The organism is uncultured Nostoc sp. (assembly GCF_937863485.1).
GTDB lineage: Bacteria > Cyanobacteriota > Cyanobacteriia > Cyanobacteriales > Nostocaceae > Nostoc.
In genome coordinates this window covers 17,064-57,881 of the sequence record NZ_CALMFY010000222.1, presented here as the reverse complement: position 1 = coordinate 57,881, position 40,818 = coordinate 17,064, and the positions used below count along the sequence as shown (strand labels likewise).

The window sequence follows — 40,818 nt, the reverse complement described above, 5'->3', positions numbered from 1 at the left end:
AATCCCTCTCCCAAGTAGGGGGAGAGGGACTTGTTTCCGGCTCCCCTTCTCCCAAATTTGGGAGAAGGGGCTGGGGGATGAGGGTTTTTTCTTTTTATACGGAAAGAACTACAGTTTTCAAGGTGGACGCGGTTTAGCTCGAATTTATCCATTTTTGATTCAATCAAGCAGCGGAAACAGCAATATCTCTCAAACGCTCAAATAAAAGACGAGGGACTTTTATCATTTAAGTTCTTTCGGCTCGACTTTATCCATTTTTTTTCGCAACGCGATACTCCTGCGGAGTCGTTGCACGAACGCTATCGCTGAAACCTCTATAGAACGGTAATTTTACTTTTTTAAATTATCGATAATCTGTGACAAGCTTATTTTTTCCTAAAAAATGTTTAAGTCCCGTTAGAAAACAACACCAAAATGTCTCTATTCGAGAATGTAATTGAACCCTCGTAAATTGGCGTTCGCGTAGCGTGTTCTTTAGGACAAGGTATTGCTATACTTCTTAAATTTAGAGAAATTGCAATGATTAGTGGAATTTTTGAAAACTGTATTGGCTTAAAGGATATTGAAGCTACCTTAAAATATTGGACTGAGTTCGGTTATCGAGAGGTCAATAGAGGACAACTCTCAGCAGAACAGGCGGGATTACTCTACGGTCATGCATCAGATTTGACATCGTTACGACTGCAAAATAGTAACTCATCAGATCATGGATTAGTACGGTTGCTATCGTGGAAACAACCTCGTAATCAAGGTCTAGGTCATACCTTGCCAGTAGTGAATGGTAGCCGCTGGTTTGCTTCTTTGGTTCAAGATATTTATGCGCTGGCCGATGCTTTTAACGATGATAAAGCTAACGGTGGAGACTGGATTTATTCAGAACCAGTTCGCGCGATCGAGTTTACAGGCAATTTAGGAGTGGGTTTATATAACCGCTTTGTGGGGGTGCGCGAAATGTTTGTGATTAGTTCACAGACGCGACAGGCGTTTTTTCAGCGATATAACTATAATAGACCCGGTTACGGCACGATTGATCCTAGTTCTCCATTGTTGGTAAGCGAAGGAACTCATTCCAGTTTGATCATCTCGGATCACAGCCTCAGTTCTTTCTACGCAGAGGTTTTTGGACTTGTACCCTTTGAGAGCAACCCCAAGCGATCGGGTTATGAAAAACCTTCTACTCGCCAGACATTGATGCTTGATGAAAAGCAGGAGTTTTATCTTTCAGGTTTTGCTTCACCCAAGACATCTGTGGGTTTATTTCAAGTCTACAGCCCACTTTACCCCACACCAGATAAACGAGAATACTCTCAACCCGGTTCTTTGGGACTGAGTCTTTTCACTTATCAAGTTGACGATATTACCGCTTTTCATCAGCGCATTACCGCCAGCGCTGCTACTAAAGTTAGCCCAATTTTGCCTAATGAATTTGGCGAACCCTCTTTTGGGTTAGTTGCACCTGATGGGATGTACTGGATAATTGTTGGACAAACTCTATAATCTAGAACTTCAGCTGACCTTTGTTGGGGAAGTCTGCGTTTAAATTCTAGCACCTATGAAGTAACTATATGCAGACAAACATTTTATACCTGACTCCAAAAGAATATGCCCTGTTGGAACTGCTGCTTTCTAGCGATCGCCCGGTACTGAGTCGAGGTGGAATTATTGAGCGAATTTGGTCATTGGAAGACCCACCCAGCGAAGAAACTGTTAAATCTCATATCAAAAGTTTACGTCATAAACTCCCAGAAGTTGGCGCTCCTGATGATTTTATTGACACAGTTTACAGACTAGGCTATCGTCTGAAGCAGCTTTAGTTTTTGGCTTGTGATTGTCTGCCCGATTTCTACCTGATATTTCCACAACTATTTTTTAAGCTGATATTCTGAATAACTTCTCGGAACACCACATAGGAAAATTTCCCCGAACCAAATACATAATTTGGTTCGGGGGGTTTTGATTTAAACTATTAAAAATCCTCTTCCATGTTGCTAACAATAAAGTTGGAGGTCTTCTATGAGACATCACACTGTTGATGTCAACTCGAATTTATCTCAATCCAGCTTGACTGAAAACTCAGATGATAACGTTGGGCGAAAAGAATTGTATTTATTATTGGTTTAACCATCACCAATTGCCCTAGCAATGCTGTGATACTCCAACTACGGTGTCAACACCAGCACCAGCAAAATCTCTGGAATTGAAGCGATCGCGCCCTAGTAACTTATTCGTGTGATTATTATATATAGTGGTTGAATGGAATGAGTAGCCAATTGGTTGTCAAGTTTAGAATCAACATGGCACGCATGGGGCAGATTTTTTGGAAGCGGCTCTCCCATAAGCTTTTGCCCCCTAAACGCCTTGCAATGCTGCAAGCTTGTCTGATTGGTTTAGTCTCTGGATTGGCTGCTGTCTTGTTAGGGCAAGGTGTGGGATTGTTAGGTGGGTGGCGACTACAAATATCCCATCAGTTTCCTGCTTTGTTGGCACTACCGATAATTGGGTTAGTGGGCGGATTTCTCGCAGGCTGGTTGGTGGAGCGCATCGCCCCTGAAGCTGCTGGTAGCGGGATGTCGGAAGTAAAAGCGGTACTGGCAAAGGTGCCCATGCCCCTCAACTTGCGAATTGCTGTGGTGAAATTGGTCGGTGCAACGCTGGTGCTAGCATCTGGGATGCCATTGGGGCGGGAAGGGCCTACAGTGCAAATTGGTGCAGCCTTAGCTAATCAGTTTAGTCACTGGTTTCCCACCTCCCCTGAACACCGTCGCCAACTGATTGCAGCCGGAGCCGGGGCGGGACTGGCGGCAGCCTTTAATGCCCCGATTGCTGGGGTATTATTTGTTGTAGAAGAACTTTTGCAAGATGTCTCTGACATCACCTTGGGAACAGCAATCTTGGCTTCATTTATTGGTTCTGTTGTTGCCCGTATTTGTGACTCCCATAGTTTAGATTTAAATCTGCATTTAGCGGCTGCCAACACCAGCTTTTATGTGTCGGAAATTCCCTTTTACCTGCTGTTGGGAATTTTGGCAGGATTCGGGGGCGTGCTGTTCAATCGCGGAGTTCTCGCCAGTTTGGGTTTAAGTCGTCGCTTTCTGAAAATCAGCTTACCTTGGCGGATGGGACTAGCTGGATTAGTGACGGGATTGGTATTTGCTAGCCTTCCCTCATTATTTCGGGACAACGCTGGATTACGGGAACTGTTGCTGACGGGTGAAGCAAACTGGCAATTAGTGGCGCTAGTTTTCTTTCTTCAGTTCCTACTTATCCTGTTTACCTACGCTTCTGGTGCGCCTGCTGGATTGCTGGTTCCCACACTAGGACTGGGAGCAGCTTTGGGTTATTTGGTAGGAACCTTAGAACACCACTTCCTGGCTGTGAGTTTGGCGACAACTTATGCACGAGTTGGGATGGGGGCATTTTTCTGTGGGGTGGCGCGAGTCCCAATTACGGCAGTGATCATCGTGTTTGAGATGACAACTGACTTTAATTTGGTGTTACCGTTGATGATTGTTTCGGTAACTGCTTATTTGGTGGCGGAAGCCCTAGAAACTGGATCACTATACGACCATCTATTAGAATTTAAAGGCATTCATTTGCCAAAAGAAACCAATCTCCAAGCACCTTGGACGCAACTAACCGCAGCCAATGTCATGCAACCGAGTGTGGAAACTCTGGGGAGCCGGATGAGTTGGGATGAGGCATTGCAGGCATTTTCCCAATCCTCCCACCGCCACTTTCCAGTATTGGAAAAGGGTAAATTGGTCGGAATCTTAACCCAACAAGATATCACAAATCTCTCCCGAACAGGTTTAAGTGAGCATCTTACTGTAAGCCAAGTGATGACTCCAGAACCAGTAACTACCTCTCCTGTTGATACCCTAGCCCATGTGCTGCACTTGCTCAACCGTTACAAGATTAACTGTTTACCAGTTGTGCAAGGAAACCGCTTGGTGGGTATCATTACCCGTAGTGATATTATTCGGGTGCAAGCTGCCTATTTCAATGGTTCTGAAGACTTTGCAGGTTCTAAAGCCGAACCATCTCGCGTGATTTACCATACCAGTGCGCCGGAAACTGGACAGGGAAGGTTACTGGTGCCATTGAGTAACCCAAAAACAGCAGGTATGCTGTTGGAAATGGCGATCGCAATTGCCCGCGATCGCCATTATGAAATAGAATGTCTGCATATTATTGTTATCCCCCAGCACAAGATTTTTGCAGAAACCCAAGTGAATATCAAGGCAGCTATGGGCCCACTGGAGCAAGCAATGCGTTTGGGACAGACATGGCATATCCCAGTACATACCCAAATTCGAGTTGCTCATGACTTGTCAGAAGCAATTTTGCAAACTATCCAAGACCGCCATATTAATTTCATGCTGATGGGTTGGAAGGGTAGCACAGCCACACCGGGAAGGGTCTTCAGTCGCGTCGTAGATACGGTTATCCGGCAAGCAGCCTGTGATGTGGTGTTAGTCAAGCTGAATAAGCAAACCCACTTGGAACGCTGGTTAGTGCCGATAGCGGGTGGCCCCAATGCCCAACAGGCAATTCAATTGCTTCCAGCACTGACTTCAGTGAGTAAAACTCCAGTGGTTAACTTATGTCAAGTGTTTGAACCAAATAAAACTGAAGCGGATACAACAACTCTCAAAAAAGCTGCTGATTTTCTCAAACAACGGCTCAAAGGTTTAGTAACAATTGCTCCACTCTATGCAAATTCTGTGTCAGAAGCCGTCTTGGATTGTGCTAAACGCAACCAGAGTGATGTGATTATTTTGGGGGCTTCTCGTGAGGGAATGTTGCAACAAGTAGTGCATGGTAATATCCCAGCAACTATCTGCCGCGATAATAACCAAACTGTGATTTTGGTACGTGCAGCATCTACTATTGGAGAGGGTAATTAATCTACTAATAATACATCTTCATATATAGCTACTATCACACAATGAAAATCAACGCTAGCTAAATGTACTTCTTGTTCTTTTTCATAAGGGTAAAGTACCCAATGTCCTTCCTGATTGCGGCGGAAGCATTCAACACTCATTCTGTCTGATGAAATCAGCACATATTCTTGTAGTGATTCTAAGTGTCGGTAATTAGCAAATTTCTTTCCTCTGTCATAGCCTTCGGTTGAGTCAGAAAGCACTTCGACAATTAAGCAAGGATAGGACTTAAAATACTCAGATTCTCTATCTCGTGGATCACAAGTTACCATCACATCAGGATAGAAATAGCGATTTATCACATCAATTTGTGCTTTCATGTCTAACATGTAGACACGGCAACCACTACCCCGGAGATGGTTTCGTAACAGCATAGATACATTCATGCTAACTGTGACATGGGCATCACTTGCTCCTGCCATTGCATAGACTTGCCCATCGATATACTCGTGTTTGATTTCACTTACTTTCTCGCCCTCTAGATATTCTTTTGGGGAGATATAGTACTCACTTTGGCTAATGACCATTTTAGTACCTTAGTAGTTTTATGAAATATTGTAACTGATACAACAAATTTAATGAGCAACAGCGCCACCAGTTGGCTTCACCTTCTTGAGGAATAAAACGGCAAGTCCACTAACTAGCAAAGCAATGCCAATAAAGTAGAAACAATCGTTAAAAGCCATTACAAACGCTTCCCGGCGGACGATGTTGGATATAGATGCGATCGCTTCATTTTGGGCTGTACTCAAATCTGCTCCGCGACTGACAAAATACTGTGTCATTTGATCAATTCGCTGTTGAGTTTCTGGGTTATATAAAGATACTCCTTCACCCAATTTATTCGAGTGAAATTGTTCTCTATTTGCCAATAAAGTCGCTAAAGAAGCAATTCCGATAGAACCGCCCAGATTCCGCATCATATTAAATAAACCACTTGCCGAACCTGCTTCTTTCGGACTCAAACCACCAGTGGCGATAGAACTAAGCGGCACCATAATTAAAGGTTGTCCCATTGCACGCACAAATTGCGACCAGCGTAATTGATCTAATCCTGTTTCATTAGTCATTCCAGAGTTCATAAATGCACTGATGGAAAACAAAATCACACCAAAAGCTACCATGAAACGCACATCAATACGTTGCATCAATTTCGGGATGAGGGGAATAATAAACAGTTGGGGAATACCAGCCCAAATCAATACTTCACCAATTTGCAGAGCATTGTATTTTTGAATTTGGGCAAGATACAACGGTAAAATATAAATTGAACCATACAATCCTACTCCCAACGACACATTGACAATACTGGCTAAACCAAAGTTCCGCCTAGACAAAAGCCGTAAATTAATAAATGGTTGCTTCCGAGTTAATTCTATAAAGAAAAATATCGCCAAAAAAATTACTGCTATCACAGTTAAGCGCACAATCAACGCTGAACCAAACCAATCTTTACGGCTACCTTCTTCTAAAACAACTTGTAGGGAACCTAATCCAATAGCCATTGCAATAATTCCCCACCAGTCACCTTGTTTGAGTAAATTAATTTGGGGTTTTTCTTGCTTAATTCCATACCAAACACCAGCCAGCATTAATGCCCCTGGAATTACATTTATATAAAAGTTGTATTCCCAACCAAAATTTTCTGTTAACCAACCTCCGATTGTCGGGCCAATTGAGGGTGCAAAAACTGCACTAAACCCAAATGCAGCTAACCCAACTGATTGTTTTGATTGGGGTAAAGTTGTTAAGACAACTGTCATAGCTGTAGGAATTAATACTCCTCCGCTAAAACCTTGTAAAGCGCGAAAGAAAATCATGGAATTAAGATCCCATGCCCAACCACAGCAAATAGAAAAGAAGATAAATAGTGCAGTATTGACTAATAAATAACGTTGCAGAGAAAATACTCGTGACAACCATCCTGTTAGAGGAATTACCACAATTTCGGCTACGAGATACGCCGTAGAAATCCAAGAACCTTCTTCGAGAGTTGCTCCTAAACTTGCTTGAATATCTTGCAGCGAAGCATTGGTTATTTGAATATCCAATACCGCCATAAATGCACCAAGCATACTGGCTAATACACCAATCCAGGTTCTTAGCGGTACACGTTCTGGTGGTACAGCAGGATTTTGCCCTTGCTGACGAATTACACCTGTATTAGCCATAGTCTTTTTCCTGTTTCAAGGTTAAGTAGCAAAAAATATTATTAAATTTTATATCATCTGTACTACTTAGATTACACCTTCACCAATAACGTTATTGGTGACGATTCTATTTTGTATTTACTTATCTTCACATAGTTGGGTTTTTTCGTGCCTACCACTATCACTCTCACCTCATTTATATACGCCTGTCCGTAGATGTAGGAAGATGTTATAGAGACTGACAAAAAATAAATTATCCAAAATTGTTTGTACATTTGTAGGGGTGCAAGGCCTTGCGCCCCGGAGATGGGATATTTTTTTAACTGGAAGTCCCATAGCAAGAAACAGGTTTTTCACCTGTTTGCAGGCAATTTGGTATTACTTGACTTCCACAGCAACTTCCGCAGACATCCCCGGAGTAATCCGCGATTCATACCCTTGAATGCTCTTTTGGTCAAAAACTACTTTTACTGGGATGCGTTGGACAACCTTGGTAAAGTTACCTGTAGCATTATCCGGTGGCAATAAGGCAAACTGAGCGCCGGAAGCTGGCGAAACACTGTCAACACGACCAATAAAGGTGTGATGAGGGAAAGAATCCAGCTTGATTTCTACTGGTTCGCCTGGCCGCATCTTTTCTAATTGGGTTTCTTTGAAGTTCGCAACTACCCAATAGTTGTTATCCACGATCGCCATTAATGGTGTTCCCGATTGGACTCGGTTGCCAATTTCCACGTTTTTCCTCCCGACTCGTCCAGCACTGGGAGCAGTAACATTGGTATAGGATAGTTGTAATTGTGCGTCTTTGAGCGATGCTTCTGATTGGGCGATCGCCGCTTTTGCCGCTTCGTATTGACTACGTTTTACTGTTGTATCTTGTCCGCCAGCAGTCGCTTGTTGCAATCCTCCCTTAGATGCTGCCAATTTAGCTTGGGCGTTGGTGACATTTTCTTGCGCTTGTGCTAGTTGAGACTGGGCTTTAGCTACACCAACTTTGGCAGAAGCTAACTTAGCTTGGGCTTGTTCTACTCCCTGAATAGCGGCATTTTTTTGTGCCGTAGCCACATTATAAGTTGCCTTGGCTGCGTCTAACTGCTGACGAGCGATCGCGCCTGTTTTATACAACTGGTTGTAACGATTGTAATCTGCTTGGGCATTTTCCAAATTCGCATTTGCTTGCGCTACTTGCGCTTGGGCGGCGGGAATCCCCGCTTGGGCTAGTCTGACTTCAGCTTGCGCCGCTGGTATCCCGGCTTGGGCTTCTTGTACTGCTGCTTGGGCTGTAGAAATTGCTGCTACCGCACCGCTGACATCGCCCTGCGCTTGACTTGTCTTACCAGTGGTAGTTTGTGAAGTTAAGGCAATATTTGCTTGGGCGGCTTGCGCCTGACCACGCGCATTTTCTAAAGCTGCTGCTGCTTGTTGTACCTTACTTTCATAGTCCCGTTCATCTAACTTCACTAACAATTGTCCCGGTTGCACCAGTTGGTTATCATTCACAAGCACCTGACTTATAGTTCCAGGAATGCGGCTACTAACTTGGTGAATGTTTCCGGCAACAGTGGCGTTGTCTGTTTCTTGGTGGGTGGAGGCGTATTGCCAGTAGTGAAGACCAAAAGTACCTGCGGCGATCGCACCCACGCCTAATCCTGCCAAAATTAAGCCAGTCGGTTTTTTCCGTTTCGGTTTCGCTGGAACTTCTTTCTCTATCTCAGGAGTTACAATCGGTGCTTCTGCTGTTGCGGATGTGTCTGCTGTCAAAGCTTCTAAACTCTCTAAATCAGGAATTACTTGTTTTTCTAAAACTGGGGTCTTATGTCCGTTGCGTTCGTTCAAAGTATTAGCGCCCATGATGGTTATCTCGCTTGCTCATTCAATAATTTGATTAATAGTCGTTTATTTAGAATGCGTAATATTTCCTGAAAAAAATCTTTTTTCCTTAGTATGCGTACTACTATCTCAAAATAAATCTTCACACTACCTCCCCCGGTCGGGTGATTCTGGGATAATCTTTAGGAGAGGTTAGCGATCGCCCGGTTCAAGATTTGGGAAAACAGTTCTCGGTCAGCGAAGGAAATACCGTCCATTGCTTCATCACGCACTGTTGCCGCAATAGGCGGTAAGACAGCTTCTAGTTGCTTACCTGCATCCGTTAACCAGATTCGCCAGATGCGGCGATCGTGGGTGTCGCGTTCTCGACGCACCAAGCCGCGTTCTTCCATCCGATCTAGTACGCCTGTTAAAGTCCCTCCCACTTGTTTGAGTTTGTCCCCAATACTAGAAGTTGGTAAACCATCTTCTTGCCACAAACAGCACAACACCAGCCAGTGAAATGGCGTAAGTCCAAACGGTTCTAGTCTCTCAGTAAACTTGCGACTGAGCAGTTGTGAAACTAATTTGATTCTATAGCCCAAATTGTATGGTGCCAGATTTTGCTGCCACGACTGTAAAGGTGGGGAGTAATTAGATGTAGAAACCATTTAGCAAAATATTTAGTGTACGTACTATTATTTTACCAAGATTGATCTTTTTTAGCAATAGTTGCTTTGTATCTGTCTTAGGGAAGAACTTGAATCAACTGGTACTCTTTTACTGTACCAAGAATGCGGTGAGGTCGAGATAATTTAGGGGACTGGTCAGTATAGATCCAAGCATAGCTCAAAGCTGGTACTTGAGAAATAGAGACTATTTGTTGGGGGCGAATAGAAAGATAGAAATTAAGCAGTACTTTGGTTTTAGCGTCTATTTCCACATAGTAGGTAGGATAAGTTTGGATAATTGAGGCGATCGCAGGTTGTTGTAAAAACACTTTCAAAGCAGGGTTGTAGTCACTTAACAGCCCGATGCTACCTGTCGCCGCCAAAGCCAGCCAACAGGGAATTAACCAACCTGCAATCCAGTAACGGGCTGTGAGAAACTTTATGTCAAAGTGGTAACGACTAATCCACACTACAGGCAAAATTAACCAACCCAAGCCCATAGCCAAGCCAATAGTTGCATACTTGCGAATATCAGAACCACCCCAACTAAGAACGCCAATACTCGCTATCACAAGTAAAACACCTAACCCACCAAAGCCATAACTGAGATTTCGAGGAAGATTCTTGATCGCAAAAAGGGATAATATATTTATTCCACGTTTTTGAAGAGGGAATTGTGAGGGAATCCCTGTCTGGTAAATATTACCTAACCAGTTTAAACCTACAGATGCAAACAAAGCTATGAACGGATAAAGGCAGAGACTATAGTGAGGGAAACGACTGCTAAAAATACTAAGTTCACAAAATAGGACAAGTGGAAAGCCAACTAATATTAACTGGTAACGAGGAATGGGACGACGGAGAGTCGAAACTAAACCTAAAATCCCGAAAAAAGCCCAAGGAAATGCTATTAAAGGGATATTCCATATATAAAACAGCGGCCCATTATTATAATGATCTTCAGAACCTTGCCGTACAACAAACTTGAACAACTCCTCAAAACTTTGATTTCCATAATGCAACCAGTTTAACCACAGCCAAACACAAGTAGGGATTAAACCTACGAAAAAGCCTAAATACAAAATTGGGTTAGCAAGATGACGATGACGGCGATGTTCCCAAATTAAATAAGGGAATAAAGCTATGATAGGCAAAAAAATCATAAAGCTTCTGACTAAGAAGCCTAAACCTAAACTTAAACCAGCGATAAAACTCCAAAAATAGCGATATTTAGGATGTAGTTCTGTTTTTATTAAAGACAAAATAGCTAAAAGTACCAAGAAAATCATCGGTACATCAGGTGTACTTAAGCGGCAGTATTGCAGCCAGAGAAATTCCACACTTAAAATTGCAGCAGCTAGCCAAGCTAATTTTTTACCTAGCATAATTTTGCCGATTTCATACACCAGCCATAAACTAAAAATGCCAGCAATCATACTAGGAAGACGCGCACTGATATCACTGATCCCAAACAGCTTGTAGAAACTGGCAATTAACCAATAAGGGCCAGGGGTTTTATGATGTGCCCTTTCCCAAGGATCTATCCAATTACCAGAATCAAACATCAGACGGGCACGCGATGCGTAAAGTCCTTCATCATGTGCCATCAAACTATTGTGCCCAGAAGTAAGTAATAATAAGGGCAGTATCCAAACTAACAAACTAAAATAGGGTAATAATCTGACTAGACGGATTTGTCGCCAAATATGCTGCAAGAAGTGTAGTTTATAGAACATTTAATTGAGCAAAATTGAATGCTGCTATTTAGACGAGTTTATGTGTCCTGCTGTTATTAAAATATCTTACATAGTGATTGTGAAAAAATCCCTGAAATTGCCGCATTTTTCGGAAAAAGTAATCCCAAACAGAGATTTATGCAGTTAAGACCAAATCAACGCCTGAAATTAGACGACACAGACGATAAGCTGTTCTATACCTATCCCCGCTTCGTCACCCATGTCGATGAAGGATTTATTCAACAGCTAACGGATTTATATCGCGATCGCCTCAAACCCAACACCCGCATTTTTGATATGATGAGCAGTTGGGTGTCTCATCTACCAGAAGAGATGCAGTTTGACCATGTAGAGGGACACGGACTCAATGGTGAGGAACTAGCACGAAATCCCCGCTTAAATCATTACTTTGTGCAAAATCTTAACGAAAATCCGCAGCTACCTTTACCAGATGAGGATTTTGATGCTGTTCTCAATTGCGTATCTGTGCAGTATGTGCAATATCCAGAAGCAGTATTTTCCGAAATTTATCGCATCCTGAAACCCGGTGGTGTGGCAATTATCAGCTTTTCTAACCGGATGTTTTTTGAAAAGGCAATTCAAGCTTGGCGGGAGGCTTCAGAAGCACAACGAGTAGAATTAGTCAAAGCCTACTTCGCCTCAGTTCCAGGATTTACAACCGTAGAAGTTATAGCTCATAAGTCAACATTACCAAATTTATTACAGTGGTTGGGTGCAGCCGGAGGAGATCCATTTTATGCCGTCATAGCTTACCGCAGTTAAGCCAAGCAGTGGGTACTTCACCGAATTTTAGATTTTAAATTTTGGATAATGGAAAAGTTGGCGGAGCCTCTTGTAGAGAAGATTCAAAATCCGTCTTGGAAAGTTTGCTCAAGTTGGCAGAGCCGCCCATGCAACTTTCCGCAAAATTTAAAAAGGTCTGAGAGCAAGCAAATTTATTGGTGGAATAAATCTAAAATCCGTCTTGGAAAGTTCTGATTGGAGGAAGCCTCCGCACCCTGCGGGAAGCAAGCTACAGACTTTCCGCAAAATCTAAAATTAAATGACAGAGCCAATGACTTGATTGCTCTTTTCAATCTAAAATCTAAAATCTAAAATCTAAAATCTAAAATTGTGTGACGCCCATTGCACAGGATCTAATTGATAGTAACGTTGCAGTTGCTCATAAAGTGCTGGATGCTTGGACAACAATTGGTGCGGTTTCTCAAAGAATGTCTCAGTCGCTACGGCAAAAAATTCTGCGGGATTTGTTGCGCCATAGCTATCCATTACCGTCTTTACGCCTTGGATAACATCATTACAAAGTTGCTGATATGCTTGTGTCATCACCTTCGCCCAAATAGGATAGTCTGAGTTGCGTTGCAGTATCGGAACTCCTTCAGCTTTACCATCCTCTTGATCCAACTGATGGGCGAATTCATGAAGCACAACGTTACGTCCATCCCTCCAGTTATTAGTGTCTTGTTTCACCTGTTCCCAAGACAGTACTACTTGGTCATTTGTCCACGATTCCCCTAATCTTGCCACACGCCTTTCTTCAACAACATAATTTCCGATAGAAGTCGTTTCCTGAACAAAATAAGTATTAGGATACACCAGAATTGAACGAAGTCTGGGGAAGTACTGCCCACGTTCATTTAGTAGGAGTAAACAGGCGACGGATGCAAGGGTCAGTTTCATTTCCTCCGTTACCTGTAATCCTTTACAGCCAATAAATTGCTTTTCTGCTAAGAACACTTGAATATGCCCTTGAAGTCGTCTGAGTTCATTGGGAGAAAGACAAGGATAAATGGGAAGATTATTCTCAATAATGGCATTCCAAAGTGGGGGAAAAGGACGATGTTTTAGACGGTTTCTTCGCTTTTTTAGGAGAATAGGATTGACTACAATCCCAGTGATAATCAGTGCAATGATGAGAAAGACAACTATTGTTTTAATCATTGACTTTTGAGCAATCTTAATACTTCAGTCGCTGGTAATACCAATTTGCAATGAAGATGTACTTAATTATTAAACGAACCGCCAAGTACGCCAAGAGAGAAGGAGTAATCATTAAGTGCAAGCTCACGGAGAATTGGTATAAGCAGAAAATTTAGATAAAATAATTGTTCTTATTGTGGCTTGCTAACTAAATTAAAATTGGGGAGTTCTCTAATTTTGCCCTTGCCAGCACTCTAACTATCGCCATCATTTTTAAATCCTTAGTAGATGCAATCAGAATTTATAAAAGCTATACTTACTGGCACACCTCACCGCTATTGGATCAGAATTATACAAGATTCAACCTTGGTGGAAAGGGTTTTTTGAAGCCCTTGCTCAACTTTGCCAATCAGTTTGTCAAAAGCCTCTTGATCCGCTGTCAGTTGTTCTTGAATAACTTTCTGTAACTCAGGCTTTATTTGCTCACAGATATCCTCGATTTTTCTGTCGCCCAAAAAACTAGAACGAATCCAACCAGGTACATCCACATTTGTCTTGATTACTTCTTGAACAGTCTTGCGATTTAGCTCCATTCCTGCTGCCATAAGCGAAGCCCCATATACTAGTGCAATAGGCCAGGTTAAATGTCCAGTTAGTATTAAAGTGATGATGCTAGCCACAGCGCCTCCACCAATTATTACATTGACGATAAACGCCACTGTCTCAGCAATGATAGCATCTCCAATTCGTAGCTCTGGGTTAACAAAATTTGGGTCAATGCTATCCTCGAATCTCAAGCTACTTCTAGGTATCTGAAACTTTCGACAGATTGGATCAGTTTGTGCAGCTAAATCAGGTTGGATTTTCTTATTAAACCAAGAAGTGCATTGATTATTAATTATCTGCCCAGCGAGATCACTTTTGAGCCACTGTTCTGCCCGACTGATCAAAGATGTTTCCAAATCTGCTAAAGTCCGTATTTTGTTTTTTTGCCAATCTTTTAAACCAGGTTTAACTGCGTTGACAATCAAGCCATCTGTCAAAGGCTTAGTTAGTGATTCGATTAACTCCGGGATATGTCTCTCAATCAAACCTTTAAGCTGATTTGAGGTAAATAGTTTGTTGACTTCTTGTTTAAAAGCAGCAGCGCGCAAATCCCATCGTCCTACTCGTGCTAAACCCATTGCAATGCACCGTTCCGGCTCCGGATCAGGGCGAAGCAGCGTTTCTGGTTCGGGAAACATTTCTTGACAAAGAAAGTGCGTAAACTTCATGCGAGATGCACCGCCAGTCATCAGCACAAGTTTTGGCACAATTCCAAGTTCGTCCAGCTTTTCTTTCGCCTCCGTTAAAGAGTCACGAAACGATCGCACCCAACTATGATGCTCCAGTTCAGGTAAGGGTTGGTTTAAGATTTCCTCCATCATCAATTTATTTACTTGGGGAATAAAATAAATCTGTTCGTTGATAGACTCGAAGCCACGTGCAAAGGATTCAGGATCGCTGTATAGTTGTTCATTAGAAAAGTAATCTTCTTTAGCTTTGCGGCAAGCAAGTTCACAACGAGCTTGGTGATGCGGATATTCCTGAAATACTTTTTCGAGTAATGCTTTTTGCTCGTGGTTGGCGAGAGTCCGGGCAAAAATAGCTTTGTCAATTAAAGATGCTCCTAAAGTATTACTCCCGAAATCTATGGGGATCTCTTCTAAGCTCTTAACCAGAGTAAAATCTGTGGTTGAAGAACCAATATCGACAATTAGCACCGATGCAACAAGTTTGTCATACTCCAGCTTCCCGGCTTCCTTGGCTTGCATGAAAGCAGCCCGCGATTCTGGTACAACATTTAGTTGGGGAATGCCAGCTTCTTGAAGTAGCTTTTGGTATTGTGAGCGATCGCTAACTGACCATCCAGAAGGGCAACCAATGTAAAAATAGCTACCTTCCCCACCTTCAACTTGTTTGCTTTCTTTCAAAAGGCGGTAGTAGGTTGCGACAAAAGTGCTAATTGTTTCCCGATATTTGGGATCGTTGTTGGGTTTTTGCTTAAAAGAAATTGTCAGTTGGGTAACGCCAGCTTGAATTAGTGCTTGTTCTCCGACAAGATAACCAAGTTTAGGATGCCAACCAAGAGCTGTAACTTGGTTCTTCTTATTATTAATCTCCAGCATCTGGGGGGGTTCGATGCTTTCCACTATCGCTTTAGCTACAGCCGTTTCACCGTGTCCCAAATCAAAACCGATTGTTTCTAAAATTTCCATACCCTTATTGTCTATTATTCTCTAGAAGAAGAATACACTGGCTCAATTACCCGACCGCGCCTCAGGAGGCGATCGCCTTTCAACAAAGCAGGAGTTAGAGTTACGTGATCTTTGGTATCGGGGTCGATACTTGGCTCAAAGTCAAAATACTCGCGATCGCTATGAGGGTCATTTTGTCGGTAAATTTGAGCGTTAATTCCCTGAGACATTAAAATCTGTGGCAGAAGCTTCGCCAGTTCATGAGCCATTTGGGGTTTATCAAGTTTTGATGCGCCCATTAGCCTTTGCAGAAAGTTCAATAGCTCTGGCAGTTCTTCTATTGCTAGATCGCCTTCATGTTTATTCGATTCTTCTACTCTAGCCACTGCTAGGTCGATCGTGTTGAGAGCATCGCCAAGGTGATCTAGAAATACTTTGCTATCAACCCGGAGAATAGGTTGAGGTAATTGCAATAGCTCTTGAGACATAGAATTTTGCTGGTTGTTTAAGTCGAGTTGAAGCACAACTTCTAATCCTAGAAGTAGAGAGGTTAGTAAGATAGCCATCCATACACCTGGGGTAGTTTTAGTTAAAGAGAACAACGAACCCAAGATGCCTATACAAATTAGTGCCTGTAGCACTTTCAGGATTAATCTGTTGGCGAAAAACTTTGTACCTGGGTTAGTAATTTGCCTTTGTTCTATTGGAGCAAGTTGAGAATAGTTGGCCGCCGCAAGAGTAGCGATCGACTGCCGTAGCGTATCCAGGAAAAAGGAAGCCAGACGAACTTGAGCCAGATTAAGCTTTTCAATGTAAATTCTTTCGAGATGATCGAGTCGGTTTTGAACCAGCTTAACTATCTGCTCAATGTTGGTTGTGTTATCAATCTCTGTCTGGAGTTGGTTGCGTTCTTCGTTAAAAAGTGAGGTTATTGTTTTCATTGCGTTGACTAAGACTTTAACGTTACTAATAGGGGTGAAATGAACAGTTGTTTGCTCATTTCACCCTGTAATCACATGATGACTGATGTAATTAACTGAGTTGCCTGCTTCTAGCATCTTTTTACTGGAAAATTGCGCTCAATGTTATGTAGAAATCTTGCATATAGTTGAGATCACACCTAGACTGCTAATCAGGTAGGTTGACTGGGGTGTTTCAACACCACCATTGCCTGACCATTGATTGCAAATTACTACCCTAAGGAAGGAGAAGCAAAATGTTTATCTGCGTCATTGCAGACTACGGTACAGGAGATCCGGCATTTACAGAAGTCACACAACGTCTGCTGATGGCTTTTCCCCATGCCCAAATTCATTTGCTTTCGGTTCCAGCATTCAGTACCTTGGCAACGGGATTCTGGATTGCCCAACTGGGACTCAACCCAGGCCCTGGCGATCGCCTAATTTATCACAACTGTGCGCCTCGTCAAGATGATCCCGAAGCCCGACGGGACAATGAAGGTGAAGGACTAACTTATGCCCTTTTATCCAATGGTGTAAAAGTAGTGGGTGTGAATGCAGGTTACACTCTCTCCTTCATCAAAGACTATACAAAGGAGTTGCGAGTGGTTAACGTTTCTCGTGGTGGCTCGCAGTTTCGCTCACGGGATGTGTTTCCTCCGGCTGCGGCTGCGATCATGGGTGAAGATTTTAGCCTTCTAGGAGATAGCCTTAAGAGTGAGCAAATCCCAGATGTTCCACCAGATCGAATTGCCTGGATTGATGGCTACGGCAACATCAAAACAACTATTGGGGCGCATACACTTAATTTGGAGCCTCAAACCAAGATTGTGATCCGGATTGGAGATGTGGTCAGTGATGCAGTGTATTCTGATGGCAGCTTCAAGGTGTCTGAAGGAACTTTGGCCTTTGCTCCTGGTAGTTCCGGTTGGTCAAGAGGCGATTCCGGAGAACCATTGCGCTTCCTAGAGCTATTTCTGCGAGGAGGGAGTGCTTGGGAGCGCTTTGGCCGTCCCCGTGTGAATCAGCAAGTAACTCAAATTGCCTAAAATCGGGTAGTTGGCTTCTGTTACCCAATTTTAGATTTTAGATTTTGGATAATGGAATTGAAAGATTCAAAATTTAAAAAGGTCTGAGAGCAAGCGAATTTAAATGCGATCGGACTTACGCATCAAGTACGAAATATAGGGGCAATTCAGGAATTGCCTTTAGACTAGTCAGGAGTGCGAAACTAAATTTCCTAAAAATAGCGATTAGATTTGTGCCACACCGCCATCGACGAACAATTCGATGCCGATAATATAACTGCTGTCGTCTGAAGCCAGGAACACGACAGCTTTTGCCACTTCATCCGCTGTTCCCACGCGCCCCAGCTGAACGCCATTCAACATCGCCGTATGCATTTCGTCAGTTATCCCAAGGCGATCGTGAGCTGGTGTCGGAATGATTCCAGGGCTGACGACATTGACCCGGATGTGGCGTTCTTTGAGGTCAACCGACCAAGTGCGTGCAAATGAGCGCACGGCTGCCTTAGTCGCGGCATAAACACTGAAGGCGGGTTGACCTATAGAGCCTGATATTCAAGCGTTCAAAATAACTGAACTGCCATCTTTAAGTAGCGGTAGCGCCTTTTGCACCGTGAAGGCAACACCTTTGACGTTGATGTTAAATGTCTTGTCAAAATGCTCCTCGGTGAAAGAACCGAGTGGGACGAATTCTCCCCAGCCCGCATTGGCAAAGAGAATATCGATGCCTCCTTTTTCTTGCTTAATCAATCATGCGTATGTTATGTAGGCAAAAACTCTCAATCTATACCTTCAAAAACCTTACTTTGCTGTGAAATTGCCTATAATGCCACCAGTTTCGAGGGAACAGCTAAAGAGTGTACCTGTTTCGCTATTCCCATCAGGCCCATCATTTACATAAAGGCTACCGAGATTCAGGGTTTGCCAAGCTTTTGGCCCAGAAGTAGTGTAGACTAGAGAACCAACAAAGGCAGCGTTTCCAACACCATTAATCGAAAGTGTTTGACACGAACTATTATTTCCATAAATTCTAATTGATGTTGGGTGATAACCTGGTGACAGTTGCAGGGTTCCTACGACTTGAACGCTGTAAGCACAGTTATTGATAATTCCCCCATAACTCGAAGTGCTTAAACATGAATTGTCTTGGGGATAAGAATTCTTCATAGTAGCTCCTGGTCCCGTTACTGCCAAAGCTTGGTTCGCTACTAAGCTTATGACTCCAGCCAACATACTCACCAAATAACCTTTTATAAAAAACTGCATTCTTGTTAACTCCAATTTTGCATGTATTTCAGCTTGATAATTGAATTTACTTAAGAATGAAGCGCATTTTTGACAAAGTTATTCTGTCGTTACAATACTTTTTCATAACTTTTTCATATAATATTTAAGCTGTCAAAGACTTTTAAAATAATGATAATCAAAAAGAGGCAGAGGAGTGCGACCGAAAGTCATATTCTCTCCCTCTCCACTACACGATTATCATTTTTACTAAACTTATTTTTAGTATTTTAACTCATTGACAAAAGACGCTTTATCTTAAAATCTCACTGATGCGCTTGTAGAGACGTTGTATTGCAACATCTCTACACACTAGTAAATCCCACCAATAACTTTAACTAAACGGTAAGGAATAAGCATCAAGTTCGTTTTGACGACGAACCAGAGATAAAGACATCTGCGCCTTCAGCAGCAAAACGCAGGGCAGTGGCAAGTTTGATGCCACTGTTGCCGCCAGTGACAAGATGTTTCTTCGATTAGGCTGATGCTTAAACGCTGTAGCCACCTTCGACATCAAGCACCGTCCCGCTACAGGCGAGGAAAATGATGCCGACCGCGACTTCCTCTAGACGGCTATAACGCACGAATCTAATTGCCAGTGAGCAACTTATTTACCAATTGGTATAAAACTGACATCACCTTTTAACTCATGTTGTCAAGTGATTTTTATCCTAGAAGGGACGAAAATAGAAAAATCTAATATAGCAATCCTAAATTATTCGTGAGAGATAAAATCGCTGAAATGCCTATAAATACGTACTTTTAATCTCCGTATTTTCTCACGTTTCAATTCAGATTGCTATAGCCAACGTCGGCGCGATCGCTCTGGTCTGATTCGTCACAATTTCCCCACGCCCTACAGATAAACGCTAGATATCTAGTGAAATTAAATATGCGTTATCCAGAACCCTTATAGAGACCCGAAATTGGACTGGGCTGTACTCCGTTCCGCTACGCTAACGCCCTGCTGCGTTAACGCGTCTCTACATTCTTTTCCACCAGATGTCTAACCATAAGGAACGTGTAAGTAAAAATCCTTGTCCGTTCAACTTCTTCTATTGGGATTTAGCAATATTTCTAATATGCACATTTTTCACGGGATTTTGCTGGAGTTTCGGTGAGTTCATCAACCCAATGATCTATGCAGCTACCTTCAGCAAACAGCAACCCACTCCGGTATTTGTTCCCCTGATAAAGGACTAGGATTTAGAACCACGACAAGCGACTTAATATACACTCACTTTTCTCATAATCAACTTCGTGCAACAATTAGGAATATTTCTTAGCTAACTTGCCCTGATACTGACCATCGGAGCGATCGCTATGACTATTCCTATTTGATAATGAAAAATTTATCATTAAACCATGACAAAAATTTTTACAACTATAGATTGGGATGAACTTTGGCAAGAAAGTGAGGAAAATGGCAAAGTTTCCAGTCAATCAAAGGGTTTTGAAACTATCGAGTATGCGAAGATTCCAGATGTGTGTAATTTATATGACTATTGGGCAGTTTTACGCAATAGCTTATCTCTTTCTATACACCAAGAAGAGTTGATTGATGATCTTGTATTGATTAGAGATAACTTGGATGATTCTCGATTTGGGTTGAGTTTTTTTCTCTCAGGAAAAGTGAGAATTGAACGCCACGGTTTAACTGAGGAGACTGATGAACCAGTAGGTAAATACTATTCAGAATATAACTGCGATCTCAAAGAAACTGAGTGGTGGAAAGCTGGAGAGAAGTATTCACGAATTTCTCTAGAAATCAAACCGCAGGAATTTTTTCAAAGTTTTGGTGAACAAGAGTTAGAACAGATACCAATTTACCTGCGCCAAGCTGTGATTGATGGTAAGGTACAACCTTACTACCAGCAAGGGGAAATCACACAGCAAATGTGGACGGTGTTATCTAAAATTCTACAATGTCCCTATCAAGGCTTGATGAAGCGAATGTATCTGGAAAGTCAGGCAATGGAATTGATTACGCTTCATTTCCAGCAATTTCAGGAGCAGGAGATAGATTATCATAGCTTTTCAGGCAAGAATTTGAGCGATGTTGAGAGAATTTACCAAGCTAAGGAAATTTTGCTGCGTAATCTAGAAAATCCACCCAGCCTGATAGAGTTAGCACGACAAGTAGGGCTAAATGAATTTAAATTGAAGCGTGGGTTTCGTCAAGTTTTTGGGACACCTGCATTTAAATATTTGCACGACTATCGACTCGAAAAAGCAAGACAACTTTTAGCATCAGGAGAAATGAAGGTTGAAGAAGTGGCATCGAGGGTAGGTTTTGATAGTCGCAGTTACTTTGCCCTAGCTTTTCGCAAAAAATTCGGCTTAAATCCCAAACAATACTTTCACAATTGCCAAAAATCCCTCTAACGTTCAAAAAAAATCCCTCTAGCGTTCAAATTAAAAATAGAAATCCCCTATTATGCATACACTGCCAGTTCAGTTAGGAAATTTTCTTAATACTGTCAAGTGGTGTGAGGGAGCGTAGGTGGATAAATGAAGTTAGATAAATTTTTTCCAAGTCTGGTGCTGACAAGTGCAGTTCTTGTTTTGATTAGCACTCCTGCAAAAGGTGGGGAAGTAGGAGAGGATGTTCGAGAAGCTAGCAAAAATATTCCCCAACTGAGCGAAATCGAACTTCCCGCAACTAGCGCAATTATGCTGGTACAGTCACCAATACCAAACTCAGCACCTGCAATTCAAGTTGTACCAATCACGGGAGTTAAAGCCAATTCTACCGACAAAGGTGTGGAGGTGATTTTAGAAACGCCTCAAGGTACTCAACTGCAAGTCACAAATCGCAGTACGGGCAATAATTTTATTGCAGATGTGTCTGGTGGGCAGTTACGTTTAGCTGATGGCAATGCTTTCACATTTCGTTCGGACAAACCCCTTGCGGGAATTACTGAAATAACAGTCATAAATGTTGATGCAAATACTGTGCGAGTGACGGTGGTGGGTGAGAAAGCCTTGCCTACAGTTGAGTTATTTGATGATAATGCCGGGCTGGTTTTTGGGGTAGCATCTGCTGCAACGGTGACACAGGCACCGCAGTCACCGCAAACATCACAAACCGAAGACAAACCAGCAAATCAGACACCTTACTCACAGCAGAATGAGCCGATTGAGTTAGTGGTGACGGGAGAGCAGGATGGCTATAACGTGCCAAATGCCAGCACGGCAACCAGAACCGATACCGCCATCCGCGATATTCCTCAATCGATTCAGGTCGTACCCCGGCAGGTGCTGGAAGATCGCAACGTCACAAGTGTGAATCAGGCAGTGGAAACGGTCAGCGGCGTTGTTAGTAACATAAGACCCTACGGTTCAAATACAACAAATCTGATCATCAGAGGAATTGGAGGATTTGGACAGGCAGGAAATTTCCGAAATGGCAATAGAGATGTTGATCTCTACGGACAGACAGGCGTTGGGACAATCGAGCAGGTGGAAATTCTCAAAGGACCTGGCTCGGTTCTGTTCGGAGCATTTGAACCCGGTGGGATCGTCAATGTTGTCACCAAACAACCCCTGAGTGACCCCTATTACAAGCTTGGATTTGAAGCGGGAAATTTTGGCTTTTATCAGCCCAGTATCGATTTCTCTGGTCCATTGAATACAGATAAAACGATTCTTTATCGCTTCATTGCAAGCTATCAACATTCAAGCAGTATTCAAGATGTTGTCAGCGAAAATCTGACCACGATCGCACCCTCAATCACGTTGAAATTCGGGGATAGGACAGACCTGAATCTGTATTATGAATACATTAACTATTATGCAAATCCTTTTGAGAGTCCTAGTTTGCTTTTAAGCGATGGCAATACGGTGCCTCGAAGTCGCTATCTACGCTATCCTGACATCTCATTTAGGGATACCACTACTCAAAGATTTGGTTACACGCTGAATCATAAATTTAGCGACAATTGGCAGATTCGTAACAATTTTTCTGCGAGCCTTACTCATGTCAATGAAAAATATACTGATCCATCAAATCTAGTGGACCTAGTGGACGGTCGCTTCCTAGAATTGTATGCAGACAAACGTGAGTATACGGTTGATAACTATTATGGAAAGATCGACTTGATTGGGAAGTTTAATACAGGATCGATTTCACACCAACTCGTAGTGGGCTTTGATATCAGGCGCTCGGCGGGGTATTATAACATTTTTGAGTCCACTGTTCCCAATCTAGATGTCTTCAATCCAAATTATAATATTCCAAAACCCGACTTTCCTGAAGTTCTTCCTTCCGGCTTTATTTCACACGAAGATACTTACGGAACCTACGTTCAGGATCAAATCGGTCTTTTAGATAATCTGAAACTATTGGTCGGTGGACGCTTTGATTGGATTTCACAATTTGGGGAATCCGATGTGTTTAACGATGCGTTTAGCCCCCGAATCGGATTGGTGTATCAGCCAAGCCAATCTGTTTCTCTCTACACTAGCTATAGTCAATCTTTTTACCCTTCAGGCAGCAACCCTGATGGCGAACCATTAAAGCCGACCAAAGGCACTCAATATGAAGCAGGGATTAAAGCTGACTTTCTAAACGGAAAGCTTTCAACGACGCTGGCAGCCTATCAAATCACCAAGACGAATATTGCAACAGACGATCCTAATGATCCTCGGCCTGGTTACTCCATTCAGGTCGGGGAGCAACGAAGTCGAGGGATTGAATTGGATATTGCAGGTGAGATTTTGCCTGGGCTGAAGGTAGTCGCTTCCTATGCTTATACTAATGCAGAAGTCACCGAGGATAATTCCACTCCTCCTGTAGTAGGCAACAGATTAGTGGGTGTGCCAAAGAATCAGGCTAGCATCTGGACAACCTATGAGATCCAGAAGGGTGATCTCAGGGGTTTAGGATTTGGTTTGGGGCTGTTTTATGTGGGCACGCGGCTGGGAGATTTAAATAACACGTTTGAACTACCCGATTACTTGCGTACCGATGCTGCTATTTACTACCGTAGAGATGGTTGGAAGGCTGCTATCAATGTCCGTAATCTATTTGATACAGACTATTTTATCGCCAGCCAGGATAATTCCAGACTATATGTTCAAAGAGGTCAGCCCTTGGCAATAATTGGTTCTATCAGTTGGGAGTTTTAACTCATGGTGTTGTTAGTCAGCTTATTATTTTAAACCAATACCCTTGGGATAAAATAATTTCCCGATAGTAGAGACGTTGCATTGCAACATCTCTACTATCGGAAAATCTCACCAATAACCTTAACTAAACGGTAAAGAATAAAAGTTTCTGAGAGTTCTTGCCTAAGTGATGGCTTAGTTAAGGTTAATTTAGCGTGATTTCATTCAACCACTGTTACCGAAGCCCCTTCATTTGATGGAGGTACACCGGGTAACTCAAGACAGTATCCGGCACCATATACTGTCTTGATATAGCGGGGGTGGCGGGGATCTGGTTCTAACTTAGTTCTCAAGTGGCGAATATGGACTCGAATCGTTTCAATGTCGTCATCGGGATCGTAGCCCCAAACTTCTCTGAGTATTTCGCTGGGAGAAACCGTTTGACCGTGCCGTTGCAGCAAGCAGTGAAGTAGCTCAAATTCCAAGTGAGTCAATTTCACCGTCTCATTGAACCATATTGCCTCAAATCTTTCGGGAACCAGAGTGAGTGAGCCATAGTTTAGAATCTCACTGTGCTTTGCTGCTTGGGGAATGCGGTCAGTCCGCCGCAAAAGTGCCCGCACCCGCGCCAGCATTTCTTCAACTTCAAAAGGCTTGGTGAGGTAGTCGTCTGCGCCAGCATTAAAGCCCTCCACCTTGTTCTGAGTTTGGCTCAAAGCCGTCAACATTAACACGGGAATCTCAGAGGTGCGATCGTCACGACGCAGGCGTTGGCAAACAGTAAACCCATCTACCTTGGGCAACATTAAATCGAGCATGATCAAGTCTGGTTGTAGCTGGAGAGCCAGCGCTTGACCTTTGATGCCGTCTTCAGCTTGACTTACATCGTAGCCAGCCATTTCCAAGTTGACGGCAACTAGTTCTGAAATCGCTGGGTCATCGTCTATGACAAGAATCCTCGGCATTCTTAAAAAATTATTACTACTTATTAAGGATAAATAACAACCTTTGTATAGATACAAAGATTTTTGAATCGATTATGAAAAAGTTTTAAATCTTACATAAATATTAAGATTAAATGACTGTGAAATCAAGACTTAACTACACGAAATCTTATAGTCTATGATGTGTTATACTGCTCCCTACAATCCGTCTCGATTTTTACAAAACGGTGTAAAGATGACTGTATACACCGCTTTGTGGGGAAGACGTTACTGGAAAAGTACTACTCTATTACAAGAACCGTATTATCAGGAAAAAATCTTTATTGGTGGCCAAGGTGTGCCAATATTTGGCTTGGTTGCCATCCCTGAAAATGCTCATAGCACGATTATCGGTACTTATGGCATTACTGGAGAGTTAGAAACAGAATGGTTTTTGAGAGTGCTAGGACGTAAGGCTTACGCTCAAGGATACGCTGTAGTGTTATTTGATTGGCGTGCCCACGGCAAAACTGCTCAATTGTCCCCGACTCTAACTTCTGATGGACTATATGAGGGGGAAGATTTTGTTCGCATCGCCGCTGCTGCTAAGGCAATGGGATGTCCTGGGAAATTTTGGTTTACAGGGTATTCTTTAGGAGGGCAATTAGCGCTATGGGCGGTGAAGGTCGCTCTTGAAGTGATTAGGGAGCATGGAGATTTAAGATTAGAAGATAGCGATATTGGCGGTGGTATGGTGATTTGTCCCAGTTTGGATTCTGAGCGATCGCTATCTTATCTAGTTACAACGCCCTTCGGCAGATATTTGGAAGCAGGGATTGCACAGAATTTAAAAAAACTGGCATGGCAAATACATGATGCTCATCCTGGAAGCATAGATCCAGCAGCGATTGAACGGGCGAATAGTATCTGGGGTTTTGACAATGAACTGGTAATTAACCGACTAGGTTTTCCTTCTGTGGAAGCATATTACCAAGCTAGTAGTCCTTTACATATATTGCCACAAATCTCGAAACCAACTTTGATTTTATATGCTGCGGATGACCCACTTTTTGACCCAGCCATCATACCGGATTTACAAAAAGCCTGCGATCGCAATCCGGCAATAGATTTGTTACTCACTCAGTACGGCGGTCATGTTAGCTATTTGAGTAGTAAAGAGTGCCAGCGCCAATTACAAGATCCTGACCCTTGGTGGGCATGGAATCGGATTTTACAGTGGTTGGAACAACAGCGTAATTCGTAATTTTAAGACATACAGAATTTGGGCTTCTGTTAGTTGTGCTGTATACAGGTCGGCGATTTTGTTGGAACTTCCGTAGGAATATTAGCGAAGAAATCATATCCAGTTATACTTTCAAGTTGTCTTACAGTGAACTACTCCTAGTTGCCTACGGCTTCCCGTGGAGCTTCTGTAATCATGGGGGAGTGCCTAAACTTAGACTTTCGCCCAAGATTAGGACTTACCTCCCCTCCTACAGCAGAGACGGCTGAACCTTCCGCCTTTAGTATTCTGATGCCCTCTGCTCTAATGTTGACCGATGCGTTCGCATCCCGATCATGATAAGTGCCACAGTTAGGACAAGTCCATTCACGGACATCCAATGACATTTCTGTGACTTGATAGAAACAATTAGAACAGAGTTTGGAACTGGGGAAGAATCTATCAATCTCAATTAACTTTTCACCTGTGCGTTCTAACTTATAGGCTAAAAAATTAATAAACCTTCCCCAACCACAATCAGATATTGCCTTTGCCAATTTATGGTTACGAACCATGCCCTTGACATAAAGATTTTCTACTATGACAGCTTGGCTATTGCTGGCCAACTTATAACTAAGTTTATGTAGAAAATCCTGCCGCGAATTACTAACTCGTTCGTAGACTTTGGCAACAACTTTTCTATATCTGTTTCTTGATTTACTTCCTTTTTGTTTACGAATTACTAATTATTATGAATCTCTGGCTACCTACACCAACAGATTTAACTTTGTTACCGGATGAGATTCATGTCTGGCGGATAGAACTTGACCAATCAGAACCACAGCTGCAAAATTTAGCAGCGACTCTTTCCAGTGACGAAATGGCTCGTGCTGAACGGTTCTATTTTCAGGAACATCGGCAGCGGTTCATTGCTGGCCGTGGTATTCTCCGAACTATATTAGGTCGCTATTTGAGTATTCAGCCGCTACAAGTTCAGTTTAATTATCAACATCGTGGCAAACCAGTATTGGCAGATGCATTTGCCAATACTGGACTGGCGTTTAACTTGTCTCATTCCCAAGGGTTGGGTTTGTGTGCGGTGAATTGTACCCGCCCAATTGGTGTAGACCTAGAATATATTCGCCCAATGTCTGATTTGGAAACTCTTGCCAAACGGTTCTTTTTACCGAGAGAATATGAAATGTTGCGATCGCTATCTCCCAGCGAACAGCAAGAGGTATTTTTCCGTTACTGGACTTGTAAAGAAGCTTATTTAAAAGCAACTGGAGACGGACTAGCTCAGTTAGAGCAAGTTGAAGTGTCGCTGACTCTCACAGAACCAGCCAAGTTACAGATATCTGAAGACTGGAGTCTTTTTGAACTACTACCTGCTAACAATTATGTTGCTGCTGTTGCTATAGAGAATTTTGACTGGCACTTGAAGTGTTGGCAGTATTAATGTTCAGTATTTTAAATCGTTTATTTATCTTCCTGCATATTTCTGACAATTTTTGTCACCAGGTTTCTAGGTACAAATCTGACGCTTTTTGCAAGTAGTTTATTCATAAAACCAGGAATGACAATGGTTTGGCCCTTCATTAAGGCGCGAAAACCAATTTCGGCTACTGTTTGTGCATCCATCATTTTCTTGCCCTTGAGCAAGTTAGAGTCAGCCATTCCGGTTCTTTCATGAAACGCAGATGCTGTTGAGCCTGGGCAAAGAACTGTCACTGTGACACCTGTACCTTCTAATTCATTAGCGATCGCTTCTGAAAAAGATAAGATATAGGCTTTAGTCGCAAAATAAACCGCCATCAAAGGCCCTGGTTGAAAGGCAGCCGCTGAGGCGACGTTTAATATTTTTCCTTCACCTTGCTTTACCATGTCCTTCAGGAATAGCTTGGTTAAATGGGTGAGACACACCAAATTTACCTGTAGCATTTCCAGTTCACTAGCTAGGTCTGTTTCATGAAATAATCCATAGATACCAAATCCAGCATTATTTACCAGTACATCAACCTTAATATTGGCTTGTTGCAACTCTGCAAAAATTTCTTCAGGAGCTGTTGGTATAGATAGATCCTTAACAATAGTTGTAACAAAGTTTCCGAATTCTTTTTGGAATTTAACTGCAATTTCTACAAGCATTACCCCATTTCTATCTACTAAGACAAGATTGTAATCATGAGCAGCAAAAAGACATGCTAATTGATAGCCAATTCCACCTGCTGCTCCAGTAATAAGAGCAGTTTGTTTGTTCTGTCCTTGGTGTGTTGTGTTCATGTAAAAAGGTTGGTGAATTCGACTTGATGAAGCTGCATTACATTTATAGTGGTTCTCGTTCTACAAATAAGTGCGCGTAATATCTGAACCGACGAGAAATGTCTTGAGTTATTACCCTTTCAATTGCTTGTGTAGTGCCTTGGGTAGATGTAGCAGTCTAAACGTAAATTTAGGACTTATGCATCGAATAAGTTGGGCATTAAAGAAGTTCAGTTATTCCAGACTGCTAGTGTAGATGCATGGCGGCTTGTCGCCAGATATCGCTTTTGATTACTCACAAAAGCAAGCGGGTAAAATCAAACTTTTATGCCTGCCACTAACCATTCTATCCTTGATCGCTTCTGTCAAGGGGTGAATCCTAAAAGTTTACATTATTGAGTATAAAAAAACAGGGCAATTAGATTGCCGCTGTTGGTGTATGAGTTGTTGCTGGCATCTGAAATATTGACTATTAAGGAGTACTGAGTCCTAAAGAACGTGGACTAAACAAAACACAAAACTTCTGTTTTGTAGGGGAGCCAGTGCGTTGCGGAAGTTCCTTCCGTTGTAGCAACTGGCGTTATGTTACGGCTTCCGTAACGTACCAAAAATTTCTAGGATGGTGCGTTACATTCCTAACGCAACACACCTTACGAAAGTTGTGAATTCCTAGGCGATATTTAAGAAGCCGCTTTGAATCAAGTAGGCGGTATAAGTCATAAACAATTGAGAGTCAATGGGAGGACAAACAATAGAACTGCCTGCTAGTGCATGAAGGGTATCTTGGCAGCTAATATGGGGTCTTCTAGCTTGTAAGTACAAATCAGGAATAGTCAGTTGTTCATCAGACCAGCGTTCCAGTAAAAAGGGTCGCAGAGTATATAAAGGATTGTCCACAGAAGACACATTATTGATTAACTCTGCTTGCCATTCTTCATAGGGAATCATCTTAACTGAATAACCAAATGAGCGTATCCACTCAACTAGTATTTTAAAAGCGGCAGGTTGGGGATGTTGTAAATTGAAAGCTTTGCCTATGGATTCTTTTTGCCGTGATAGATAAACAACGGCTTTACTTACATAGTCCACAGGAGACATATCTAACATATAATCTACATCAGGGAAACTTCCCATTTGTAGACAGCCCTTGGTCATCAAATTGATAAAGTCATGTGTATTACAAATGCCTGTTTTGCTATCTCCTGAAATCAGTGGCGGTCTGTAGATAGTTACAGGAAGTCCTCGATCACGAGCAATCTTGACTAATTTTTCAGCTACCCATTTAGTTTGGGAGTAACCAAGATAAATACCTTCCCAATGATTGAATTCATCCTGTTCTTTGACAACCTTGCCAGCATAAGCAGTCGATTCAAAAACAGCAACACTAGAAACGTAATGTACAGGCTTGACTTTAATTTGACATGCTAATCTCAAAACTTCTTGAGTTCCTAAAACATTGGCTGCTTTCAGTGCCGAGTAGGGAAAAACATAATTCAACAAAGCACCACTATGATAAATAGTATCAATATTGGCAGCTAAAATTTGAAACTGTTCAGAGCCAACACCTAACAATGGCTGAGATAAATCGCCGACAATAGGAATAATTCTGGAGTTAAATTCTTCCTGCCAAATTGCATACTGTTTAAGATTATTTTGGAGTTTGTTTTTGCCTTCTTCAGTATTACCAGCACGCACTAAGCAATAGATATCCGCATTAGTTTCCTGTAGTAATTCCCGGATGACAAAAGCTCCTAAAAAGCCTGTTCCTCCAGTTAAAAAGATGTTTCTGGGTTCACTTACAGGCACATTAGATGCAGCGCCGGGATTGATGGTGGGGTCAAGAACAGCCTCGGCACTCAAATTTAGAACAGAGGGGGCAGCGTTGGCATTAGAAGATGTCTGACGCACAACTTTTGTGTCTTGAACTGGTGAACCCTCTTGCACTTCTTCAGCTAAACGCTGTGAAAGAGCTTCAATACTTGGGTAATGCCACAGGAGCAACGGAGATGGTTGAAATCCTAGCAATTTTTCTAATTTACTTACTAGAATCATTGCTTGGGCTGAATCCAAGCCAGAGTTTTCTAAATGTTCTTTGACATCTATTTCATCAGTTGTTACTCCTAGTAACTCAGCTAAGTTAGATATCAAAAATACTTGAATATCATCTGCTGTAAAAGACTGTTTTATAGTCATTTTTAAATCTCCACTAATGTAGAAGGGACAGGGTGATAGTGACTGTAATAATCGGAAGCTTGCAGTCCTTGGATTTTCAAATTTTGAACACGATACAAAAAGGCTGCACCAGTCATAATTTGATTAGCAACATCAACTACCTGACGATTATTTGCTTCAGACAGGTAGGAACCCCGTACCCAGTCATTGAAACCGCCCATTGCTGGGCCACACCAAATTTGATAATCGACTTCTCTACCTTTTTCACCAGAACTAGACCAACGAGAAGATAATCCTAGATACCAGCGGAAAATCAACGCCATTTTCAGTTTAGGATTATTGACTGCTTTACCCAGTTTTTCAGGATTTTTCTGGGACAAATAAGCCGCTGTTCCTTCCCATACTTCAGCAATACTCTTACGGAAAACTTGTTTTTCTAATTTCTCTCTTTCTACCAAAGGAATCTCTTCAATCGAATCATAAGCGCGATATAGTTCAAATAATTTCTGCGCTCGCATGGGGAACATCGTACCCCGTTTGAGGACTTGCAATTTGACTCCCATTTCAAACATATCTGCCGCTGGGGCCATCATCACATCAGCCATTTCTGCTTGAGCTAGTAATTTTTTGGTATGTTCACAAGCTCCAGATTCAATACATGACTGATTAATTGAGCCGGTCATTACATAAGCAGCACCCATCATAAAGGCTGCTAATGCTGATTGTGGTGTACCAATTCCCCCTGCTACTCCGATTCTAATAGGTGTTTGGTAATGATATTGTGCTTGAATTTCATCCCGCAAGGCAATAATAGAAGGTAACAAACAAACCAGGGGACGGTTATCTGTATGACCCCCAGAATCAGCCTCGACGGTAATATCATCAGCCATCGGAACTTTAGCTGCAAGGGTTGCTTGTAATTCAGTAATTAATCCCTGTTCAAGAAGTTCTTTGAGAATTCTAGCTGGTGCTGGTTGCAAAAATTTAGTAGCAACTTCTCGGCGAGAAATTTTGGCAAGGACTTTATTTTTGATTTCAATTTGATTGGCGTTATTCAATCCCAATCCAGCAACACGGTAATAAACAATGTTGGGGGTCAAGTCGAGAAATGCAGATGCTTCTACTGTTCTCACTTGATATTTGAGGTATAAATCCACAGCCCGGCGTTCAATCGCAGGTTCATTGGGGCTGTGAATTAAATTAAAGGCGTAGGGCCCTTGAGGTAAAGCTTCTTGAATGCGATTTATGGCTACTTCCAAACGTTCTGGAATTAAACCACCTGCACCAAAGGAACTCAAAATTTGCGCTTTTCCTAGTGCTATCACCATTTCTTCAGAAGCAATTCCGCCAGCCATTGCGCCAGTAGCATAGGCATATTTCACTCCATGAAAGGAGAGAAAATTGGGATCTCCAAACTGTTGAATGTGGATCGGTGCTGCAAATGTCAGCAGTTCTACTTGTGCTGTTGTGCCATTATCACCAGGGGATAAATACCCCTCATTAGTGACACCGATTTTTCCGGCAACTTTCACGATGTAACAGGGTTTATCTAACACCATCAATTTACCTTTGATGGTTTGTTGCTCAAAAGATACAGTTTCTAAAGAACCTTTCCAAACCTGGTTTTTGTTATAAGACCAGGCAGAGAAATTAAGACCATTATCGTGTTTACTTAGCACCGTATCTACGGTTGTCACGGCAGTTATCCCTCTGATTACAAGCAATGGATGATAAAAGCTGAAGGGTGTAGACTCTTTATAGGAGTCTATGTTTTCATACCAATTCTCTATGAAGATGCACGTAATAATTATTAAACGAGCTTCCTGCAGGGTAGGGCGCAAAGGAAGAGATAAGTTAAGAATTAGTTGGTGCAAGTTGAGAGAGAATTGGTATGATTTATTAGGATTCGTCGTTAAGCAAATTTTGGGCGCAAGTTAGTTGCAATTGAATGATTTCGCTCATTTGTTGACTATAATCTTGTCTAGCTTGTAAAAAAGCAGTGTGCGCTTTAGTTATCTTTGAATTATTAGCATTGAGCTTTTGATACTGAGTCTTATTTAAATCGAACATGCTGATGATGCTACTAATTTTTTGAGTGATGACAGGTGGAGAAGAAAGAGGAATTTGCTGCCCAATTGCGCTTGACTCAGAAGATTGTAATTGTTCTCTCGGTTCAAAACCGTTATCAATGATATTTTTCGGTTTAACTTCTTCTGGCTGAGTAAGGGATGGCAAGATGTTAGGGAAATAACTTTCTTCTGGGATTATTTTGTTGGAAGTATTAAGAGAATCTGTAATTTCAGATTGTTGGAGATTAGGTATACTTGGATGCTGTTTTTTGAAGCGTTCGCTCCTAAGATACCCAGCAAAATCTTCAACAATTTTGCGATTTTCATCGCTCAAAATTGTAGCAGCGATCGCTTTCCCACCCAAGGTAACTGTTCTCAATGTTGCTTTAGTTTGATTGGTGGTTTCTTGGACTTTGCTGTACAGTGGTGATAAATCCACGTTCACCTGATGACTGAGTAATTTTGCTAATGCTTTGACTATAGAAGCATGGTCATCCATACCTCTACGATTCAGAGAAACTGTGAGGTGTTCTTTCTTGCCAAGAATTTTATCAATCCATCGTGAACAAACACTACCTGCGCCTGCTTCTAAAAATATTCGCACACCATCATCATAGACACGATTAACTAATCGGGGAAAATCAAGCTCTTGGCACAATCCTTTGGCAATGTTGTGAGCGATCGCTTCACTTTCAAGTGCGAGCGGTTGATAATCAGCAGCAGAATAAAAACCGATATCTGGGAGAGTTTGTGATGGTAAAGTGTTTACCTTCTTGATTTCCTCATACTGCGATCGCATCGCCTCACAATGGATTACATGGTCGAAGGGAGCCGGAAAAGCATTACAACCTAGAGTTTGAATTACTCGCTTACAGGCTGCTTCATCACCAGCAATTAACACTTCTTCTGGTGTATTAATTTGAGTTAAATAAACCCGATTCTCATGTTTAAGACATTCTCTTACCTGGGATGGAGTGGCCATGAGAACATAGGTTACCCAAAAGTTGTTTTGTGAATCAGGAACATCTTTCAATCCCCAATATTCACGCACAGCATTTTTAGGACCAGATAATCTATCTCCAAACAAAGGGGATGAGTTTAAAGTGTTACTTCCACCAGAAAAATTGCTCCAAACTCCTTGGGCAGACATCATGCTAGTTTCGCCCAGACTATAGCCAAAGACACATTGTGGTTTGACTTGGAAATCATCTCGAATAATTGTAGTAATCAGTCGAGAATAAGCGATTTCTGTTTCAAACATGGCTAGGGAATCGTCTAGGAATTCTTTTTCAAGAGTTTCTAGTTGCCTAGTGGAAAACTTATGCAAGCTTCGGGGATAAAGTCGCTGATGAATTTCGACGGCACGGTTGGCAAGACTATTGAATATCGTGTCATCGTAGACTTTCGGGAATAAGCGGAAGAGATTCTGACCGATACCCACATAAGAATTGACAGCTGCTGGATAAACGTAAGCGATCGCTCCGGTTTTACCCAATGGTTTAGCTGTGAAATAACTTCCTATTGGTGTTTGCCAATCTGTGCCGTTCTCAAAGGCATTGTTTACACCTTTACGGGCAGATTCAATTTCTTTGAGTAGTTCTTTTTTATTACGTCCTGTGATTGAGAAAACGTATTTTGCCTCAGGATGCCCTTTAAAATTAGCAAATGTTTGACTAGCGGTAGTGGATAAAGAGGAACTAATTTCGATAGTTTGTTGAAGATTGTTAAGTAAATCTGGGATGTTGGAGCGATCGCTAACTGCGATCGGGAACAGATGAAAAGGCATTTGCTGCAAATATCTATTGTCCCGCTCCTCTTGGCTGGGTTCCTCCGATAAGATTAAATGGGCGTAACTCCCATCTATACCCATACTATTAATTGCTGCTATTCTGCGTGTGGCATCTTTATCGACAAACCAAGGTCTTGATTCCATTGCGACATAGAAAGGGCTACCTTCCCATACTTGCGGTGTTTTGACACCAGACCACTTGGGAGTGCCGGGAATATACCTGTAATAAAGACACAGAGCAGTTTTGATTAAGCTAGCGATTCCCGATGCTGTACAGGTGTGACCGATATTGGCTTTAACGCTGCCCAATGCACAGTGCAAACCATTTCCCACTTTCGGATAAGCTTGAAGCAAACCTGTGATTTCGGCTTCATCCTCTTGGGGAATGCCACTACCGAAAACTTCCACATAATTAACATCTGTGGGTTGAATATCTGCAATCTGGAAAGCTTGTTTGCAGACATTGTTGATAGCTGAAGCATCAGGCTTTACCAGAGCGTTACTGACAGTAGAATTATCTTGAGCGAAACTCATTGCATCAATAACTGCATAGATGCGTTCCTTGTCTTCCTTAGCAGTTTCGTAGCGCTTCAGGACGACAGCACCCGCACCTTCGCCAACCGTCCAGCCATTGGCTTGTTGGTCAAAACTCAACGTATTGACACCCGTATTAATTGGTGCAAATTGGTTGCGGAACAAGACATTCTCCACACCACCTGCCAAATCTACTGCACCAACAACCACTGCATCTACTTCTCCAGTAGTGAGTAGCATTTGTGCAACTTCCAACGCCTTAAGGGCAGAATTTTCGCCAGCCGTCATCGTGAATGCAGGGCCAGTGAAATTCCATAAAGTAGAAATTCGACTCGCCATAATGTTGGCGATGTGACTGACATATTCGCCGATTTCTACTGGGTGGTGAATGCTATCTTTGACAATGGTTTCCAGTTGCGCCAGCTGTTCAGCAGGCAAAGAAACTTCTTGCGCGAGTAAGCCGTCCTTAACCTGCCAAGACAGATTCCATCTTTGCTGTAGCTGATGTACAGAAAACTCTGTCTCAGCGGCGACAATAACCGCTACATTGCTACCCTCCTGTAGTTTCGCATCTTTCACGGCGCGATCGGCAACCTTCAAGAGCAATAATTGTTGTGGGTTTAATTTTTCTATTTCATTAGGTGGGATTTTGCACGAGAAAGTATCGATTTCAAAATCTTTGATGTATGCTCCAACTGGTGCTTTAGCATCTGTTAAACCGTACTCTTTCAGGACATTTTCTTGATTTTCTATACCGTGCCATCTTTGAGGCGGTAGGGAAATAAAATGTTGGGTTCCATCATAAATACTCCGTTCAAAAGCATCTAAGCCATTGCAGCTACCGAAAAAGGCATCCATGCCGACAATGGCAATTTTGGTAGGTGGAATAGGTGCTGTTAATTCAACTGGTTGTGCTGTAGTTCCTTGTTCTAAAATCAGATGAGAATTAGTGCCACCAAAACCAAAAGCACTGATAGCTGCCCGTTTAATTGGTGTATTATTATTGGGCCATGACGTAGCTGTTCTAACAATTTTGTCGGCGGAAATTATCCGATTTTCGGAAGCTAAAGGTTCATTAACATTAATGGTTGGTGGAATGACCCCATGAGACATACTCATAATCACTTTAGTCAAGCCAACCATCCCAGCAGCAGTTAGCAAGTGACCAGTATTTGCCTTGGCAGAACCCACCAGAGGCGCAGCTTGATTTTGACCAAAAAATGTTTCTATGGAGTTGAATTCGGTTGTATCTCCTAGCAATGTGCCAGTGGCGTGACACTCTAGATAATCGATGGTTTTGGGACTAATTTTTGCCTCATGATAGGCTCGTTCAAAAGCTAAGAGTTGTCCTTTAGGATTTGGACTAAGTAGGTGCTTACCTTTGCCATCATTTGAGAGTCCATTACTGCAGATAGTGGCGAGAATATTATCGCCATCTCTAACAGCATCAGAATATCTTTTCAGCATCACCATCCCAACACCATCGGCAGGAATTAGCCCTCTAGAGGACTTATCTAAGGGGCGGCTGATCCCGTTTTCTGGATACCCTTGAACACCGGAAAATAACATCCGCACGAATAGGGAATCGGCACAACTTATGGCTCCAGCTAACATGACATCAGCTTTGTGTGACCACAAGTAATGAGATGCTAGTTTAATAGCATAAAATGATGACGAACAAGCAGCATCCAGGCATAAATTAATCTGGGAGAGTGAGAAGGCTTGAGCAATTATAGATGCTGGTAAACCAGATATCATCGCATTGTACAAAGACGCTTTAGTTGCACTTGGGACAGCTAAATCAAAGTCTTCATACTGCAAAAGTTCTCTGACAGCAGGTGCGATCGCTTTCTGGTAAATTGGAGAGAATAATTGATTAGATAATTTTGTCGGGAATGACAAATTACCTAAAATTACGCCGCATTTTGAGAGAACAGTTTCATTACCCCAATAACCACTCTGTACAATTGCTTGTTTAGCGGCATACAATGACCATTTGAAGGTGTTATCTAAGCCAGTAACAAATTCTGATGGGAGATTGTATTCGGAAGAATTAAATTGAAAGTTGCGGATGTACCCGCCTTTGAGGGAATAGGTTTTGTCTGGTGTTCCTTTAACTGGATTGTGAAAGATTGTCGGATCTACTCCGATTTCTTCGACTGTTGCAGTAGATGTCGAATCTTTTTGATTAACAATATTATGCCAGAATTCTTCGGGGTTTTTAGCATCGGGGAATAGACATGATAATCCGATGATGGCTATTTTTTCCACTAGTTATATCCTTAAGGTTTGGGTATTAGGCAAGAGATTTTAAAACGCAGGATTTACGCTGTTCCCCAAACTTTCAAGAGGCGCTTGCTAAAGAAAAAGCTTACGCACAAGGCAAAAAAGGCGCAGAGAGAAGAAGTTGAAAATTACTAGTACACATCGGCGGAAATAAACTACCCCTGACGCTCGAGGACTCGCTAACGCTGCGCTAACGGGTTCGGCAGTTCCTCATGGGGGAAACCCCCATCGCCCTTGGCGTCTCCCCTTGGGAGAAGACCGGACTGCCTCACCATTCTAAATCAACGAAACACTAAAGCTGTATTCATTTTGACTTTTGACTTTTGATTTTTGACTTCCGCTTGCGGTACTAGCTTCTGAGTAATTTCATCGACCAAATAATTGCTTTTGCTCCGAGTAGACGTGAGTAGACTTGTCCTTCTCGATTGTGGATGATAAAATCGGCGGTTGCACTACTGGGTGTTTTGGCTTTCACTTCACAAGAAACGTAAAAGGGTTCATTGGGTGGTGTGGTTGCAAATTGTTCATATTTTGCGACTTGTCCAGGTAAGCAACCTTCTTGATTAAAATGCTGTGTCCAAACCCAGAGTGCGTGCATACTTAGGTCAGTTGTATATGGATTTACCCATTGGACTGGAAATTGTCCTTGTTGTTTATCTGAGATTTGTTCCCACAGACATTGTGTAGTAATTTTTTCTGTGGTGATATTTAGAACTTTTTGGATTTCTTGAAAAGAGGGGCCATGAAATAATGTAGTTTCTCCATTTTGATAAAAAGATTTGCCAGTGAGAGCGATGATATTATCTGGTTCTAAATTCACCGCATCATAAATTGGGATAGTGGGTATTTCTAGTAATAGTTGGATTTTGGCACTGAAATGATAAAACGTTTTTCCATCTGCATTTTTGCTCGATATTTTGGTGTTGAATGTAATCTGTTGAGCATTAGTTTTAGAAATCTCTTCAACATCTAAAATATATTCACTTGCCAGACTTTCATTAAAAGTAATTCCTTTCAAAATTTTGAAATCTTGAGCAGCAAAAAATCTATATCCTGGATAAAGTTGTTCGCAAGAATCAATCATCCATGATAGAGCGCATGTAGCAGGCAACACTGGAGAACCAGCGATCGCATGATCCAATAAAAATGGATTCTCTTCTACTGTCATTCGGCGGCGCATCCGATAGGTACACAGTTCAGAATCTAACTCCCTAGCAAAGGGTACTAGGGGGCTACCAATAACAACTTGTGTATTTTCTCGATAGGTGGGATGCAATTCGTTGACTAACATTTGTGTCCCAGCTTCTACGGGAATCACTTCGATTCCTCGTTCAGCAAAAGCCTTTTTAAGTTCTGGTGACACCATCCCACTATCCCAAGCTCCCCAATTAATTGCCACTACATGACATGAGGGATATTGTTGTTTGAAAAGATGGCCTGATTTATTGAGAATTTCATTAGCGATCGCATAATCAGACTGCCCAATATTTCCATGAAAACCTGTCACAGAAGAAAACAAAACTAAATGCTGAAGTTGACTAGGGTTAACGCAAGTAAGTAGATTTTCTAATCCTTGCACTTTGGCGGTGTAAACTTTTTCAAAATCCTGTTCTGTTTTCTTTTCAATTAACTTATCGGCTAAATTTCCAGCGCCGTGGATAATTCCTGTAATCGGGCCAAGATGTTGCACAGCATTGGCAAGTTTTTCTTGTAAAGCTTGCGTATCTGTGACATCGACGCTAATATATTCTGCTTTAGCTCCTGTTTTTTGAATTGCTGCTAGGGTGCTTTTAATTTCGCGGCTGGAGGTAATTTTGTTATATATCTTTTGCACACTCATGGGTGTGGGCTTCTCTCCTTGGGAAAGAAGATTTTCCATGATGCATTTTTTCAATGCTGATTCATCAGAATTTTGAGCAAAATCTGGCTCGGTTTCTAATAGTTCGGAGCGACCAAGAAGGATGAATTTGCAGGGTTGCTGTTGGGCTAATTTGATAGTACACTCAGCCGTAATCCCTTTTGCACCGCCGCTCACGACAAAGACAGATGATGGACTAAGCTGGGCTGTTTGTGTCATAAATCCTCGTGAATAACTGAATAAATTGGTTTTTTTTGATATACGAACCGCAAAAGGCGCATAGACGCAAAGCGGCTTCCCGCAGGGTAGGACGCAAAGTAAGAGAAATAAGTAATCTTCTTGTATTAAGAAAGAACTAAAAAAACATCCTAATAGCAGTCCTAAAAAATTTGTGAAACTCTCTGTTTATTTCTTCTCTTTGCGCTCTTTGCGTCCTTTGCGGTTCGTTAAAAACAGTAATTTTCACAACTTAAATAGGACTGCTACATCAAAGAATTGATTAACCTACCTTTTTAATCGGCGATAATGGTGACTCGTCCTTGTGAACCATACCCAACTTCACTAATATAAAGATTGGGGTCATGAAGCTCGGCTATGATGTTTTGTACTGACTGTTTGGCGTCAAGTCTGGGACTTAGGTCGATCGCACGGGTAAACACTTTTGGCCATTCCCATCTCAGAGTTTTGGTTAATCCGAATAAACCAGCGCCGATCGCCCCGAAGTTGACTTTGTACTCTAAGCCAAAAGCGCCATCGAGGTGAGCAACTGTGCAGAAACAACTACGTCCATGACGTGCGGCTTTGTTGAGAGAGGGTTTGAGGTGTTTCGCCATCAAAAATACGTGCTTGACGATCGCCTTTTCCTGTTCGTGATAGGGAATTGTCCCGGTGTGATTTCCTACAAATATCGGATGGAGATGGATGAAAGCCCCAATCGCCCCGCAGTGAGATGCGATCGCTTGCAATTGTTGTTGGAGATGTTCTTCACTCAAGTTTGCTAAGGTGACGCGGGTTACTCCTGTGGGTAACGGCGCTTGTTGGGCGATGAGCGATTGGGGGAAGCTGATAACTACTATTTTCCAGCCTTTCTCAATTAAGGATTCAGTTAATTTATAAGTGGTGAGGGAACCATCATCGGTGATTAAACCGATGTGTCCCTCTGGTAACGTGAAATCCAAATAATCGGGCCGTGGTAGGCTTTTGAGTTTGACGGGATGGCGCTGGATATTATGCTCTAATTCGGGTGGCTGTTGGACAAACTCAGGCTCAAACTTTTTTTTTTCACCTCCAGCTAACTGCTGTAGGTAATCGACTATTTGACCAATGGTGCGGAGTTCTCCGAGTTCTTCGATATTTGGCTTGGGTAAGTTGGGGTACATTTCTTGCATCGCCCCTAAGATTTCCACCCGTTTGATGGAGTCAATCCCTAAGTCGGCTTCCATGTCCATGTCCAGTTCCAGCATCTCGACTGGATAGCCGGTCTTATCACTGGTGATCGCTAGTAGGGTTTGACCTAAGTCTACAACTTCATCAATTGCAGCAGGTTCTGGTGCTGGGTTGAATGTGACAACTAGGCTTGGTTCAGGTGAAGTGACTACCTCAACTACGGGTGCAGTCTCTACTAGAATCTCGGTTGGTTGTTGTATTTCGTGAACTGCAATTTCTACAGAAATACTTTTGGAAGCCTGGGATTGCAGATACTCGACGACTTGACCGATGGTGCGGAGTTCTGCCAGTTCTTCGATATTGGGCTTGGGTAGGTTGGGGTACATTTCCTGTAGCGCCCCTAAGATTTCCACCCGTTTGATGGAGTCAATCCCTAAGTCCGCCTCCATG

General features: G+C 42.3%; 25 protein-coding genes and 3 pseudogenes. 9 read left to right on the top strand and 19 right to left on the bottom strand.

The genetic code is table 11. The features are described 5' to 3' along the window. The first annotated feature begins 519 nt into the window (after positions 1–519). The 3 genes and pseudogenes from Q0541_RS30780 (at position 520) to Q0541_RS30770 (ending at position 4,907) form a co-directional block, all read left to right on the top strand. On the top strand, positions 520–1,497 hold the full coding sequence (locus tag Q0541_RS30780; RefSeq protein WP_298920091.1) for a hypothetical protein: 978 nt from the start codon (positions 520–522) through the stop codon (positions 1,495–1,497). A gap of 18 nt (positions 1,498–1,515) precedes the next feature. Beyond that, positions 1,516–1,814 (top strand): annotated as a pseudogene (locus Q0541_RS30775) (winged helix-turn-helix domain-containing protein); the annotation flags it as partial. Between the two features lie 480 nt (positions 1,815–2,294). Continuing rightward, entirely contained in the window at positions 2,295–4,907 is a 2,613-nt protein-coding gene (locus Q0541_RS30770; protein WP_298920095.1) for a chloride channel protein, read from the top strand. Here the strand turns inward: Q0541_RS30770 and Q0541_RS30765 are convergent. The 5 genes from Q0541_RS30765 to Q0541_RS30745 all read right to left on the bottom strand — a co-directional run bounded on the left by Q0541_RS30765 (position 4,904) and on the right by Q0541_RS30745 (position 11,312). Next, a complete protein-coding gene (locus Q0541_RS30765) occupies positions 4,904–5,473 on the bottom strand; it encodes a Uma2 family endonuclease (protein WP_298920090.1) in 570 nt (189 codons plus the stop codon). The genes Q0541_RS30770 and Q0541_RS30765 overlap by 4 nt on opposite strands. A 48-nt stretch (positions 5,474–5,521) precedes the next feature. Next, positions 5,522–7,117 (bottom strand): DHA2 family efflux MFS transporter permease subunit, encoded by a 1,596-nt coding sequence (locus Q0541_RS30760; RefSeq protein WP_298920089.1) that lies wholly within the window; start codon positions 7,115–7,117, stop codon positions 5,522–5,524. A gap of 357 nt (positions 7,118–7,474) precedes the next feature. Beyond that, entirely contained in the window at positions 7,475–8,947 is a 1,473-nt protein-coding gene (locus Q0541_RS30755; protein WP_298920088.1) for an HlyD family secretion protein, read from the bottom strand. 161 nt (positions 8,948–9,108) lie between these two features. Beyond that, on the bottom strand, positions 9,109–9,576 hold the full coding sequence (locus Q0541_RS30750; RefSeq protein ID WP_298920087.1) for a MarR family transcriptional regulator: 468 nt from the start codon (positions 9,574–9,576) through the stop codon (positions 9,109–9,111). A 77-nt stretch (positions 9,577–9,653) separates the two neighbouring features. Next, the gene (locus tag Q0541_RS30745; RefSeq protein WP_298920086.1) at positions 9,654–11,312 is read right to left on the bottom strand and encodes a glycosyltransferase family 39 protein; all 1,659 of its coding nucleotides are present in this window, start codon (positions 11,310–11,312) and stop codon (positions 9,654–9,656) included. Positions 11,313–11,450: 138 nt separating this feature from the next. Between Q0541_RS30745 and Q0541_RS30740 the strand changes: the two genes are divergently transcribed. After that, positions 11,451–12,095, top strand: a complete 645-nt coding sequence (locus Q0541_RS30740) for a class I SAM-dependent methyltransferase (protein ID WP_298920085.1) — start codon at positions 11,451–11,453, stop codon at positions 12,093–12,095. A 336-nt stretch (positions 12,096–12,431) separates the two neighbouring features. Here the strand turns inward: Q0541_RS30740 and Q0541_RS30735 are convergent, their stop codons facing one another. The 3 genes from Q0541_RS30735 to Q0541_RS30725 form a co-directional block, all read right to left on the bottom strand. Then, positions 12,432–13,274 (bottom strand): M90 family metallopeptidase, encoded by an 843-nt coding sequence (locus Q0541_RS30735; protein ID WP_298920084.1) that lies wholly within the window; start codon positions 13,272–13,274, stop codon positions 12,432–12,434. Between the two features lie 314 nt (positions 13,275–13,588). Continuing rightward, complete coding sequence (locus tag Q0541_RS30730; RefSeq protein WP_298920083.1) at positions 13,589–15,511, bottom strand: Hsp70 family protein; 1,923 nt, start codon at positions 15,509–15,511, stop codon at positions 13,589–13,591. Between the two features lie 14 nt (positions 15,512–15,525). Next, entirely contained in the window at positions 15,526–16,431 is a 906-nt protein-coding gene (locus tag Q0541_RS30725) for a hypothetical protein (RefSeq protein ID WP_298920082.1), read from the bottom strand. A gap of 275 nt (positions 16,432–16,706) precedes the next feature. Here Q0541_RS30725 and Q0541_RS30720 point away from each other — a divergent pair, with 275 nt between their 5' ends. Further along, the gene (locus Q0541_RS30720; RefSeq protein ID WP_298920080.1) at positions 16,707–17,498 is read left to right on the top strand and encodes an S-adenosyl-l-methionine hydroxide adenosyltransferase family protein; all 792 of its coding nucleotides are present in this window, start codon (positions 16,707–16,709) and stop codon (positions 17,496–17,498) included. A 204-nt stretch (positions 17,499–17,702) separates the two neighbouring features. On the opposite strand, the pseudogene Q0541_RS30715 reads toward Q0541_RS30720, so the two are convergent. The 3 genes and pseudogenes from Q0541_RS30715 to Q0541_RS30705 form a co-directional block, all read right to left on the bottom strand. Next, positions 17,703–18,224, bottom strand: a pseudogene (locus tag Q0541_RS30715) (SDR family oxidoreductase). Positions 18,225–18,275: 51 nt separating this feature from the next. Beyond that, positions 18,276–18,740 (bottom strand): hypothetical protein, encoded by a 465-nt coding sequence (locus Q0541_RS30710; protein ID WP_298920079.1) that lies wholly within the window; start codon positions 18,738–18,740, stop codon positions 18,276–18,278. Between the two features lie 352 nt (positions 18,741–19,092). Beyond that, positions 19,093–19,272 carry a hypothetical protein gene (locus Q0541_RS30705; RefSeq protein WP_298920078.1) on the bottom strand — a complete coding sequence of 60 codons (180 nt, stop codon included), beginning with the start codon at positions 19,270–19,272 and terminating at the stop codon, positions 19,093–19,095. 851 nt (positions 19,273–20,123) lie between these two features. Here Q0541_RS30705 and Q0541_RS30700 point away from each other — a divergent pair. Both Q0541_RS30700 and Q0541_RS30695 read left to right on the top strand, forming a co-directional pair. After that, entirely contained in the window at positions 20,124–21,143 is a 1,020-nt protein-coding gene (locus Q0541_RS30700; RefSeq protein WP_298920077.1) for an AraC family transcriptional regulator, read from the top strand. A 126-nt stretch (positions 21,144–21,269) separates the two neighbouring features. Next, complete coding sequence (locus Q0541_RS30695; RefSeq protein WP_298920076.1) at positions 21,270–23,888, top strand: TonB-dependent siderophore receptor; 2,619 nt, start codon at positions 21,270–21,272, stop codon at positions 23,886–23,888. Positions 23,889–24,088: 200 nt separating this feature from the next. On the opposite strand, the gene Q0541_RS30690 is transcribed toward Q0541_RS30695, so the two are convergent. Then, positions 24,089–24,832, bottom strand: coding sequence for a response regulator transcription factor (locus Q0541_RS30690; RefSeq protein WP_298920075.1), 744 nt, complete (start codon positions 24,830–24,832; stop codon positions 24,089–24,091). A 157-nt stretch (positions 24,833–24,989) separates the two neighbouring features. On the opposite strand from Q0541_RS30690, the gene Q0541_RS30685 reads away from it, so the two are divergent. Next, positions 24,990–26,054, top strand: coding sequence for an alpha/beta fold hydrolase (locus tag Q0541_RS30685; RefSeq protein WP_298920074.1), 1,065 nt, complete (start codon positions 24,990–24,992; stop codon positions 26,052–26,054). A 137-nt stretch (positions 26,055–26,191) separates the two neighbouring features. Here the strand turns inward: Q0541_RS30685 and Q0541_RS30680 are convergent. Beyond that, positions 26,192–26,749 (bottom strand): annotated as a pseudogene (locus Q0541_RS30680) (RNA-guided endonuclease TnpB family protein); the annotation flags it as partial. Positions 26,750–26,763: 14 nt separating this feature from the next. Between Q0541_RS30680 and hetI the strand changes: the two are divergent. Then, positions 26,764–27,471 (top strand): 4'-phosphopantetheinyl transferase HetI, encoded by a 708-nt coding sequence (hetI, locus tag Q0541_RS30675; protein ID WP_298920073.1) that lies wholly within the window; start codon positions 26,764–26,766, stop codon positions 27,469–27,471. A gap of 20 nt (positions 27,472–27,491) precedes the next feature. Here hetI and Q0541_RS30670 read toward each other — a convergent pair whose 3' ends face one another. From Q0541_RS30670 to Q0541_RS30645, 6 genes are all read right to left on the bottom strand, one after another. Next, positions 27,492–28,295 carry an SDR family oxidoreductase gene (locus Q0541_RS30670; protein ID WP_298920072.1) on the bottom strand — a complete coding sequence of 268 codons (804 nt, stop codon included), beginning with the start codon at positions 28,293–28,295 and terminating at the stop codon, positions 27,492–27,494. A gap of 648 nt (positions 28,296–28,943) precedes the next feature. Then, entirely contained in the window at positions 28,944–30,467 is a 1,524-nt protein-coding gene (locus Q0541_RS30665) for a thioester reductase domain-containing protein (RefSeq protein WP_298920071.1), read from the bottom strand. A gap of 2 nt (positions 30,468–30,469) precedes the next feature. Then, positions 30,470–32,143 (bottom strand): PfaD family polyunsaturated fatty acid/polyketide biosynthesis protein, encoded by a 1,674-nt coding sequence (locus tag Q0541_RS30660; RefSeq protein ID WP_298920069.1) that lies wholly within the window; start codon positions 32,141–32,143, stop codon positions 30,470–30,472. A 202-nt stretch (positions 32,144–32,345) separates the two neighbouring features. After that, positions 32,346–37,109, bottom strand: coding sequence for a PfaB family protein (locus Q0541_RS30655; protein ID WP_298920067.1), 4,764 nt, complete (start codon positions 37,107–37,109; stop codon positions 32,346–32,348). A 364-nt stretch (positions 37,110–37,473) separates the two neighbouring features. Further along, positions 37,474–39,201, bottom strand: a complete 1,728-nt coding sequence (locus Q0541_RS30650; RefSeq protein WP_298920066.1) for an SDR family NAD(P)-dependent oxidoreductase — start codon at positions 39,199–39,201, stop codon at positions 37,474–37,476. 293 nt (positions 39,202–39,494) lie between these two features. Beyond that, a partial coding sequence (locus Q0541_RS30645; protein ID WP_298920064.1) for a phosphopantetheine-binding protein occupies positions 39,495–40,818 on the bottom strand: 1,324 nt, incomplete at its 5' end.

Excerpts from the sequence above, each read along its gene's own strand:
- Q0541_RS30780 (WP_298920091.1), top strand. The coding sequence starts at position 520 with ATGATTAGTGGAATTTTTGAAAACTGTATTGGCTTAAAGGATATTGAA.
- Q0541_RS30770 (WP_298920095.1), top strand. The coding sequence starts at position 2,295 with ATGGCACGCATGGGGCAGATTTTTTGGAAGCGGCTCTCCCATAAGCTT.
- Q0541_RS30765 (WP_298920090.1), bottom strand. The coding sequence starts at position 5,473 with ATGGTCATTAGCCAAAGTGAGTACTATATCTCCCCAAAAGAATATCTA.
- Q0541_RS30760 (WP_298920089.1), bottom strand. The coding sequence starts at position 7,117 with ATGGCTAATACAGGTGTAATTCGTCAGCAAGGGCAAAATCCTGCTGTA.
- Q0541_RS30755 (WP_298920088.1), bottom strand. The coding sequence starts at position 8,947 with ATGGGCGCTAATACTTTGAACGAACGCAACGGACATAAGACCCCAGTT.
- Q0541_RS30750 (WP_298920087.1), bottom strand. The coding sequence starts at position 9,576 with ATGGTTTCTACATCTAATTACTCCCCACCTTTACAGTCGTGGCAGCAA.
- Q0541_RS30745 (WP_298920086.1), bottom strand. The coding sequence starts at position 11,312 with ATGTTCTATAAACTACACTTCTTGCAGCATATTTGGCGACAAATCCGT.
- Q0541_RS30740 (WP_298920085.1), top strand. The coding sequence starts at position 11,451 with ATGCAGTTAAGACCAAATCAACGCCTGAAATTAGACGACACAGACGAT.
- Q0541_RS30735 (WP_298920084.1), bottom strand. The coding sequence starts at position 13,274 with ATGATTAAAACAATAGTTGTCTTTCTCATCATTGCACTGATTATCACT.
- Q0541_RS30730 (WP_298920083.1), bottom strand. The coding sequence starts at position 15,511 with ATGGAAATTTTAGAAACAATCGGTTTTGATTTGGGACACGGTGAAACG.
- Q0541_RS30725 (WP_298920082.1), bottom strand. The coding sequence starts at position 16,431 with ATGAAAACAATAACCTCACTTTTTAACGAAGAACGCAACCAACTCCAG.
- Q0541_RS30720 (WP_298920080.1), top strand. The coding sequence starts at position 16,707 with ATGTTTATCTGCGTCATTGCAGACTACGGTACAGGAGATCCGGCATTT.
- Q0541_RS30710 (WP_298920079.1), bottom strand. The coding sequence starts at position 18,740 with ATGCAGTTTTTTATAAAAGGTTATTTGGTGAGTATGTTGGCTGGAGTC.
- Q0541_RS30705 (WP_298920078.1), bottom strand. The coding sequence starts at position 19,272 with ATGTCGAAGGTGGCTACAGCGTTTAAGCATCAGCCTAATCGAAGAAAC.
- Q0541_RS30700 (WP_298920077.1), top strand. The coding sequence starts at position 20,124 with ATGACAAAAATTTTTACAACTATAGATTGGGATGAACTTTGGCAAGAA.
- Q0541_RS30695 (WP_298920076.1), top strand. The coding sequence starts at position 21,270 with ATGAAGTTAGATAAATTTTTTCCAAGTCTGGTGCTGACAAGTGCAGTT.
- Q0541_RS30690 (WP_298920075.1), bottom strand. The coding sequence starts at position 24,832 with ATGCCGAGGATTCTTGTCATAGACGATGACCCAGCGATTTCAGAACTA.
- Q0541_RS30685 (WP_298920074.1), top strand. The coding sequence starts at position 24,990 with ATGATGTGTTATACTGCTCCCTACAATCCGTCTCGATTTTTACAAAAC.
- hetI (WP_298920073.1), top strand. The coding sequence starts at position 26,764 with ATGAATCTCTGGCTACCTACACCAACAGATTTAACTTTGTTACCGGAT.
- Q0541_RS30670 (WP_298920072.1), bottom strand. The coding sequence starts at position 28,295 with ATGAACACAACACACCAAGGACAGAACAAACAAACTGCTCTTATTACT.
- Q0541_RS30665 (WP_298920071.1), bottom strand. The coding sequence starts at position 30,467 with ATGACTATAAAACAGTCTTTTACAGCAGATGATATTCAAGTATTTTTG.
- Q0541_RS30650 (WP_298920066.1), bottom strand. The coding sequence starts at position 39,201 with ATGACACAAACAGCCCAGCTTAGTCCATCATCTGTCTTTGTCGTGAGC.